Raw genomic sequence first — 57,671 nt, 5'->3', positions numbered from 1 at the left:
CAGCAGCCCCGAACCGGCCACGGCTACGTTCGGCAGGGCTCCGAGACCCAGGGCGATCGCGGAACCCCGGTCGCCGTACACACGCGCGCGTACGCAGGCGATGGTGACCAGCAGGACGCCGGTGACGCCCGCGATGATGCCCTGCAGGCTGTACATGTCGTGGCGGATCTGGGAACTCCAGGCCACGAACGCGAGCAGCGCGGGCAGGATGCCGCCCGCGACGAGACCGGCCGCACGGGTGAGGTCCCCGCTCCACAGGGTGCGGTCGCGGGTGACGGCGGAGGCCACCGCCTCGGAGACGTCGTCGAGGACCGCGGGCGGCAGCGACTCCGCGAACGGGCGCAGGGTGAGCAGTTCCCCGTCGAGGATGCGCTGCGCCGTGAAGGACCGGGCGCCGTCGAGGACGGCGCCGTCCCGCCGTACGAGGTGGTAGCCGACCGGCGCGCCCTCGGCGGGGCTCTGCTGGGACAGGCGCAGAATCTCCGGGTACAGGTCGGCGACCGGTACGTCGTCGGGCAGTGCCACGTCGATGCGGCTGTCGGGCGCCACGATGGTGACCCGGCAGAAGCCGAATCCCATGCCTGCCCCGGAAGGGGCTCCGGTGCCCGGTCCACCGGTCGCGCCGGCAGGCGCGGAGGCCGTCATGCTCACCTGCTGTTCCCCCTCGTCGGCGGTGGGGCGGCCCGTGGTGCCGCCGCGCACTCTTCCGCCCGTAAAGATCCTGTGTAGGTTGTGCCGCGCACTTCGCACCGCCGGCCAACCGAGCGGTCGCATCCGGGGGTTGCGAGGTGGCGCTTGCTTCGAACCGTTGCGGATTGCCCGGGTTTTCCCGGCATGATTCGCAACTGCTCACGCGTCTCACCGGCACCCTACCGCCCGCTGTTGTCCGTGGTTGTCAGTAGGATCGCGCTTCGCGGTCGACGTCCGCCTGACACGGGGCGGCGGACGAAACATCTCGGTCCGGCAAGGGAATTGGTGCGTAGTGAGCCACATCGTCGTCAAGCGCCCACCGCGGGCACTGCCGAAGGAAGTGCCCACGGACGAGGTCGTACTGCAAGCGCCGCCGGAGCTTCCGCGCGGTCAGCAGGAAGGCGCTCTGATGCAGCTCCTGCCCATGCTCGGCATGGGCGGGTCCGTGGTGTTCTTCTTCAACCCCCAGGCCCAGCCCTTCATGAAGATCATGGGCATGGTGATGGTGGCCTCGACGATCGGCATGGGCATCTCGATGCTGATCCGCTACCGCCGCGGCAGCCAGGGGCAGATGGCCGACATGCGCCGTGACTACCTCCGCTACCTGTCGCAGACCCGGCGTGCCGCCCTGGGGACCGCGAAGTCCCAGCGCGACGCCCAGTACTACCTGCACCCTTCGCCGGAGCAACTGTGGGCGCTGGTCGCCGAGGGCAGCCGGGTGTGGGAACGGCGCACCGGCGACGAGGACTTCGGGCAGGTGCGGGTGGGCCTCGGCCCACAGGCCCTGGCCACTCCCCTGATCCCGCCTCAGACCGCCCCGGTCGACGAGCTGGAGCCGCTGACCGCGGGTGCCATGCAGCGCTTCCTGGCCACGCACAGCGCCCTCGACGACCTGCCGATGGCGGTGTCGCTGCGCGCCTTCTACCACGTGACGATCAGCGGCGAACCGGGCACCGTGCGCGGCACCGCCCGCGCCGTCACCGCCTCCCTCGCCTCGCTGCACTCCCCCGAGGACCTGGTCATCGCCGTCGTCACCGGACGCGCGTCGGCGCCCGAGTGGGAGTGGGCCAAGTGGCTGCCCCACGTGCAGGCCCCGGGCGTCGCCGACGGTGCCGGCAGCGTGCGCCTGATCACCACCGACCCGGTGGAGCTGGAGGACCGGCTCGCCGCGCGCCTGCAGGGCCGCCCGCGCTTCCACCCCGGCGGACCGCCGGTTCCCGAGCAGCCGCACGTGGTGGTCGTGCTCGACGGCATCTCCCTGCCGCCGACGTCGTTGCTGGCGAGCCCCGAAGGCATGCAGGGCGTGACGGTCCTGGAGGTCGTGCCCGGCGACCTCACCATCGGCCGCGGCGACCTCTCCGTGATCGTGCAACCCCACGAACTGCGCCTGGAGTCGGCGCACGGCATGGTCTACGACGGGACGCCGGACGTCCTGTCGTACGAGGCCGCGGAGGCCCTCTCCCGCCAACTGGCGCCGCTGCGCATGGCGTCGGGCGGCGACGACGACCAACCGCTGCTCGCCAACCTGGAGTTCACGGATCTGCTGAACCTGGGCGACGCGGCCTCGGTCGACACGAAGCGGACCTGGCGGCCGCGCTCGCAGTCGGAGCGGCTGCGCGTGGCGATCGGTCTCGGCGAGGACGGCCGGCCCGTGATGCTGGACCTCAAGGAGGCCGCCCAGGAGGGCATGGGCCCGCACGGCCTGTGTGTCGGTGCGACCGGTTCCGGCAAGTCGGAGCTGCTGCGCACGCTCGTTCTCGGTCTCGCCGTGACCCACTCCTCCGAGACGCTGAACTTCGTCCTCGCCGACTTCAAGGGTGGTGCCACGTTCGCGGGCATGGCCCAGATGCCGCACGTGGCGGCCGTGATCACCAACCTCGCGGACGATCTGACCCTCGTCGACCGCATGGGCGACTCGATCCGCGGTGAGCTCAACCGCCGCCAGGAGATGCTCCGCGACGCGGGCAACTACGCGAACATCCACGACTACGAGAAGGCCCGCGCGGCCGGTGCGCCGCTGCAGCCGATCCCGTCCCTGGTCCTGGTGATCGACGAGTTCAGCGAACTGCTGACCGCGAAGCCGGACTTCATCGAGATGTTCGTGCAGATCGGCCGTATCGGCCGTTCGCTGGGCGTGCATCTGCTGCTCGCCTCCCAGCGTCTGGAGGAGGGCCGGCTGCGCGGCCTGGAGACCTACCTCTCCTACCGCATCGGTCTGCGGACGTTCTCCGCGGCCGAGTCACGCGCCGCGCTCGGCGTCCCGGACGCCTACGAACTGCCGAACGTCCCGGGCTCGGGTTTCCTGAAGTTCGGTACGGACGAGATGGTGCGCTTCAAGGCGGCGTACGTCTCCGGCGTGTACCGCACCAGCTCGCAGCAGGCCGCGGTGCTCGGCGGCCCGCTGCCCGTCGACCGCAGGCCGGTCCTCTTCACGGCGGCCGAGGTCCCGGTGCAGTACGTGCCGGTCCCGAAGCAGCGTCAGGAGGCGCCCGAACAGCAGAAGGACGACGCGCTCGCCGACACCGTCCTCGACGTGATCGTGCGGCGCCTGGAGGCGCAGGGGCCGGCCGCCCACCAGGTGTGGCTGCCCCCGCTGGACAGCCCGCCGTCGCTCGACACGCTGCTGCCGGGGCTCGCCCCGGTGCCCGGCCGTGGCATGACGCAGCCGGGCTACGAGGGCGCGGGACGGCTCGTCGTCCCCGTCGGCCTCATCGACAAGCCCTACGAGCAGCGCCGCGACCCGCTGTGGCTCGACTTCGGCGGCGCGGCCGGCCACATGCAGATCGTCGGCGGCCCGCAGTCCGGCAAGTCGACGCTGCTGCGCTCGATCATCGCGTCGTTCGCCCTCACCCACACCCCGCGGGAAGTGCAGTTCTACGGACTGGACTTCGGCGGTGGCGGTATGGCCGCGGTGGCCGGCCTGCCGCACATGGGCGGTTTCGCCTCGCGTCTGGACCCCGAGAAGGTCAGGCGTACGGCGGCCGAGGTGTACGGCGTCATGACCCGCCGCGAGGAGTACTTCCGCTCCGCCGGCATCTCCTCCATCGCGGAGTTCCGCTCCCGCCGCGCGCGCGGCGACATCTCGGTGACCGACCAGCCCTGGGGCGACGTCTTCCTGGTCATCGACGGCTGGGGCAACTTCCGCTCGGACTACGAGGCCCTGGAGCCGCTGGTCCTGGACATCGCCGCGCGCGGTCTGGGCTACGGCATCCACCTCGTCCTCACCGCCTCGCGCACGATGGAGGTCCGCGCGAACCTCAAGGACCACCTGATGAACCGCCTGGAGCTGCGGCTGGGCGACCCGATGGACTCCGAGATCGACCGCAAGGTCGCGGCCAACGTCCCCACCGGAGTGCCGGGTCGCGGTCAGACCCCGCAGAAGCAGCACTTCATGGCGGCGGTCCCGCGCATCGACGGCCTCTCCTCCGACACGGACCTCGCGGAGGCGTCGACCGCCCTCGCGGCCGAGGTCAGCCGTCACTGGCAGGAGCCCGGCGCGCCGGAGGTACGCCTGCTGCCCCGCGAGTTCGCCGCGACCCAGCTTCCGCCGGGCAACCGTTTCCCGAACCGCGGAATCTCCTTCGCCCTGGACGAGGACAACCTCGAGCCGGTGTTCGTGGACTTCGAACAGGACCCGTTCTTCCTGGTGTTCGGCGAGAGCGAGTCCGGGAAGTCGAACCTGCTGAAGCTGCTGATCAAGGGCCTCACCGAGCGCTACGACGGCAACTCCTGCAAACTGTTCGTCGTCGACAACCGCCGCTCGCTGCTCGGGGTGACACCGCCGTCCCACCTCGCGGAGTACATCCCCATGTCCAACCAGATGCAGCACCACATGGACGCACTGGCCGACCTGATGCAGCGCCGCACACCGACGGCCGACGTCACCCCGGAGCAGCTGCGCGAGCGCAGCTGGTGGCGGGGCCCCACGGTCTACGTCGTCATCGACGACTACGACCTCGTGTCCACGTCCAGCGGCAACCCGCTGTCGGGCCTGACGGAACTCCTGCCGTTCGCCCGTGACGTCGGCGTCCGCTTCATCATCGCCCGCTCCACGGCGGGCGCGTCCCGTGCCGGCTACGAGTCCTTCATGCAGCGCATCAAGGAACTCGGCGCCCAGGGCGTGGTCCTCGCGGGCGACCCGGCGGAGGGCGACCTGCTCGGCGGGGTCCGGCCGCGGCCGATGCCCGCGGGGCGTGGGGTGTTCGTTTCCCGGAAGAGGGGGAAGCCGATGGTGCAGGTCGGTCTGGTCCCGGACGGGCCCGCGTTCACGGCCGGCTGACGTACGGAGAACTCGGGGCAGTGGTCGCCGGTCGGCCACTGCCCCTCCGTATGGGCTCAGAACACCGGCAACGCGTAGAGCGAGCCGTCGTTCCTGATGAACGCCCTGTTGCCGGCGGCCGCGAGCCCATGGTGCTCGGCCTCGGGCAGTGCGTAGCTCCAGCCAGGAAAGCCGTTCGCCACGTTCACGGCGTTGATCTCGGTCTTGTAGGCGTGGTCGACCGTCCACACGCCGGTGCCCTGGACGAGGACGGGGCTGTCGCTGCTGCCGTCGCTCCGGGAGGTCCAGGTGTTGCTGCCGTCGGTGAGGGCGCGGCGCTCGGGGAACATCCCGCCGACCGCGTAGAGGGAGTCCCCGTGCACGCTCACCGGGCCCCATTCCGCGAGGGCCCGGTACATGTCCCTGGTCGTGTGTTTCCAGATCTCGTGGCCGTCGGCGAGCCTCAGTGCCGCCAGTGTCCTGCCGTTGAGGTACACCACCCCGTCCCGCACGACGGGATCGATCGAGATCTCCTTCGCCTGGTTGCGTCGCTGCCACACCAGACGGCCGTCATCCGTCGCCATGGCCAGTACGTCGCCGTCGACCGTCGGGAGGACCAGACGTCCGCGGCCGACAGCCACGCTCGCGGAGATCTTTCCGCGGTGTTCCGGCGGGATCCGGGCCGTCCAGCGGACCTTGGCATCCGATCGGCCGACGCTGCGCAGCCGGTGGTCCTTCGTCATGACGTAGACGGCCTCGTCGTCCGCTGCCACGACAGCCGCGGCGTCGGCGGCGGCGGTCCACTTGCGCTCGCCGGTGGACGGCACGAACGTGTGCAGGGTTCCTTCGGCGTCGACGGCGACGACCAGGCGGTCGGACAGCGAGAGGTAGTGATCCGGCCGTACGTCCCGTGCCGCCCAGCGCCGCTTTCCGTCCACGACGTTGTAGGCCGCGATGCCGCGTTCTCCGTCGCCGTAGTCCCCGACCACGACGACGTCCCGCACCGGCAGTGGAGCGGCGGAGTCCTGGTCGATGACGTCGTGACGGCTCCACAGCGCTTTGGGTGACCCCTCGACGATGTAGTCACCGTCGTCCGCCACGAGCAGCCTGGCCTTCGGTGTCGTCACGGCGGGAGGGATGTCGAACGGGCCGTCCTTCTTGTCCCGGCCCGACGGCTGCCGGAGCAGCCACCATCCCGTCGTGCCTCCCCCCGCGGCGAGCACCGTGCCGCCGGCGGCGACGCCGGTGAGCAGACGGCGCCTCGTCACGGTCGTCGCGGCCGTCGAGGAGCCCGTCGCGGGCGGCGCGGTGAGCCGGCGTACCTGGCGTTCCCGCTCCTTGATCTCGTCCCCTACCGGGCCGCGCTGCCACACGCGGCCGCTGTTCTTCGGCGGGGCGAATGCCGTGGCGATCTGTCCCGGGGCCGGCCGTGACGCACCGTCCTTGGCCAGACAGGGGGCGACGAGCGTGTGCAGCTGAGGGGGCAGGCCGTCCCAGCGCGGTTCGCCGTGGACGACCTCGTACTGTACGGCGGCCACGTGGCCCCCCTCGAACGCGCGCCGGCCGGTGGCCGCGTAGACGAGAACGGCGCCCAGGGAGAACACGTCCGCGGCGGGTGTCACTCGCCGCCCCAGGACCTGCTCGGGGGCGCCGTACCCCGGCGTGACCGGGATCTGGCCGGTCGTGGTGAGCGTCAGGCCGTGCTCCGGGCGCGCGATGCCGAAGTCGATGACCCGTGGTCCGGTCGACGTCAGCACGATGTTCTGGGGTTTGAGGTCGCGATGGATGAATCCCACCGCGTGGATGTCCGCCAGGGTCTGCGCGACCGACGCCGCCAGGGCGCGCACGCTCGCCTCGTCGAGCGGTCCGTGCTTGTCGACCGCCTGGTCCAGGGTCGGGCCGGTGAGGAACTCGGTGGCGATCCAGGGCCGCCCGCCCTCGGTCTGCGCGCCCAGGACCGCCGCCACGCCGCGGCTTCGCACCGCCTGCGCCGCGAGCGCCTCACGTACGAAGCGCTGGGCGAGGTTCGCGTCGTGCGCGAGTTCCGGCCGGAGCACCTTGATGGCGGCGAGGGTCCCGGCGCCGTCCTGGCCGGTGTACACCTTCCCCATGCCGCCCTCACCCAGCACGCCGAGCAGACGGTACGGCCCGAGACGGATCGGGTCGCCGGTACCCAGGGGTTTCATCGCTGACTGCTCTCTCTTCCGTTCACCGGAGGCCGACGCTCACTTGAGGGGGAACGCCGCAAGGAACTTGCCGCCCAGGGCGATGGTCACCCGGGCCTTCTCGTGGGCGATGAATCGGTTTCCGGTGGTCTTGTAGGAGGCCGTGGGCGTGTGCGACGACAGGTCGATCGCCCAGAGTTCCGAGGAACGCTTGCTGTACGCGTAGTCCGTGCCGATCACCGGCGCGGCGGACACGTCCGCCTTCGTTCCCGCGCCGCCCTTCTCCTCCCACCGCACCCGCCCGTCGGCGGAGCCGAGGGCGACGAGGCCGAGGCCCTTCTCGACGGCGTGGACCACGCCGTCCTTGACCGCCGGCGGTCCGTAGGTGCGCCCGGGGCGTTCGGTCTGCGAGTCCCACACCTGAGCACCGTCGCTCAGCCGCAGAGCCCGCAACCGCCCGTTGCCCAGGTACAGGTTCTGGGCGTCCGTCGCCAGCGGCCCCCGTACGCGGTCCGGTGCGACGCCCTCGAACGGCTTGTCCCAGCGGACGGCACCGGTACGAGTGTCCCGCACGACGATGCGGACCTTGCCGTCGTTCGTCTCCTGCAGCGCCACCAGGTTGTGGCCGACGACTCGGGCCGTGAGGAAGTGCAGGCGGTCGGTTCGGTCCGGTCGTGAGGGCAGCGGCCCGGTCCACAGCTTCTTCCCCGTGCTGATGTCGACGGCGAAGACGGACCAGGACTGGGACGCCACGAAGTACGTGTCGTACTTCCCCCTGCCTCCCGCCGCGTACACGACGCCATCGGCCGTGCACAGCACCTGGTTCTGGGAGATGACCCCGTTGAAGTCCGTGAGCTGGGCGAACGGCTTGGCCGCCGTACCCGTGCTCATGTCGACGGACGCCAGGATGAGCGGAAAGCCGCCGGGCTTGCCCGCGTTTCCGTCGGATCCCGGCGGGGCCACCATGCGCACGAGGCGCTCGCCGTCCGTGGCGATCTGCCAGTGGATCTCCATCTGCTCGGACGTCCACCGGACCTGTCCCGAGCCGGCATCGATTCCGCCGAGACCGGTACCGGCCACCAGCGTGACGAGGTCCCCGACGACGAGCGGCTGCGCGGGCGGGACCGTGCCGTACGGCGGATCGGCGACCTGGATCTGCCAGATCGAGTCGAGCTTCTTCTTCGGCAGCAGGCTGTTGCTGGGACTCGCGACCGGCTGCTTCTCGTGCGCACCGGACCGTCGGCTCCAGGCCCAGGCTCCCGCACCGGCGGCAGCACCGCCGAGCGCCACCGCGCCGCCCGTCAGCAGCAGGCGACGACGGGACATCGGCGCGGCCGGTGCGGCCGGTGCGGCCGACGGCGGTGCGTACGGCACCGACGGTGCGGCAAGTCGCCGAGGGGTGATCTGCCAGACCTCGGTGGCACGGCGGGCGATCTCCGCGAGCAGCGCGTCCGGCAGGTGCTCCGCGAACTCGCCGGATCCGTCGTGGAGTCGAGCGGCGAGTGCCGAGGTGGTCGGCCGGCGGAACGGGTTCTTGTCCAGGCACGGGCCGAGAATCGGGACCAGGGCGGCGGGTACGTCGCTCAGGTCCGGATCGCCGTACCGGACCCGGTAGAGAAGGTCGGCGGTCTGCCCGTGGCCGAACGGAGCACGGCCGGTGGCGGCGTGGACGAGCACGCCGGCCAGCGCGAACACGTCGCCCGCCGCGGTGTGTTCCTCCCCGCTCGCCTGCTCCGGTGACATGAAGGCCGGAGTGCCCACGGCCGCCCCGACCCTGGTGAGACGGTCGTCGCCGATCGCGCGCGCGATACCGAAGTCGATGACCTTCGGCCCGTAGGCCGTGACCAGGATGTTGGACGGCTTGAGGTCGCGGTGGACCACTTCGGTGCTGTGCAGCTGACCGAGCGCCCCGCACAGAGCCGCACCGAGGGCACGCACGGTGGCCTCGGGGAGCGGACCGGCCAGTTCGACCGCCTCGTCGAGCGGCGGACCGAGTACGTACTCGGTGGCGATCCAGGGTGTCTCGGCCTGCGTGTCCGCCTCCACGACCTGGGCGCCGTGCCGCCCCCCGATGACGCGCGCGGCGTCGGCCTCCAGCCGGAACCGGGTCCGGGCGCCGGGGTCCGAGGCGATGCCGGCGTGCATCGTCTTGACCGCGACGGTCCGTCCACCGCCCGAGCGCGCCAGGTAGACCGTGCCCATGCCGCCGCTGCCGAGGCGGGCGACCGGGCGGTACGGTCCGAACGCTTGCGGATCGTCGTGAGTCAGCGGAGTGGGCATGGCGGCGGTCGTCAGTCCTGGCGTGAGGTGGGCACGGTGGAACGCGGGATCTCGGCGCTGAGTACGGCGGCCGACTGGTGGGCGATGGCGGCGATCACGCGGCTCGGCAGCCAGCCCGGACCGAGCAGCGCGGCGGTTCTGGTCGCGAGCCCGGCGTCGGCCGGCACCTGGGCCATGGCGTAGGCAGTCGCTGCGGTCGGGGCGAACAGGTCGAGCAGTTCGGCCAGTTGCGGCCGCTCTCCGGGGTCACGGGCCAGGCAGCGGCCGACGATCGTGCGCAGTGCGGAGGGAAGCTCGTCGCGTTCGGGCGTGGTGTGGCCGGTGGCGGCATAGGCGAGCGTCGCGCCCAGAGCGTACACATCACCGAGTGGCCGTGGCCGCCCGCCGGACGCCTGCTCGGGTGGCAGGCTGCCCTGCTCCAGACCCGGCAGACCGGACCGGGCCGTGCCGTCCGGGGCCGCGGCCCGAACGGCTCCGAAGCAGGTCAGGCGTGGCCCGTCGGCGGCGAGCAGCACGGCCGCCGGGGAGACACCGGCGTACGTCAGTCCCTGCCCGTGAGCGATGACCAGAGCTTCGGCGAGAGCGGCGCCCAGGGCACGCACGGTGCGCTCGGGAAGTGGGCCGCCGTGCACGGCGAGTGCGGTGGGAAGAGGCAGTGCCGGGAGATAGGGGCGGGCGTGCCAGGCGGCTTCCCCGGAGGCGGCGTAGGTGACGGCGGGCGTCATGAACTGGCCGAGGAGGTAACGAGAGGCCTCGGCCTCCGCCATGAAGCGTTGTGCGTCGGTGCCTGCGAGCGGGGTGCTGAGCAGGACGGTGTGCTCACCGTCGGCGCTGCGGGCGATGTGGCGCCGCTCGGGCACCGGGATACGGCCGCGGGGGTCGTCCAGCGCGGTGATCAGGACGTAGGGGCCGATCCGCCGGGAGGCCGAGACGCCCTGCTGCGTTTCGCCTGATCCTGCGGTTGTCGCGTGCACCTGATTCCCAGTCCTTGTCTGTGCGCTTCCCGACGCCTCGGCCGCGACCCGGAATCGGGCGACCGGTGCGATGTCGGGCCGCGGACCAACGACAGGGTGGGCGCCTCCCGCGCGCGCCCACCCTGGAGTTGCTTCTGCGAGGCTCTGCCTACCGGAAGTAGGAGGCCGCCTTCTTGTCACCTTCCATGTACGTACCGCCGGACTGGGCGACGACGTGGCCGATGCCGGTCAGGGCCTGGTGGATGTCGTTCGCCTCCTTGTCCCAGCGGTGCAGCTTCTCGTTGAAGGTGCCCTGCGCCTCGCCCTCCCAGTACTGCAGGCTGCTCACGACCATCTTGCGGAGCTCCTGCAGGTCCTGCTCGAGCGTGCTCGCCTCGTTACCGATCTTGGTTGCCGCGACGTCGAGCCCGTCATAAGTGACTGACAGCCCCTCAGCGTTGTTGGCCATGCCTGTTCCCTCGTCTCGCTGGTGTGTAGCTGGTGGGTGCGCCGGCTGCCCGGCGGTTGTCCTGAGTGCCGCTCGGCTCAGTAGGAGCTGAGGGAAGACGTCGGAACCGTGGGAGCGCCGTCCTGCAGGTCGATCTTGTTGACGGCCGCGCGGACTTCGTCTTCCTTGCTGTCCTTGATGTTGCGCGTCGAGGTCATCGCCTCGATGACGTCACCGAGGATGGTGCCGATGTTCCGCAGCGACTCGTTGATCTCGAACTGCTTCTTGTCGAAGGCGGCACGGCCGATACCCTGCCACTGGCCCTCGAGGCCGTCGATGACGCCCTGAAGCCCGTGCACCCGCTTCTGGATGCCCTCGTACTTCTCCGCCATCTGCTTCTGCAGGTGGACTACTGCGGCATCTTCGAGCTTCTGCTTTCCGCCGGCCATGATCGGCCCTGCCTTTCGTGTGTCCGTTGTTGATCTGATGGTTTCGGCTCACCGCTGTGCTCATTGCACGGCAGGGTGAGCACGAAGTCCCTGTCCTGCCCGAACAGCACAGGGCTACTACGGCTGGTGACGACTGATCACGTCACTCGGTGCGTCGCGCCCGCACGACGGCCAGGCCTCCGCCGCCGATCACGACGACCGCGGCGATGGCGCCGAGCGCGATCCAGAGGGTGTTGCTGCTGCTGTCGCTCGACGATTCGGTGCTTGATCCTGCCGCTGAAGTAGCGCCGCCAGAACCCTTTCCCGGGGCTTGTGACGGGGTTGATGCAGAAGCGGAGGGCGATGTCGAGCGGGAAGACGAGGAGCCGCTTGCCGACTTGGCCAGCACGTCCCCGCCGTTCTCCTTGCGGAGCGGATCGACGTTCGGCGGGCCGGGGTTGTAGTTGGGGTTCGCCAGCACCGTGCGGGGGCGAATGGCACCATAACCGAGGTAAGTGCTCGGCTTGTTCTTCGGCCAGCTGCGGCCGGCCGTGTCGATCAACGCCCGGGTGACCTGGTTCACCGTCCAGTCGGGGTGGGCGGACCAGATCAGTGCGGCAGAGCCCGAGGTGATCGCCGTCGCGGAACTCGTACCGTTCATGTTGTCGCAGTACGAGCGGAATTTCGCGTCGCACCAGCCGGGGAAGTTCTGCCCCGGAGCCGCGAGGTCGACGTAGCCGCCGTGCGAGGAGAACTTCGAGGCCGTGCCGGACGCGTCGATCGATGCCACGCCGACTACGTAATCGTCGGCCGCCGGATAACCAATGGTGTCACCCGATTTCTGACCGTCGTTACCGACTGAGGCGATCAGCAACTTCCCTTTTGAGGCAGCGTAATTGATAGCTGCCTGCTCATAGGAGTCAGGCCCCTCTGCACCGAAGGACATGCTGATGATCTTCGCATCAGTGTCGGCTGCCGCCCTGATCGCGGTGGTGGAATCGGGCATCTTCCGATTCTCCGGGTCGTCCTTCCGGTCCTCAAGCTTGATATGGATCGGAATGATCTTGGCTCCGGGTGCCAGCCCTTTCAGGCCGCCACCTGCTCCCGTCCCCGCGATCAGCTCAGCCATGGTTGTGCCGTGGCCAGCGTTATCGTCGGTGGACCGGTACGCAACAGATTTCGGAACTTCGCCAGTCAGGACCTGTCCCTTGAGCGACGAGGTGTTCGCGTTCACTCCGCTGTCGATGACAGCGACCTTCACGCCCTTCCCCGTGCTGACCTTCCACATCTTCTCGGCCTGCATCGGCCCGAGGTACCACTGCTTCGACTGAACGTCGTCCGCGGCGGCACTCGGAGCCAAGCCGACAGTCGTGGCGGCCAGGGCGCCGACGACCGCTGCCGCAGCACGCGCTCGCCTGCCCCAGCGCGCCCTGTGGACCGTGGCCTGCTCGGCTCGTCGGCTGATCCCTGACTTCATCGTCTTTCTGTCCTCGCTCGCGCTCAGTTGATCACCGGCGGCACATCACGCCGGGGCTTGTCGGGCAGGTGTGTCTCTTCGTCCTCGACCAGGTAGTCGGGCCGCGGCGTTCCGTCCGCCTTCCGCTCTTCACCGGGCTTGCCGTTGTGGCCGACACCACGCGAAAGACCGGCACCACCGCGGGTCATGCCATTGCGCTCAGCCCCAGCCGCGGAGTTGCGCGCGGTCGGCCTGCCCGTGACGGCCTCGGGCGTTCCCCCGACAGCACGGGAACCCGTCGTGCTCGAACCCGGCCGCGCCGGAGACTCCGACGCTCCGAAGACACCACGCTGACCGAGCCGGCCGGTCGTGGACCGGGAGTTGGCTGCCTCCTCCTGGCCGCCGATGACGGTGCCGCGAGGGATCCTCGACCCGTTCTTCGACGCCGGATTCGTGGTGGAGGGCCGGCCTCCGACGACTCCGTTGGACCGCCCGGCGCCGGTGGCCGGCCCGCTGGTCGCACGCTGTGCCGCCGCACCTCCGGGCCGCGGAGTGCCACCCGTGACCGCACGCCCCATGGGGGACGAACCCGGTCCGGAACCGGTGCCCTTGACAGCGGACTGACCAGTCGACGTGGCACGCCCCATCTGGTCCATCGGGCCCTGCCCCACGGTGCGTCCGGAGCGCGGGTTGGTGAGCTCGGAGGTACCCGTGCGCCCCTGCGCTGACGGAGGGTTGCGATAACCGCCGGCGCCACTCAAGCCTCGGCCCGACGTGCCGTTGGGCACGGGAAGCCTGAATCCACCGCCACCGTCGAACACGTTGGGCTGGCCGCCAGTTGTGGGAGGCGTGCCCGTCACCGGCGGAGTATGGCTGGGCCCAGGCGTGGTGGTCGTGGGCGGCGGCAGCGTGCCGGTCGTGTCGATGTGTGTCCCGACGGGAGGTTCGGGATGCGGGCTCCTGTCGGGGATGTGCGGGGTCTTGTCGGGGATGTGCTGCGTGGGCGTGGGGCTGTCGTTTGTGACGTGCCTGGTGACGTCAGGGCTCGGCGCCGTCACGTGGTGATCGACACCGGATACCGATCCAGCGCCCCGGTGCGAGACCGCGCCGGAACCCGTGGCGGGCGTCGAACCACCAGCGTTGTCCCACTTTCTGGGCCGCGGCACACCCACGTTGCTGGGCATGGCCGCGAACGTCGGCTGCGTCGCAGGCAAGGACGCCAACACCTCTTCGGACACCGCATAGTAAGACGACAACCGGTTCATCTGGTTGATCGCCTCTTGGCGGTCCTTCTCCACCTTCACGGCAGCGGCGTACCCCTCTTTGTCCGCCGTCTTCTCAGCCGCCGTGAACTTGTCGGGCCGCTTCCGGTTCGGTTCCGTGTCGCGAGGCGGCATGGCACCGCGCACGGCCGCGAGGCCCACGGCGGCAGCCGTGATCTGATCGCCCGCATCTCCGGCGAACTCGCTCAAGTGGTGCGTGTTCTTGACGAGGTCCCTGCCCCAGTCCCTGAAGTCGGTACCCGACTGACCGACCCAGGGCACCTTTTCGACGTAGGCATGGAGGTCGTCGGCGGCCTTCTTGATGGCGTCGCGCGCATCCCACAGGGCCTTGCCGGAGGATTCGAGGTCCTCCGGGTCGGTCTGCTCGACCAGGTCGATCATCGCGTTGAGAGACAGGTCATGCTTGCCGAAGTCCGTCCGAGTGGCGACCGCGCGCCCGACGGGGGTGACTCTGATCGCCGTGTCAACGATGCCGTCGATGAATCCGACGTGCGGAGTGTTCTCGTAACCTCGAACCCAGTCAGTGGTCTTGTTCTGATCGCCGACTCGCTGCAGATCGGCGTCATGCTTGTCAGTCATCGCTACAGGTCCGCCCCGCTCTTGGCGTTGTTGCTGGCGTGCCGCTTGTCCTGCGTGGCGGCCTGGGCATCCTCGATCTGTGTCTGGATCGCCCAGAACCGCCGGCGCTGCTCCTCCTCGAGGTTGTCGAAGCCGACGCGCGCACCCTGCACTGCGATACCGGTCGCCTCGATCTGCAGATGCAGACTCTTGGACAACGACGTGAGCTCTTGGTGGACCCGGTTGTACTGCTCGTACAGACCGTGCGCCTCAGGGAAGACGCCACCCGACCCCGAGGTCAGAGACGTGGACCTGATCGTCTGGGCGCCGACCTTCGTCGAGTTGCCTGCGGACTCCTCGAGGTCGCGAAGCACGGCGTCCACCTGCCCCACGAACTTCTTCAGCGCGTCACCACTGGCCTCCAGGTTCGCCGCCCTGGTCGCCGACACGCCCCCCACCATGTCTGCCGGAAGCACGACGCTCCTCCCCGTTTCCCCGTACATACATCGGTCCCGACCCAGTCGAGGCCGACCACCCACTCGCCGTACGATCGCAAAGCGAGCCGCGTCTCACAACGCGTTTACCACTGTAGTCAACCTGCACATCGGGTCCAACCGAGGTGTGTGTTAACTCAGTTACGAGACCGCATCCGGCGCCATGGTTTGCCCCATTTGCCGCTTCGCTGTTAACGACCGTGCAGCACACCCCGTTGCACCTCGCCGCACCCGGCCCAATGTTGGACGCGGTTGGCGCCGACGCCGTTGCACCGTTTGCGATCTTCATCAAACTTCTACACGACCCCGGTGGCGACACCGCGGCAACTGCCCTGGCTTCTCAACCGACTTCCGCACGACCCCGACGGCAGCGCCACTTTGCCGAGCAGGCCAAGTACGGCTTGTCGGAGGTCAGTTACGAGCACCGGGATTCCGTGGCGAAGGCCGCCGCCGCCCACGACCTCGTGCCTCCAGGTGCCCGGCATCAAACGGAAGCCTCCGTTCACCCCCCTCACTCCCGTCCGACATAATCGGAGTCATGGAGCATTGGGCCGGGGAACTGATCAAGTGGTCGTTGTTCGCCTTCGTCGCGGGAATGTTCATCCTCGTGTTCACGGTGTCGGCGCGTGGGCGCAAGAAGGACGCGCGGATCAGAGAGGGCTATGAGCAGCTTGCCCGGATCGCACCGGAACGTGGGTGGACATACCAGAAGCGCGTGCAGGGGCAGATCGATCAGTATTGTGGTGTGCGGCCCCTTCCTGGCCGAGGGAGCAATCTGCGAGCCTGGCACTACACCACGGGAGAGTTCCGCGGCCGCTCCTTCAAGTACTTCGAGTACCGCTCCATGAACCTCCAGTCGGGCGCGGACACCGGTGAGCACAAGCAGCCCAACATCGAGTCGGTCTTCATCGTCGCGGCGCCCGGTTCCGGACCGTTCGTGCAGATACTGCGCCCGAGTGTGCTGGACACGCTGTTCGACCGGAGGCCGAAGATGCAGCTCGGCGTGCCGGAATTCGATCAGAACTTCCGGGTCATCACCCGGGACGAGAATTTCGTCCGCAGCGCTCTGAGCCAGACGGTGGTGCCGTATCTGGTGACCGACCCCAAGGAGAAGGGCTCGCTCCAGCTGCGCGAGAACGAACTGTTCACGTGGTACCGGGGTCCTCTGACTCCACAGGCCGTCGACGAGAAGCTCAACTACCTGTGTGACGTCCTGGACCGGATTCCGGAACAGGCTTGGAGCGCCGTCTGAGCAAAGGTCAGCACAGGTCGGAGAAACAGTCGGAGTGCCCGTTCCACCGAGAGCCGCAGGTTCGCGGGAGAACGGGCACTCTGCCGTTCAGTCGGAGTCTTCCCCGGCCGGGCGCACCGTCCGCAGGAAGGCCTTGAAGTCGTCCAGCACCTCGGCCAACTGGTTCTCCGTCGCGGTGAGGACGAGTTCGATCACCGCGCGCTTCGCCGAGTTGCCGACGTCCTCCATGCCGAGGTACACCTGGCTCTGGAGCAGCTCCAGCGGCTCACCCCTCAGGGTGGTGTGGAGGCGGAGGTTCTGGATCACTCCGGGGGCGTCCGTCAGACCCGGGATGTCCGGGGTCCCCACTTCGGCCTTCTTGACGACCTCCACGGTTCCCGCCGGTTCGAGCCGGTGCACCGACTCGTCGGCGATCTGCCACATGGTGGCGCTGTCGTTGCGCATCCGTCCGGCGATGGTGATGTTCGCCGTGAACCCTCCGTCGATGGAGGCGGGATGGAGCGCGACGAAAGCGGCGCCGGGTGCTCCCACCTCGTCCGGCGGTGCCGCCTGCCAGCCCTCCGGCAACGAGAACGAGATCTTGACCGGCAGCGTGGCCGCCATGATGCTCCCTTCCTTGATGAGCGTCGGTTCAGCTTAGAACCAGTCACCGATCGCGTCGGCGGCGTCACCGAGCGAGTCGACGACCTTGTGCGGATCGACGGTGACGTCGAAGGAGACCTTGCCGCCGATGCCGAGGCCGACTCCGACCTCGCCGCCGATGGTGAACTTGCCGTCCTTCATGCCCAGGTCGGCGCCGGCGGACGCGCCGGCCCCCGCCCACGCCTCGCCGCCGACACCGGCACCGACGCCGGCGACGTCGCCGGAGACCGAGCCGGTGGCCTTGGCGCCGGCGAACGCCTCGGCGCCGGCATGTACGCCGTCCTTGCCGACGCCCACGTTCGCGGATGCCTCGGCACCCGCGTAGGCCTTGCCCTCGGCCTGGGCCGCCGCGTAGCCGTACTCGGCACTGCCGCCGACGGAGGCCTGGGCGAGGTACGCGCTTCCCGACAGGCCCGCCTGGAGCCTTCCGTTGGTGATGCTCGCGGCGGCGGACCCGTCGACACCGAGCGCGGATATGCCGGCCGAACCCTTCAGCTTGCCGTCACCCGCGAAGGACGTCTCACCGTTCGCGCCCGCCGACCAGACGTTGGCACCGCCCTGCCACTCGGCGAGCTTGACGGTCAGGTTGGTCTTCTTGCCGGGGGTGGTCCCGTCCTCCTCGTCCGCGGTCGGCGCGGGCTTGTCCCGGATGAACCAGTTGCCGTCCTCGTCCTTGCCCCAGACCTTGTCGGCGCGGTAGTGGCCGTCGCCCTTCGGGAGCCAGCGCTCGGTCTCCAGCTTCCACCGGTTCTGGGTCGTCTTGCCCACGCTGTGGTCCTGGATCCACTTCCAGTCGTCGACCCGCTGCCTGGCATTCGCCAGCCAGCCGGGACTGTGTGCCGCACCGCCGGCGAGGTCGTCGAGCTTCTTCGTCAGCTTCTCGAGCTCGGGCTTGAGTTGCTTGCGCGCGGCGCTCAGCGTCGTCTGTGCCGCGTCGTGGTCCCCGGACTTCCACTGCTCGATCGCCGTCGAGGCCTGCTTCTGGGCCCATCCCAGCGTGGAGGAGTACGAGGTGACGGCGTCGGCCGCGCCGGACATCGCGTCGGCCGCGAGGTACCAGTTGGACTTCTCCGTGGACAGCGTGGGCCAGAAGACGTCGCTGGCCTCGCCCTTCCAGCCCGTGATCTTCAGATCGCGCAGGCCGTCGCCGATCTTGTCGAATTTCTTGGACCAGCCGGTGAGGGTGGAGGCGAGCTCGGTCAGCTTTCCGGCGTCACCCGGGATGAGCTCCTTGGGGTCGGTCGTCGACCCCAGCTCGGTTGCCATGGATTCGGATTCCCCGTCTCTGATTCAGTTTTTCTCATTCAAGTCCGACTTGACCGAATTCACCGCGTCACGGATGGCCTGGTCCGTCTCCGTGAAGTTGTTGTTGGCCGAGTTCAGGCCCTCCGCCAGGGAGGCCGCGCAGTCGGCGAGGAACTCGGCCCCCAGCTCCCAGGTGCCGCAGAACGTGACCAGCGCCTCGGCCGCCGAGTCGTCTCCGATCGCGGAACCCTGTTCGGCCAAACTCTTCAGGTCCACCTTCTGAACGGGCGTCAGACATTCCAGAATGTCCGAAGCGCCCTTCTTGAGGACCCCCGGCTCCACTCCCAGATCGGCCGTCACGAAATCCCATCCCTCTTCTTTCAACCCCAGCTGCACACAAGCGCCTTGGCGGTCGGGGCGCTCACGTTAGCACCAATATCAAGCCATAAATGTCGGGGTCACCGCGCCCACACGACTCCTGCCGTCGAGCACATCACCCGGGCCTCGCCTTCCGGTCGGCACGACGGGAAGGCGACCGACCTCACCTCATGGAGGAAATGAAGATTTCCGTGGCTGCGGTGAAGGAGACATGGAGAGTGCGCGCATTCCGGGTTCCACACGGCCCGTTAATGGCCTGGCACCCTTCGTCATGCCCGCAGCACCCTGCCAAGTACGCTGTCCGGGTCTTCTTGCCATAACCAGCCGACCCGGAGTACACAATGCTCAAAACCCGGATGACCACCGCTGTTTCGATCCTCGCGGCCACAGCGGCCGGCGCGCTGCTGCTGGGCTGCTCGGCATCTGTCGAGGTCAAGAAGTCCACCCCGCCGAAGCTGTCCGCGGACAAGCTTTCCAGCACGCTCTCCGAAAAGCTCGCCGCCGCCACAAATCAGCCCAAGCCGCGTGTTTCCTGCCCCGAGGACCTCGTCGGCAAGGTCGGCACCACCACGCGCTGCAAGCTGACCGCGAACGACGGCAGCACCTTGGGTGTGACGGTCAAGGTCACCTCCGTCAGTGGAAACCGGATCCACTACGACTTCAAGGCCGACGACAAGGCTTCTCCTGCTCCGAACTGACCGGCGTCCAGGGCCGTTTGAGGAGGATTTTACGTAGCCGAAGGCATGAAGGCGCTACGGTACGACCCGTTCGCTGCAACGGGGGTACCCGCGCCGCCGGCACCGTACGGCGGCAGACAGGGAGGGCAGAACTCATGTCAGGGGCGGAACAGGCGCAGTCGGGAAGCGACGGCGCTGCACAGCCTGTCGGTATGCGGCTGAACCAAGTGCCGGGCGACGCCGGGGGTTCCCCCGCCGCACCGGGGCTGATCGGGGGTCAGAAGCTGGTCTCCACACCGGCCCAGAAGCAGACCGCGGCCAACGCCATCGAGCAGCACATCGAGCCCGACACCCGTAAGGCCGGCGACTACGCGGACACGGAGACCAGCACGGCAGTCACGGCCTTCCGTGACGGATGGCACACGTCCGGGGCACTGAAGAAGGCGCATGCCTCCTGGGGCGAGCAGGTGAAGAGCCTGATGAACATGCTCTCCTCGGACAAGACGGCCCTGCGCAACGCCAACACCACTTTGCAGACCACGGACTTCCAGGTGGGGTCGAACTCGAACTCGGTGTCGGTGATCAACGGCTACTGACCGGGCCGCACCACGGGCTCAGTCCTGAGCCACCTCTCAACCAGCAGTCCGCTACGGGAATGACAACGGGGATCCCATGCCGACTTATCACGAGATCATGACGACCGACCTGTCCGCGCTCACGACGGCCGCAGACCGCTGGGACGGGATGGCGAAGGAGTTCCACAAGCAGGAGCTCGCGTACCAGCGGGACGTATGCGGCATCACCCTGGGACCGGGCTGGTCCGGGCAGAGCGCGGACGCCGCCAATGGACGCTTCAACGTCACGCTCAAGCAGTTCCAGGCCGCCCAGGTCGAGGCCAAGGCGGTGGCCTCACTGCTGCGCGAGGCGCACACGGACTTCACGAACATCCGCAAGAAGCTGGAGTCAGCCCGCGCGGACGCCGTCAAGGCCGGCATGGCGGTGTCGGAGGGAGGCGTGGTCTCCTACGACACCACGAAGTTGAGCGAGGGCGAACGCACCGCCCTGCACCATGACCCCGACTACCAGGAGTCCGTGGGCAAGGCCAAGGCCTCCTGGCAGGCGGAGATCAACCGGCTCGTGAAGGAGATGTGCGACACCGACAGCGAGGTCGAGAACGCCCTCACCCGGGTGGTGATCGACTCCGACCTCAGTGACGGCACGCTCACGGGCTTCAACAGCCGAGCCCACGGCGACCTCAAGACGTACGAGGACGAGGCCAGGCGCGAGGCCGCCCGGACCAAGCCCGACGGGTGGAAGTCCGAGGGCAAGACCGAGACGTCCGGCCCCGGTGCCGGGGCGAGTGCCGAGGGACCCGACTTCGGATCCGGCAAACTCGGCGAGGCGGAGGCGCACGCCGACCTCGGCAGCGCGAGCGCCGAGGGCTCGCTCACCAGAGGGCCGTGGAAGCTCGACGGAAAGGCCGAGGCCTACTCGGGCGCCAAGGCCTCCGTCGAGGGCGGCGTCTCCCAGGACGGCGTCGAGGGGAACGCGAGCGCCTTCGCGGGAGGTGAGGGCTCGGCCGAGGGCGGCGTCAGCCTCGGCCCGGCCGGCGTCTCCGCGAAGGCCGAGGGCATGGTGGGTGCCGAGGCAGGCGTCGACGCCGGAGTGAGCAAGGAAGGCGTGCACGTGGGTGGCGAGGCCTTCGCGGGCGCCAAGGGCGGAGGCGAGATCGGCGCGGACGTCGGAGGCGTCTCGGCGGGCTTCTCCGCCGAGGGCTGGGCCGGCCCCGGTGCCGAGGCGAGCCTGGACTTCGGCAAGAACCAGCAAGGCGCCTGGGAGTTCAGCACCAAGGTGGGCCTCTCCCCCGCCCTCGGCGGTGAGGTGGGCGTCAACTTCAGCGTCGACCCGGGCAAGGTCGCCCACACCGCGGGGGACCTGGCCGATGCCGTCGGGGATGGCGTGAGTTCGTTGGGGAACGCGATCACCAGTGTGTTCTGACCCCCTCGCCAACCGGCTCTGAACCGGCACTCCCGAGGCCCACCGTCACGGGAGTGCCGTCGTAGGAAGGAAACCTCGATGTCGACGACCCTGCCGATCCCGCTCCACTTCGATCTGCCGCACGGCTGGCGATCCGCGCCGCCGGACGAGGTCGGCGCGCCCGGCGCGGCGTTCGTCGCGGTCCGTCTGCCGTCGGACGCCGGCTTCACCGCGAACATCACCGTCGACGGCGCGTACCGCCCCGACGCCGCGACGCTGTCCGAGATCGCCGACGAATCGGTGGGGCACATGGACGAGGCCGTCGCCTCGGTCATGGTCACCGACCGCCGTGAGACCGGCTCCGTGGACGCGCCGGGCCTCACCCAGACCCTGGCCTTCTCGGTCGTCGCCGGCGGGAGGAGCCGGGACCTCGTGCAGTCCCAGGTGTACCTGTCCGTGCTCGACGTCGACGATCCGCACCGGCGGGTGGTGATCCGGCTGATGCTCACCACCACCGCGTCGCAGCACCCCGCCCTGCTGGAGGACTTCCGGGAACTGGTGCGCACCGTCCGGCCGGGCGAGGGTCCGACGCCGTAGCGGCCTGCGCGGAGCCGGCGAAGGTTGTGCCGGCGGACCCGGCCTTCGTAGGTTGGCCCCATGGGACTCTTCGACAAACTCACCGGCACCCGGCATCCCCCGGAGGGAGTTTCACCGGTCCCGGGAGAGGAACTGCGGACGGCGCTGCTCGGACTCAATCAGCCCGATGTCGCGTACGTCATCCGTTACGGCGGCGGTGAACAGTGCGACCTGCTGGCGGAGTGGCGGCTGACGGAGCCCGCCTGGCAGCACATCTTCGTCCAGTCCCAGGTCAGTCACGCGGTGCGGATCCGGATGCGGCTGGACCACAAGGAGCACGAGGTGCGCGCTCTCGAGGAGCAGTGGGAGGTCGGCCGGGTCGGGACGTCGACGACGCTCCAGAGGACGTCGGAGTACACGCGCGGGCCGAGCCGGACCGTCAGCCGCCGGTGGACCGTCGGACGCGGGGAAAGCGGCCGACTCGAGACGACGCAGACCTTCAGCTTCGACAGCGCGCAGCTGCGCGAGCCGCTGCGCGACACCGTCCTCAGGTCGGGCTGGACCTGGCGGGGAGTGGTCTTCGGCAAGCTGTGAGCCGCAGCACCCCCTCGCTACGCGTCACCGGCCGCCCGGCCGCTGCCCCACGCGCCTGCGGCGTCCGTCCCGTACCGCCACGGCCGTACCGCTCAGCCCCGCCACCACGACCAGGCCCGCCACCACCACGTACGTCGCCATACGGGAGTTGCGTTCGTCCGCGGTCTCGCCGAAGTGCAGGGGCGTGACCGAGGGGGCCTCGCCCTTGGCGACGCCGTCCTCGGGTTTCGGTGACTCGACGGGGTGTGCCGGATCCACCTCGGTCAACGCCTTCACCGGGTCCACCACCCCCCAGCCCACCAGCCGGTCCTGCCCCGGGATCGAGCGTTCCGCGGTCTGCTCGATCTGGGCGGCGACCTCCTGGGCCGTCCAGTCGGGGTACTTGGCCTTCAACAGGGCCGCCACGCCCGCCACATACGGCGCCGAGAAGCTCGTGCCGTTGTCCGAGCAGTGGCCGCCGCCCGGAACCGTGGAGATCATGTCGACACCGGGAGCCGAGACCCCCACGAAATCTCCCGACTGTGAGAAGGCGGCCCGTTCGTTGTTGCGGTCGGACGCCCCCACCGCCAGGACGCCCTTGTACGACGCCGGGTAGGTCCGCTTGACGTTGCCGCCCAGACCGTCGTTGCCGGCCGACGCCACGACCACGACCTTGTGGATCAGGGCGAAGTCGACGGCCTCCTTCAGACGCGAGTCCGGCTCGACCGCGTTGGCCGTGTCCTGGGAGATGTTGATGACTTTCGCGCCCGCCTGCACCGCGTAGCGGATCGCCGAGGCCAGGGTGACCGCCGTGCCGTCGCCCTCGGCGTCGTTCTGCTTGATCGGGATGATCGTCGCCTCCGGGGCCAGGCCCACGAAGCCCGTTCCCCTGCCGGGGCGGGCCGCGATGATGCCGGCCACGCGCGTGCCGTGGCCGACCGTGTCCGTGGTGCCCGAGTTGTTGCCGCGGTCGATCTTCTCGCCCTTGGCGTTCTTGGGCGGCAGCAGATTCTTGCCCCTCGACCCGTCAACGGCCTCGGTGAGCTGCGAGTTCTTGATGTCCACACCGGTGTCGATCACCGCCACCCGGACGCCTTTGCCCGTCGACTGCGCCCACAGCGCGTCCAGGTTGACGCGCTGCAGCGCCCACGGCCGGCCCGCGTAGTTCTTCGACGGGAACGTGCACTGGCCGTCGTCCGCCCGGGCCGGGGAGGCCGGGAGGGCGACCACCGTGGTCGTCGCGGTGAGGACCACCGCGGCGGCCGTCCCCGCTGCCCGGGCCGCGGTGCCCGGTGTCCTTGGCTTCAGCATGAGTTCGCTTCTCCTCCGCCCGCTCCGCTACGAACCCTGCGGCTGCCGTGCCGCCGCCTCCGACAGGCGCGGGCCCGTCGGCAGGAACCTGGACCACTCCAGGGGGACGGGCGTGGGCTTCAGGTTCTCGTAGCCGAGGCGGGTCTGGGCGATCTTTGCCTGGCTCAGCTCCTCCTTGCGCCGCTTGGCGGAGGAGCCGATGCCCTGGTCGTCGGTGGCGCTGTCGCTGTTGGACTGCAGGGCGTAGCGCAGGCCCGTGTCGGTGACCAGGAAGACACCGCCGTCGTTGGTCGCCGTGCCCTGGAACTGGCGGTAGAGCTGGCCGGAGCCCGCGGTGACGTAGCCGCTGGAGGAGCCGGTGGGCAGCTGGGCGGGGAAGTCGGTGCCCGCCCAGGTCGACAGCGTGGTCTTGCCGTCGCCGGCGACCGAGCGCATCACGTTGCAGACCGTGTTGCGACCGCTGGTGGTGCTGGAGCCGTCGTTCACCGTCTTCGGCTTGTACGTCGGCCAGTTCTTGTTCCCGTAGAACGTGGTGCTGTCGGCGACCGCGCCGGGGCTGACCTGCTGCGCCTCACCGGCCTGGTCCGTGCCGATGAGGTCCCCGCTGTTGAGCAGGAGCGTGGCCGTGAACTCGGATATCCGGGCGACCTTTCCCTGCAGCACGACGTAGTACTGCATCGACTGGCCGTCGTAGGCCTTGATGACCTCGCCGATCTTGTCGTACTGCCGTAGCAGGGCCGAGGCGTTGGCCTTCGCGCCGGGCGTGCCCTGGATCGGCGGGATCGCGATTCGGTCGCCCTTGTGGAGGGTGTCGAGCCATTGCTGGGAGACCCGCTGTGGGGCGCGGCCCTGGGTGTCGAGGGCCTTGAGCAATTCCTTGTTCGTCGGGTCGGCGATCTGGTACGCCGTGCCCCGCGCGTCGACGACGTACTGGGTCTTGCCGTCCGGGGCGACGACGTACATCAGGTCGCCGTGGGTGAGCTTGTTCGGCCCGTCCGTCTTCGGCCATTCCTTCTTCGCGAGGACGAACGCCGCCTTCTGGATGGCGCGGCCGCCGTCGCCGGGGCGTTCGCAGACCACCCAGCGCTTGGCGGCCTCGGCCTCGTCCGAGGTGGGCAGGCGGTCGGGGGCGTAGGGAATGCCGATGGTGGCGCCGTGCGGGGGCTTGCCGCTGTCCAGGATCTTCTCGTCGACGGTGATGACGCTGTCGTGGCTGGGGTCCAGAAGGAGCTTGGCCGAGGCCATGTTGAGGACCGGGTGCAGCTGGCTCTGCGTGCCCGTCTTCAGTACGACGTACCGCGTGGTCGACTCGCTGGCGACGATGACGTGTTCTTCCGGCTTGTCCCAACCCTTGGGCGCGGTAGGGCTGAACATGCCGATCGCGCCGAACACCGCGAGGATCACGACGCCGACGACGGCGCCGGGCACCAGCGCGCCCAGTGGCTTGGGGGCGCCCTCCTCCGAGCCGGAGGGGGAAGGCTGCAGGAATGATGCGAGCGTGCGGCGCTTCGCGAAGGTGTAGGCGTTGAGTTCGTCCCGCCGTGATGCCATCTGTGTCCGCTCTCTCCCCGTTGCGGAGCCGTGGGGGACCTGTGAAGATCCGTCCCCCGCCCTCGGTTGCTCTGGTGTCTCAAGTGTCAGACCCGGCCCCTACTATGCCTGTTGCTAGGACGTGCGTGTGGCACGGGTAGGGTGCTCAGGGCTTGAAGGGACCGGAGCGCAAGGGTTTTCGGGAGAGTTCGGGGGTTTTGGAGTGATGGCTTCCGCAACGCGGAACCGGTCGCGATCGCAATCGGGGTCACGGTCGGGTGGTGCGCGCCGGTCGCGTGGTCGCGGCACTTCTTCCTCCCGGTCGGGCGCCGAGCAGGCACCCACGCCGTATCAGGGCGCTTTCGCGCCACATCTGGAGTCCCGTTCGGGGCGCGGCGGTTCGTTCGCGGTGCAGCGGCTGGTGCTGCTGGAGATCGCGGGCGCGCTCGTGGTGTGCGGGTGGCTTCTGGGTACGGTCGCGCTGATCTCCGCCTCTGTCGTCGCCGCCGTGTTCGTGGTGCTCGCCGTCGTACGACGGCGGGGGCGCTCCCTGCCGGAATGGCTCGGCACCCTGCTGGCGCTGCGGGCCCGCAGGCGGCGGGCTGCGAGCACGCCGGTGCCGCTGGGCACCGACTCCGGTCTCGCGCCCGCCGTGGAGTGCGACCCGACCCTGCGCACGTACAGCTACAGCCGCGGCGACGACCGCGACCAGCGGCCCATCGGCATGGTGGGCGACGGCGGCTTCCTGACCGCGGTGCTCCAGGTGGAGTCGGGCGCCGACGCGCTGCGCGCGGAGCGCAGCCGCAGACCGCTGCCGCTGGCCCTGGTGCGCGACGTCCTCGAAGTCGACGGGATCCGGCTGGAGTCGGCGCAGATCGTGGTGCACACGCAGCCCGCACCCGCGCTGCATCTGCCCCAGCAGTCGGTCGTGGTCAGCAACTACGCGCCGCTGCAGGCCCAGACCGGCTCCCCCGCGGTGCGCATCACGTGGATCGCGCTGAAGCTCGATCCCGAGCTGTGCCCGGAGGCGGTGGCCGCGCGCGGTGGCGGTCTTGTGGGCGCGCAGAAGTGCCTGACCCGCTCGGCCGAGCACCTGGCGAGCCGGCTGACCGGCGCCGGGTTCCAGGCGAACGTGCTCACCGAGGAAGAGCTGACGGCCGCCATCGCCACCTCCGCGTGCGCCAACCCGATGGTGACGGCCCAGGCGGCCCAGGCCGGACGGGGTGAGGCGCCGCAGCGCCGAACCGAGGAGTCCAGCCGCAGCTGGCGCTGCGACAACCGCCGGCACACCACCTACTGGGTGCGCCGCTGGCCCCAGTTGGGCGGATCCGGCGGCTCGCTGGCGCAGTTGGTGGCACAGCTGACGGCGGTTCCCGCGCTGGCGACGACGTTCAGCCTGACGCTGGCCAAGGGCGCGCAGCAGAACGTGGCCATCACCGGCCATCTGCGGATCACCGGCCGCAGCAACCAGGAGCTGACCGACGCGCGGCGCGATCTGGAGCAGACGGCGCGGCAGACGCGGACCGGGCTCGCACGCCTGGACCGTGAACAACTCCCCGGCGTTCTCGCCACCCTGCCGCTCGGAGGTGCCCGCTGATGGCCGTGACCACTTCGCCCGCCCCGTCGGAGACGGACCGGCCGGCGCCGGGCCTCGGCGAGCGGCTGCGCACCGGCTTCGGCCTGCTGGGTCCCCGCCACCCGCGGCACGCGCTGCCCCTGGAACAGGCGGACACTCTGTCCCTGCCGATAGGCGACGACGGCGTGGTGGTCGGCGACAACGCCGAGGGCCATCCAGCCGTGCTCGGGGTCAACCGCCCGACCCCGTACGACATCGTGCTCATCGGCGGTCTGTGGACCGCTCAGGTCATGGCGCTGCGCGCGGCCGCGACGGGCGCGCGCGTGGCCGTGGAGACGGGCCGGGCGCAGGCCTGGATGCCGATGGTGCACGCCATGGGCGGCGGACAGAACGGCCTCGCGGTGTACGACGTCGGCCGTGTGCCCCCGCAGGGCGCCTCGGCCGGTACGCCCGTGCTCGTGGTGCGGGACTGCGGCATGCGGCCTCCGCGCGGGCGTGTGGTGTCGGCGCCGTGGCAGTCGGTGCTGACGCTGCTGCCGTATCTCAGCCCGGTGGCGCCGCGGTTGATGCGTCAGGCACGTCTGGTGGGCGTGCAGCGGGTGTCCCCGGACGAGGCGGCGGAGATCGGGCGGGTGCTCGGGCTGCCGCGTCCGGAGCTGGATTCGCTGCCCACGCTGCCGGACGGCGTGACGCTGTGGTGCACGGAGCGGGACCGGCAGTATGTGGTGACGCGGGCGACGGACGCCGAGACCGGACTGCTGGGCGTGGCACGCCGGATGGACTGACGGACGTCCAACTTGGTCCGTTTTCACGGTGGCTGGCGCGCTATCACGTGAATTCGCGCGCTATCGGCGGTTGAGCGCGTCGCGCCTTCGTCACGTTTTGGTGTACGTCCCCATGTGCCTCGGAGGTGTCGGGGCCGGTGTGACGCGTCGGACGGGCACGAAGGGGCGGCCGGGCCTGCCGGGCCCGCGCTTCAGGTGATTAGGCTGGTGCCGGGCACGTCGCGAGTTTCCGTGAGCGGGCGATGCGCGCTCCGCGACAAAAGGGGTCAACCGGCCCCAGGGGGAAGCCCGGCGAATCGTACGACAGGAACGGTCGCCCCCAAGCCCGGCACAAGGGTGTTCGACCACACCAGGAGGAACTGTGAACAGCGATCGGGACGGGATCCGCGGGGGTTGGGACACACCCGACGACGACCAGACCGACGCGGAGTCCGGCATCGAGATGACGGGCGAGTTCACGATCGACTACGCGCCGCCCGCCTGGTACACGCAGAACGCGTCGGGTGGTGCGACCGGTGCGACCGGTGCGCCCTCGTCGGCTCCGGTGCCGCCCCCGGCGGCCACTCCCGCCGCGCCTCCGCCGCCGGTCGGGCAGCCGTTCGGGGTTCCGGACGTGCCGCCCGGCAGCGGCTTCCAGCCGGCCTGGACGGCGGGGTCCGCCCCTGCCGCCCCGCCCGCGCCTCCGGCCACTCCCGTCGCCCCGCCTGCGGCCCCGGCCACGCCTGTTGCCGCGCCCGAGGCCCCGGTCGCCCCTGTCGTCGCGCCCCTGGTTCCGGCCGAGGGAGCCGGCGGAGACCTCGTCAGCGGCGCGACCATGCGGATCTCCTCCTCCGCGCTGAAGCGGGAGTTCGCGGAGCGGGAGGCCGCGGCGGCCGCTGCCGAGCAGTCCGGGACGAATGCCGACACCGGCAGCCACGCGTACGGCAGCGAGCCGTCCGCCGAACAGCCGGTCGGTGCCGCCGAGTCGACGCCGAGCGATGAGGTCGACGGCGACGGCGACGGCCTTCCGGAGTCCGGCGCGGACACGAACACCGAGGACAAACCCTCCGCTGCCGCCACTGCGCACACGGCCGAGGAGCCGGACGGCGTCGACGCCCCGTCCGAGGGGACGGAGCCGGACGCCCACAAGGACTCCGCGGTGACCGACCTCCCGGACACCGGTGACGAGTCCGCGCCCGCCGACGAGCAGGAGCACGGCGAAGAAGACACGGCCGGCGCCGACACGGCCCAGGGTGACGGCGTTTCCCCGGAGGCGGCCTCCACCCCGAGCGCCCAGGCGCAGACGGACGGCGCGGAGAACAGCGACGCCCGGTCGGGCGAGGCTCCCGCCACGAGGGCGGACACGCAGGACGCCGGACCCGCCGCAGCGGGCCCGGAAGCCGCACAGGACACCGCGCCGGCCCCCGCAGGCCCCGAGGCCGCACAGGGCGCCGCCTCGCCCCCCGTGGGTCCCGAGGCCGCACAGGCTGCCGGATCCGTACCCGCGGGCTCCGCGGCCGCCGACTCCGCCCCTACGGGCCCGGAGGCCGTACCGGGCGCCCAGCCCGGCTGGGCACCCCCGCCGGCGCCGCAGGGCAACGTGCCCCCACTGCCGCCCTCCTACCAGCCCGCCGCCCCGGCCCCGGCCGCACAGTGGCCCGCGCAGCCGCAGCCGGCCGACCCGTCGATGCCGCAGCCGAACGCTGCCCAGGTGCCGCCGCACGCCGCTCCTGGATACCCGGCCGTGCCGCCCCAGCAGCCGCCGTTCCAGCCACAGGCACCGCAGCCCGCGCCCGCCGCCTGGAACCAGCCCGGCATGCCCACTCCGCCGGCTGCGGCGCAGCCCGGCCAGCCCTACGCCCAGGGCACTCCTGGTGCCCCCGGCGTCCCCGCCCCCACTGCAGCACAGCCGGCGGCACCCGCACCGGCACCGCAGCAGACACCGCCGGGCGGTTACGGCTTCCCGCAGCCGGGACAGCAGCCGGCCCCCAGCGGCCCCGCCCCGCAGTCCGGCTACGGCTTCCCCCAGCCCGGCACCCCCAACCCCCCGGCCCAGCCCGGCGGCTACGGCTTCCCCCAGCCCGGACAGCAGCCCCAGCCTCCACAGCAGCCCGAGGCCGCCCAAGGCGCTCCGGAGCCCGGCACCCCCACCCCGCCGGCCCAGCCCGGTGGTTACGGCTTCCCCCAGCCGGGACAGCAGCCGCCCCCCAGCGGCCCCGCCCCGCAGTCCGGCTACGGCTTCCCCCAGCCCGGCACCCCCAACCCCCCGGCCCAGCCCGGCGGCTACGGCTTCCCCCAGCCCGGACAGCAGCCCCAGCCTCCACAGCAGCCCGAGGCCGCCCAGGGTGCCCCGCAGCCGGCCGTCGACCCCCGTGCCGGTGCCGCCTGGCCGCAGCCCGTGCAGCACGACCAGCGGCAGATGACCAACCCGGGTGCGGCGCCGCTGGGTTACACCGCGGCCGTGGAGCTGTCCTCGGACCGGCTGCTCAACTCCAAGAGGCAGAAGGCGAAGAGCGGCCGGCCCACTGCCGCCTCGTCCCGCTTCAAGCTGGGCGGCAAGAAGGAGGAGGCCGAGCGGCAGCGCAAGCTGGAGCTGATCCGCACGCCGGTGCTGTCCTGCTACCGGATCGCGGTCATCAGCCTCAAGGGCGGTGTCGGCAAGACGACCACCACCACCGCGCTCGGCTCCACCCTCGCCATCGAGCGGCAGGACAAGATCCTCGCCATCGACGCGAACCCGGACGCCGGCACGCTCGGCCGACGGGTGCGCCGGGAGACCGGTGCGACCATCCGCGACCTGGTCCAGGCGATCCCGTACCTCAACTCGTACATGGACATCCGCCGCTTCACGTCGCAGGCGCCCTCCGGTCTGGAGATCATCGCCAACGACGTCGACCCGGCCGTGTCGACCACGTTCAACGACGAGGACTACCGGCGCGCGATAGACGTGCTCGGCCGGCAGTACCCGGTCATCCTGACCGACTCGGGTACCGGTCTGCTGTACAGCGCGATGCGTGGGGTGCTCGACCTCGCCGACCAGCTCATCATCATCTCGACGCCGTCCGTCGACGGTGCGAGCAGCGCCAGTACGACCCTGGACTGGCTGTCCGCGCACGGCTACGCCGACCTGGTCTCCCGTTCCATCACCGTGATCTCCGGGGTCCGCGAGACCGGCAAGATGATCAAGGTCGAGGACATCGTGGGGCACTTCGAGACGCGCTGCCGCGGTGTGGTCGTGGTGCCGTTCGACGAGCACCTGTCCGCCGGTGCCGAGGTCGACCTCGACATGATGCGGCCCAAGGTGCGGGAGGCGTACTTCAACCTCGCCGCCATGGTGGCCGAGGACTTCGTACGCCACCAGCAGTCGCACGGGCTGTGGACCAGCGACGGCAACCCGCCGCCGATGGCCGCCCCGCCGATGCCGGGCCAGGCGATGCCGGGTCAGCCCATGCCGGGTCAGCCCATGCCGGGTCAGCCCATGCCGGGTGCGTCGGTCCCTGGTCAGCCGATGCCTGGCCAGCCCATGCCGGGTCAGCAGTACCCCGGCCAGCCCTACCCCGGCCAGCCGTACCCGCCGCAGCAGGGCCAGCCGCAGCCCTACCCGCCCCAGCAGCCGGGCCAGCCCTACCCGCAGGCCGCCCCGGGCCAGCCGTACCCGCCCCAGCAGGGCCAGCCGCCGCAGGAACAGCCGCCGCAGCCCGAGCTCTACGGATACCCGCAGCCACCGCAGGGTGGGCAGCCTCCGCAGGCCCCGCCGCCGCAGCAGTAGGTCGGCACGACGAAGGGCGGCCGGTGCGATGTGCACCGGCCGCCCTTTCGTTTCGTAGAAGAGCCGCGGGGGACCTCAGGCCTGCGCCTCCTCGGCGACGATCTCCCGGCACCGCTTCACGTCCTCGGCCATCTGCTCCAGCAGGGCCTCCAGCGACTCGAACTTCGCCTGGCCACGCACGTACGCCAGGAAGTCGACGGCCACGTGCAGGCCGTACAGGTCGAGGCCGACGCGGTCGATGGCGTAGGCCTCCACCGTGCGCTCGGTGCCGTCGAACTGCGGGTTCGTGCCGACGGAGATCGCGGCGGGCATGATCTCGCCCTGCGCGTGCAGATAGCCGGCGTACACGCCGTCGGCGGGGATCGCGGTGTGCGGGAGCGTCTCCACGTTGGCCGTGGGGAAGCCCAGCTCGCGGCCGCGCTGGGCGCCGCGGACGACCACGCCCTCGACCCGGTGCGGGCGGCCCAGGATCTCGCGGGCGCCGGCCACGTCGCCCTCGGCGACCAGGCGCCGGGTCAGGGTCGAGGAGAACGGCTCGCCGCCGCCCGCCGAACCGCTGACGTACAGGTCCACGACCTCGACCTCGAAGTCGTAGACCTTGCCCTGCTCGGTGAGGAACTCCACGTCGCCGGCCGCCTTGTGGCCGAAGCGGAAGTTCGGGCCCTCGACGACCGCCTTGGCGTGCAGCTTGTCGACCAGCACCTTGACGACGAAGTCGGCCGGAGACAGCTTCGAGAACTCGGTGGTGAAGGGGAGGATGAGGCAGGCGTCGACGCCCAGCTCCGCCATCAGCTCGGCACGGCGGTGGTGCGGGGCGAGCAGGGGCGGGTGGCTGCCGGGGCGGACGACCTCGCTGGGGTGCGGGTCGAAGGTGACGACGACGGCCGGGACGCCCAGCTCACGGGCGCGGTCCACGGCATGCTTGATGATCAGCTGGTGGCCGCGGTGAACGCCGTCGTAGGAACCGATGGTGACGACGCTGCGCCCCCAGTCCTGGGGGATGTCCTCCAAGCCACGCCAGCGCTGCACTGTGACCGCTCCTCGAACCCGTGTCCGTGTCTACCGTTGACCTCTTGTGCAGGTCTAAGGGTGCCATGCCGGGTGCCCGGGCCCCGCATCGGCATGGAGGCTGTGACGGGGCGCACGTTCGCGACCGGTGCTCAGGCCGGTACGCGCACGCCCGCCAGGTTCTCGATCATGCGGCGGGCGCTGGGGCCCACCACCGCGGCCCAGTCCTGCGGGGTCTCGCCCAGCCAGCGGGCCATCCGTGCGGCGAAGCCGGGCACGTGCCGGGACAGGACGACCAGGCCCCAGTCGAATCGGGTCGCGCCCTCGGGGGTGCGGACCAGGAGGAGGCCGGTGCGGTGGACCAGGGCGCGCAGCTCCGCGTCCCGGCCCTCGCCGTGCGGGGCCGCCGCCTGCAGGACGGCGTCCAGGACGTCCGGGGCGTCCTCGTGGGCGAGCAGGAAGTCCAGCAGTTCGCGGCGCAGCGGGCGGGAGGCGGGGGCGCCCGGGGCGGCGAGCACGGTGGCGAGGGCCGCCCGGATCCCTTCGGGGCCGCCGTCGAGAAGGCCGGTGACCAGGGGCAGCAGGACGGGGCGGGCGGCGGGGCCCTGGTCGAGGCATCGGTCGACGTACGCGGCCACGTGTCCGGCGGTCTCCGGCCGCAGCCCCACCGCCTCCCGGACGAGCACGGCGACCCGGCGGGCCAGGGCCGGGGTGGCGACGTCGGCGAGCGTGCGGAGCGTCTCCCCCGCGTCCGGGCCGCCGCGCAGACGGGCCCGGAAGGCCTCGAGGACGGGCTCGGGGTGGCTGGTCAGGGCCGGGACCAGGGCACCGGGCGGGAACTGCGGGTCGCCGTCGGCGAAGTGGCGCAGGGCCTCGGCGAGATGACGGTCGCGGGTGTCCGGGTCGCGCACCAGGACGGCGAGGGCGCCACCGTGCACGGTGCGGTCGGCGGGGCGGGCTAGCAGGGCGAGGGCGGCGAAGCGCAGCAGTTCGCGGTCGGCCGCCGAGCGGACGTGGGCGGCGGCTCGCAGCCCGTACACCACCGCGGCCTCCCGGCGGGCGGGGCGCTCGTCGTGGGCCCAGCGGTCGACGGCCCGGCAGACCGCCGACGGCTCGTCCTCGGCGAGACCGGCGAGCAGCTCGTCGGCCCTGGGGTGCGCGCTCTCCACGAGCACCTCGGTGAGGTTGTCCAGAGCCCGGTGCCGGTGCGTGTGCAGCAGGGCCTGCGCGGCGGTCGCCACGGTGGCGTGCGGGGTCGCGGGCAGCGGCCGCTCGTCGTCGAACCAGCGGATGAGCTGCGGCTGTACGGCAACGGGTGCGGCGGCGAGCAGCCGGGCCACGGCGTCCAGGTAGCGCTCGTCCGGGGCGGCGCACCCCGGCTCCGTCGGTTCCCGGTCCGCGAGGACCAGCTCCCGCAGCAGCGCGAAGCGCTCCGGTTCCGGGAGGGGCAGGACGGTCCAGAAGGCGGGGCCGAACTCCGACGGTACGGGCCGCCCGCCCAGGCTCCAGGCGATGACGCGGTCGGCCAGGAGGCCGAGCACCTCCGTGTACGGCGTCGCATCCGGGACCTGGAGGAGGGTACGGGCGAGCAGCCGGGCGGCCCACCAGGAGGTGGGGTCCAGGTCCAGGGCGTCCACCAACTCCCTGAGGTGAACGGAGAGCCGGCGTGGTCCCTGCTGGCGGCCGAGGAGGAGCAGGGCCTGGACGACCGGGCCGACGCGGTGGTGCGGGACGGGGAGCGGGTGCTCTCCCTGCGGGGTGCGGGGGCGGTGGACCAGGGCGTTCAGGGCCTCGTCCAGGTCGAGGTGCATGCCCTGGATCCAGTCGGCCAGCTCCTCGTCGGCGAAGCGGTACCCGCCGCCGGCCGGGACCAGAAGGCCTTCGGTGAGGACGGCGGAGGCCCAGCCGGAGCCGCCGCCGAGCCGGGCCGGGGCGGGGCCCCACGGGAACACCGCCTCGAAGGAGGCCCGGTCCAGCTCCCCCTGGCCGGGGCCGAGACTGCGCCGGGCTGCCTCGTGCACCTGCCCGGCCACCCGGGCCGCGAGCCGCCGTACGGCGGTGCCGCGCAGCCCGTTCTCGGCGGCGAGGCGCACCGCGATGCGCAGGCACATGAGGTCGAGATGTGCGGCGAAGACCTCGTGCCGGTCCAGCGGCCCGGCGGGCGGGGCGTCCGGGAGGGCGGCGCGGACCTCGGAGAGGAGGCGCAGGGTGAGCGGGTGCCGGGCGTCGCGGTCGACGAGGGCGCCGTCGGGGACGCCGTAGCGGGCCCGGGCCCGGCGGGCCTCGTCCTGGGTGAGGTCGGCGAGCCGCACACACGCCGGCCCGTGGCGCAGGTCCGCGGGGAACCCGGCCCCGGCGCACTCCCAATACTCCTCCCGGCAGGCCACCACCAGGCGCGCCCCGGTCCCGCGCAGCCACGCGGCCGTCCCTCCGGTCCAGTCGGGCAGCCGGTGGGCGAGGACGGGGGGCATCTCCTCGGGGCCGTCGAGCAGGAGCAGCAGCGGGCGGCCGGCCTGCCCGGCGAGGCGGGCCAGCCGCTCGGGGGTGAGGTCGCCGAGGCCGGCGGGGTGCACCGAGCGTGCGGCGGCGACGATCCGGGCGGCGCGCCGCAGGGAGCGGTGGGCCGCGTCGGCCACGGAGTCGTCGGCGTCCCTCAGGTCGGCGCCGCGCAGCCACAGCGTGGGTGCGGGCCGCTCGGTGCGGCCCCGGCGGGCGGCGAGGGCCGCTAGTTCTGTCGTACGGCCGCTGCCCGGGGCGCCGACCAGGCCGAGCACGGCGGCGCTCCCGCCGTCGGCGAAGGCGGACAACTCCCGTACCGCGTCGTCGCGTTCGACCGGCTGCACGCAGCCGGGACCGGCGGTGCCGACGTGCCCGGCGAGGGCGCCCGGCGGGCCGTCCTGGCCCACCGAGGTGGCGGTCAGCTCCAGGACGCCGGCCAGGTTGAGGTCGGCGCCGTAGGCGGGCACGGTGGCCGCGTTGCGGGCGAGCAGCTCGGCCAGCGGGCCGTCGGCCGGCCGCAGCGGCACCGCGAAGCCGGCGTCCCGCCGGTCGGAGTGGAGGGCGGTGCCGAGAACGCCCACGACCGCGCCGGTCTCCGCGTCCAGCACCGGGCCCCCGGAGGCGCCGCCGCCGAGCCGGAGCGCGTCCCGGCCGGCCGTGCCGATGGCCAGCTCCAGGGCGTCCTCGATGAGGTGGAAGCGGTCGGTGGCGGTGTACGTCACCTGGGTGGCCGCGAGCACGCGTGCCTCGCGCCAGCAGCCCGCGGCGACCCGGACGTAGGTGCCGGCCTCGACGTGTTCCCGGACGGTCAGCGGGAGGGGGTCCGTCCCCAGTCCCTCGGTGCGGACCAGGGCCAGGCCGAGCGCGGGCAGCGGGGTGACGGCGTCGGCGCCGACCACGCAGGTGCGGTCCGTGGCGGTGTGCAGGACCAGCGGGGCGAGTCCGTCGACGGCCTCGTGGCTGGTGAGGAGGGTGCCCTGATGGTCTGCCAGGAAGCCGACCCCGCGGGGGCGGCCGGCCAGGTCGCGGATCCGGACGAGAACATGTGTGGCGTCCGTGCGAGCCGGGTCGCCGGCACAGTCCGTGCCGTCCCCGTGGCTCCCGTCGTGGTCCCTGTAGCCCTCGTCCCGTGCCCGGCCGAAGTCGTCCCGGGACCGGCCGAAGCCGCCGGTACGGTCCGCATCGCCACCCCGACCTGCCATGGCCGTACCTCCCCGCCCGTACACGCACCCTCGTGATCGACGGTAGGGGCGTGGTGATCAGCGGAACAGCACGCGAAGTGAAAGCGCCCCCTTCCGCTCCCCCGCTTCACTCCGAGCGCCTGCCCGGTCGGGTGAATAGGCGGGGACGGCTGGATACACCCTAGGGGTGGGGGAACCGAGGGGGGACCGTGGAGCGGCGGCAAAGGGCAGTATCCCGTGGCCGCCGCTCCACGGCTGGACTCCGTGGAGCGGCGTGGTCCAAGGGCCGGTCAGCCGAAGACGGCCAGGCTCTTCGCCTTGCCCTTGTGCTCCTCGACCAGCGCGAGGAAGCGGCCCTCGAGGTCGAAGACGGCGACGGTGCCGGCGCCCGCGTACACCTCGGGCATCTCCAGCCGGACGCCGTTCAGGAGCAGCCGGGCGCGCTTGGCGTCCACGTCCCAGCGCGGGAACGCGGCTGCGGCGGCCTCGGCGATCGGCATCACGGTCAGTTCCTGCTGGAGCTGGTCCAGTGTCTTCGCGGAGTCGAGCTTGTACGGCCCGACACGGGTGCGGCGCAGCGCGGTGAGGTGGCCGCCGACGCCCAGGTCGGCACCCAGGTCCCGGGCGAGGGCGCGGATGTAGGTGCCGGAGGAGCAGACCACCGAGACGACCAGGTCGAGCACGGCGGTGCCGTCCTCGGCGACGGCGTCCCGCACGTCGTACACCGCGAAGGAGGAGACGGTCACCGGCCGGGCGGGGATCTCGAAGTCCTCGCCCTCGCGGGCCCGCTTGTACGACCGTACGCCGTCGATCTTGATGGCGCTGACCTTGGACGGCACCTGCATGATGTCGCCGGTCAGCTTGGCGATGCCGGCGTCGATGGCGTCCCGGGTCACCTTGGACGCGTCGGTGGAGGACGTGATGTCCCCCTCGGCGTCGTCGGTGACGGTGTTCTGGCCCAGGCGGATGGTGCCCAGGTACTCCTTCTCGGTGAGGGCGAGGTGCCCGAGGAGCTTGGTGGCGCGCTCCACACCGAGGACGAGGACGCCGGTGGCCATCGGGTCGAGGGTGCCGGCGTGGCCGACGCGGCGGGTGCGTGCGATGCCGCGCATCTTGGCGACCACGTCGTGCGAAGTGAAGCCCGACGGCTTGTCGACGATGACAAGGCCGTCGGGCGTGGTGTGCTTCTGGGTCATTCCGCGGCGTCGCCGTCCGTCTCGGCGCCCTCGTCCTCGGCCGGCTTGCGGTACGGGTCGGCGCCGCCCGCGTACGCCGCGCCCGCGGAGGCCTCACGGACCTTCGCGTCGGACTGCCGTGCCTTGTCGAGGAGGTCCTCGATGGTCCGGGCGGTGTCCGGGAGGGCGTCCGCGACGAAGGTGAGGGTCGGCGTGAACTTCACACCGGCCGCGCGGCCGACCTCGGAGCGCAGGATGCCCTTGGCGCTCTCCAGTCCGGCGGCCGCGGCCTGCCGCTCCTCGTCGTCCCCGTAGACCGTGTAGAAGACGGTCGCCTCCCGCAGGTCACCCGTGACCCGGGTGTCCGTGATGGTGACGTGCGAGCCGAGCCGCGGGTCCTTGATCCCGCGCTGCAGCTTCTGGGCCACCACCTCCCGGATGAGGTCCGCCAGCCTTTTCGCCCGCGCGTTGTCGGCCACTGGTCCGTCTCCCGTTCTTTCTTCTTCTTGCGTTCTGTGGTCAGTCGTCGTCGCCGTGGAAGCGCCGCCGCACGGACAGCAGCTCCACTTCGGGGCGGCCGGCGACCAGCCGTTCGCACCGGTCCAGTACGTCGGTGAGGTGCGCCGCGTCGCCGGAGACCATGGCCAGGCCGATGATCGTTCGCCGGTGGAGGTCCATGTGGTCCACCTCGGCCGCGCTCACGGCGTACTTCCGCTGCAGTTCGGCGACGATCGGGCGGACGACGGAGCGCTTCTCCTTCAGCGAGTGGACGTCGCCTAGGAGGAGGTCGAAGGACAGAGTCCCCACGTACATGTGTGTAGCCGGTTCACCCGCCGGTACGGGATCGATGGCCCCGGGTCCGTGTGGCCGGGGACATCAAGAACGGTACCCCGTTCCTGCCGGTGGCTCGACGGGGTTTTACCGCACCCTGGACTGCGCTCGGAGCCCGGGAACGGCGCGCTGGCCGACGGGACCGGAGTCCCGTCGGCCAGCACGAACCGGAGGCGTTACGCCCGCGGCTTCTCCCGCATCTCGTACGTCGCGATGACGTCGTCGACCTTGATGTCGTTGAAGTTGCCGAGGTTGATACCACCCTCGTAGCCTTCGCGGATCTCGGTGACGTCGTCCTTGAAGCGACGCAGGCCCTCGATGTTGAGGTTCTCCGCGACCACCTTGCCGTCGCGGATGAGGCGCGCCTTGGTGTTGCGCTTGACCTCGCCCGAGCGGATGAGGACACCGGCGATGTTGCCCAGCTTGGACGACTTGAAGACCTCGCGGATCTCCGCCGTACCGAGCTCGACCTCTTCGTACTCCGGCTTGAGCATGCCCTTGAGGGCCGCCTCGATCTCCTCGATCGCCTGGTAGATGACCGAGTAGTACCGGACGTCCACACCCTCGCGCTCGGCCATCTGCGCCGCGCGGCCGGCGGCACGGACGTTGAAGCCGATCACGATGGCGTCGGAGCCCATCGCCAGGTCGATGTCGGACTCCGTGACCGCACCGACACCGCGGTGCAGCACGCGGATGTCGACCTCTTCGCCGACGTCCAGCTGGAGCAGGGAGGACTCGAGGGCCTCGACGGAACCGGAAGCGTCACCCTTGATGATCAGGTTCAGCTGCTGGATCTCGCCGGCCTTGAGCACCTTGTCCAGGTCCTCGAGCGACACGCGGCGCGTGCGCTTCGCGAAGGCCGCGTTGCGCTCACGGGCGGCGCGCTTCTCCGCGATCTGGCGGGCCGTACGGTCCTCCTCGACCACGAGGAAGTTGTCGCCGGCACCCGGGACGTTGGTCAGACCCAGGACCTGGACCGGCGTCGACGGGCCCGCCTCGGCGACGTTGTTGCCGTTGTCGTCGAGCATGGCGCGGACTCGGCCGTAGGCGTCGCCCACGACCATCGTGTCGCCGACCCGCAGCGTGCCTCGCTGGACGAGGACCGTCGCCACGGCACCACGGCCGCGGTCGAGACGGGACTCGATCGAGATGCCCTGCGCGTCCTGGTTCGGGTTGGCCCGCAGGTCGAGCGAGGCGTCCGCGGTGAGGACCACGGCCTCCAGCAGCGAGTCGATGTGCAGACCCTGCTTGGCGGAGATGTCGACGAACATCGTGTCGCCGCCGTACTCCTCGGCCACCAGGCCGTACTCGGTCAGCTGACCGCGCACCTTGGTCGGGTCGGCACCCTCGACGTCGATCTTGTTGACCGCGACGACGATCGGGACGTCGGCCGCCTTCGCGTGGTTGAGCGCCTCGACCGTCTGCGGCATGACGCCGTCGTTGGCCGCGACGACCAGGATCGCGATGTCGGTCGACTTCGCACCACGGGCACGCATGGCGGTGAACGCCTCGTGACCCGGGGTGTCGATGAAGGTGATCTTGCGCTCTTCGTCGTTGACCTCGGTCGAGACCTGGTAGGCACCGATGTGCTGGGTGATGCCGCCGGCCTCGCCCGCGATGACGTTCGTCTTGCGGATGGCGTCGAGCAGTCGGGTCTTACCGTGGTCGACGTGACCCATGACGGTGACGACCGGCGGACGGACCACCAGGTCCTCCTCGTCGCCCTCGTCCTCGCCGAACTCGATGTCGAAGGACTCGAGCAGCTCGCGGTCCTCCTCCTCGGGGCTGACGATCTGAACCGCGTAGTTCATCTCGCCGGCGAGGAGCTGCAGCGTCTCGTCGGAGACGGACTGCGTGGCCGTGACCATCTCGCCGAGGTTCATCATGACCGCGACGAGGGACGCCGGGTTGGCGTTGATCTTCTCCGCGAAGTCGGTGAGCGACGCGCCGCGGGAGAGACGGATGGTCTCGCCGTTGCCGCGCGGCAGCATCACGCCGCCGACGCTCGGGGCCTGCATGGCCTCGTACTCCTGGCGACGCTGCCGCTTCGACTTGCGACCACGACGCGCCGGACCACCGGGACGGCCGAAGGCGCCCTGCGTGCCACCACGGCCACCGGGACCGCCGGGACGGCCACCGAAGCCGGGACGGCCACCGCCGCCACCGCCGGGACCACCGGGACCGCCGGGACGACCGGCGAAGCCGCCGCCACCGCCACCGGGAGCACCGGGACGACCGGCGAAGCCGCCGCCACCGCCACCGGGACGACCGGCGAAGCCGCCGCCACCCGGACGACCGCCACCGCCACCGGGACGACCGCCGCCACCGGGACCGCGACCGCCGGGGCCACCGCCACCGGGACGCGGGCCGGCAGCAGGACGCTGCGGCATCATGCCGGGGTTCGGGCGCGGACCGGCCGGACCGGGACGCGGACCACCCTGCGGACGGGGCATACCGGACGGCGACGGACGGGAACCGCCCGGAGCCTGCGGACGCGGACCGCCGCCCTGAGCGCTGGGACCCTGCGGACGGGGACCGCCGCCGGGAGCACCGGGACCACCCGGACGCGGGCCGCCCTGCGGGCGCGGGGCCTGCGGACGGGCCATGCCGGTGGAGCCACCGGAGGTGAAGGGATTGTTACCCGGGCGCGGACCGGCCGGACGGGCACCGGGACGCGGGGCCTGGCCACCGGCACGCGGGGCACCCTGACCCGGACGGGCCTGGCCCTGGCCGGGACCGGCCGGACGACCGCCGGGCTTCGGGGCACCGGGACGGGCGCCGGGACGCGGACCCTGTGCAGCCGGACCCTGCGCGGCCGGAGCCTGCGGGGCCTGCGCGGCCGGAGCGGCCGGCGGAGCGGTGAACTCCGGGGCGGCCGGGGCCGGGCGCGGCGCGGGCTTCGGGCCCGGAACCGGACGCGGGCCGGGCGTGTGCGCGGGCGACAACGGGGCCGACGGAGTCGAGGCCGCCGCCGGGGCAGCGGGCTGCGGAGCCGTCGGAGGCTTGGGGGCCGCCGGCCTCGGAGCAGCCGGACGGGCCGCCTGCGCCGGAGAGGGCGCGGCGGGCTTGGGGGCGGCCTTGCGCGGGGCGGGCTTGCCGGCGGACTTGCCGGAGCCGCCCTGGAAGGCGTCGGTCAGCTTACGTACAACGGGCGCTTCGATGGTGGAAGACGCCGAACGGACGAATTCACCGAGTTCCTGGAGCTTGGCCATGACGACCTTGCTCTCAACGCCGAACTCCTTGGCGAGTTCGTAGACCCGGACCTTAGCCACTTCGCTCCTTTGAGGTCCGGGTTGAAGCCGGACCGTCGTTAGTTCATGGGCGTACTCATCGCGTACTCATCGAGTGCTCATCGCAATCTCGACCTGCTTTCGAACTCGCGAGGTACCGGGCCGCACGGGGGGTTCCGCACGGCTCGCTTTCCTACTGTGTTGCCTGCTCAGCAACTGTCTGTCTGCCCGACGTACCGGCGCAACGCCTTTATGTCGAGCGGCCCGGGGACGCGTAGCGCCCTAGGGAACGCCCGGCGGCGCACCGCCTGGTCGAGACAGACCGGGTCGGGGTGCAGATACGCACCCCGGCCGGGCAGCGTACCGCGCGGATCGGGAACGCACTGTTCCTCTTCCGCCACGGTCCGCAGCAGATCGTCCTTGGCCGCTCGCTGCCTGCACCCCACACAGGTGCGCTCAGGGCATGCGCGGGCACGCGTCCGGCCAGACACCGCTAAGTCTACCTCCCCGCGACGACCTCACCCCTTCGGGGGAAAAGTCGAACAGCTGCTTGCTACAGGCTGACGTGATCTCAGCGCCACACGGCCGAGATCTATTCCCCGGGACGCTCCCCGGCCTGCTCCGTGTCCGGACGGATGTCGATCCGCCAGCCGGTGAGCCGGGCCGCGAGCCGGGCGTTCTGCCCTTCCTTGCCGATCGCCAGCGACAGCTGGTAGTCCGGCACGGTCACCCGGGCGGAGCGGGAGGCCATGTCGACGACCTCCACCTTGCTCACCCGAGCGGGTGACAGCGCGTTCGCCACCATCTCGGCCGGGTCGTCCGACCAGTCGACGATGTCGATCTTCTCGCCGTTCAGCTCGCCCATCACGTTGCGCACCCGGCCGCCCATGGGGCCGATGCAGGCGCCCTTGGCGTTCAGGCCCGAACGGGTGGACCGTACGGCGATCTTGGTGCGGTGACCGGCCTCACGGGCGATGGCCGCGATCTCGACGGACCCGTCGGCGATCTCCGGCACCTCCAGGGCGAAGAGCTTCTTCACCAGGTTGGGGTGCGTACGGGAGAGCGTCACGGACGGGCCGCGCACACCCTTGGCCACCCGGACGACGTACGAGCGCAGCCGCATGCCGTGCGGGTACGTCTCACCCGGCACCTGCTCCTGCACCGGCAGGATGGCCTCCAGCTTGCCGATGTCCACGAGCACGTTCTTCGGGTCGCGGCCCTGCTGGACCACGCCGGTGACGATGTCGCCCTCGCGCCCCGCGTACTCGCCGAGCGTGGCGTCGTCCTCGGCGTCACGCAGCCGCTGCAGGATCACCTGCTTGGCGGTGGTGGCGGCGATCCGCCCGAAGCCCGACGGGGTGTCGTCGAACTCGCGCGGCTCCTGCCCCTCCTCCAGGTCCTCGGGATCCTCCTTCGCCCACACGGTCACATGCCCGGTCTCCCGGTTGAGCTCCACGCGCGCGTGCCGGCGGCTTCCCTCGGTGCGGTGGTAGGCGATGAGGAGGGCCGACTCGATCGCCTCGACCAGCAGGTCGAAGGAGATCTCCTTCTCCCGAACCAAGCCCCGCAGGGCGCTCATGTCGATGTCCACGGCTACGCCTCCTCCTCTTCCTTCATGTCCTTCTTGTCCTTGCGGTTGAACTCGACCTGGACGCGCGCCTTGGCGATCTCGGGGAAGCCGAGCCGGCGGGCGGTCGCCTTGCGGCCCTTCACCCCGGGCACCTCGACGTCGAGACCGTCCTCGTCGGCCTTCAGGATCCGGGCGACCAGCTCGTCGCCCTCGGCCAGCTGGAACTTCACGAGCCGGTCGGTGGCACGCACGTAGTGCCGGTACTCGGTGAGCAGGCGCTCCGCGCCGGGCGTTCCGACCTCCAGGTCGTACGCGTCGTCGCCCATCGCGTTGGTCTCGTCGAGCTTCGCCGAGAGCGCGCGGCTCACATCGGCGATGGCGTCCAGATCCGCTCCGGTGTCGGAGTCGACGACCACGCGCAGCACCCGCTTGCGTCCGACGGAGTCCACGGCGATCTCCTCGAGATCCAGCCCCTGGGAGGTGACGAGCGGTTCCAGAAGCTCTCGCAGCCTCTCGCTCTGGGTGGTGCTCATCCGGGTGACTCCTCGGCCGCGTGTGCTGTTGTGGGATGGGTCGCGTGTCTGGTCAAAGGGTATCCGGTCGAGGGGAGTGTTGCCGTCCACCTGTGTACGCGCGGTGCCGGTGAGTGGTGTCCACGGGGTGCGCGGGTACCGTGATCACGGGCGTGCCGACCTTTGGCTGTCTTTCTTTCGAAGTTGTTCCTTTCGTACGAGTTCCCCGAGGACGTCAGCAGTGCCGTATCCGCCGCCGCGCACCCCCTCGGGGCCGCGCAGAAGAACCCTTTTCGCCTCGGCCGCCGGAGCCGCCCTGCTGGTGGGCTGTTCGGCCGATCCGGGCTCCGGTGACAGCGGTGACTCCCCGTCGGCGACCGAACGGGCACGCGCGCGTGCGGCCGAGGACAGTGCGGGCCTGCTCGCGCGCTACGACGCGGTGCTCACCGCCCATCCGACGCTGACCGAGCGGCTGCGCCCGCTGCGCGCCGAAGTGGCGGCGCACGTGAGGGCGTTCGGCGGCGCCGCGGCCACCGGGTCCCCCTCCCCCACGGCCACCGGATCCCCTTCCCCGGCGGCCTCCACGGCGACGCCACAGGCCGTGCCGGCCACCGAGAAGGGCGCCCTCGCCGATCTCGCCGCCGCCGAGCGCGCCCTCGCCGACCGGCGGACCAAGGCCCTGCTGGACGTGCCGGGCGAACTGGCCCGGCTGATGGCGTCGGTGGCGGCGGCCGGGGCGGCCCACGCGTACCTGCTGACCGAGGGGGCCAGGTGAGCGACGAGAACCGGAAGGCCGAACTGACCGCCCTGCAGGCGGCACTGGCCGCGGAGCACGCGGCGGTGTACGGCTACGGCGTCGTCGGCGGCCGGATCGACGAGCGGCAACGGGCCGACGCGCGCGCGGCGTACGACGCCCACCGGGCCCGCCGGGACGCGCTGGTGCGCGAGGTGCGCGACCTGGGTGCTCAGCCGGTCGCCGCGAGCGCCGCGTACGCGCTGCCCTTCCAGGTGGCGGACGCGGCCTCGGCGGTGCGGCTGGCCGCCGAGTTGGAGCAGCGGGTGGCCGGGGTGTACTCGGACCTGGTGCGGGCGGCGACCGGCGCGCGGCGTGCCTCGGCGGCCGCGGCGCTGCGCGAGGCAGCGGTGCGGGCGGCGCGCTGGAGCGGGAAGAGCGTAGCCTTCCCTGGGCTCGCCGAGCGGGCCGGTGACGATGCAGGTGCGGCGGGACCCCGTACCTCGGCGTCCCCGACGACGTGATCGTGTAGCCGCCCCCGCGGCAGGCCCAGGAGGAAGGGAACAACTCGCGCATGGCTTTCGAACCGCCCCAGCGGCTGGTGCGGGCACTCGGTGAAACGGCACCGGCCGGGGACGACTGGCTGGCGCGGCTGCCCGGGACGGCCGAGCGGGCGGTCGCCCGGCGCGAGTTGACCGTGGAGCGGGTCCAGGTGCCCGGCGGGCGCAGCAGCCTGGTGGTGCTGGTCCGGCGGGCGGACGACAGCCCGGCGGTACTGAAGCTGGCCCCGCCCCGGGCCCGCCCCGAGAGCGAACGGGCGGCGCTGGCGCACTGGGCCGGCCTGGGCGCCGTACAGCTCCTGGAGACGGACACCGGGGACGCCGCCGAGGGGGTGCTGCTGCTGGAGCGGCTGCACCCGGACGTGTCGGTGCGGTCGCTGCCCGAGGCGAAGGCGCTGCTGGAGGCTGCGGGGACGCTGCGTCGGCTGTGGGTGGAGCCGCCGGGCGACCACGCGTTCGAGACGGTGGCCGAGCGGACGGGGCGGCAGGCGGAGGCGATGCGGGCGACCGCGACCGCGTTCGCCGAAGTGGCGACGCTGGTCGACGCCGCTGTGGGCGCGCGCGAGGAGTTGGCGGCCTCCGCGCCCGAGCATCGGCTGCTGCACGGCACGTTCCGGCAGAGCAAGGTGCTCGCCGGGGAGCGGATGCCGTGGCTGGCGGTGGGGCCGGATCCGGTCGTCGGTGAGTGTGCGTTCGATCTGGCCCGGCTGGTGCGGGATCGGGTGGAGGACCTGATCGCGACGCCGTCGGGGGCGGCGACCACTCGGCGGCGTATCAAACGGCTCGCCGAGTCGCTGGACGTGGATCTGGAGCGGCTGCGGGGGTGGACCCTGTTCCGGGCCGTGGAGTCGGGGGTCCGCGCGCTCCGGGTCGGACGGCCGAAGGACGCCGAGCTGTTGCTGGAGTTCGCCGGCTGGCTCTAGGCCCTGTCGTCAAATTCCCGTCTGCCCCACGACGCCTGGCACGCACTCTCGCCGCACCGGGCGAAAGCCCAAGTACGTCCAGTACGAGGACTTCCGCCCGGCACGCCGAGAGCACGCACCAGACGCCGCGAGGCCGCCCTTCGGGCGACGACGGGAATTTGACGACAGGACCTAGGGGCGCCGACAGCGTTGACGCGGCCGCTCCCCTCCCGTGGTGATCGTGACGCCGTGTCACGTCCCACGGTCGGGGAACGGCCGGGTTCGCCTTACTGCGCGGTCAGGCGGGCGATCGCGTCCTCGACGGACAGCTCCTCGCGCTCACCCGTCTTGCGGTCCTTCAGCTCCAGCACGCCCTCGCCGGAGCGGCGGCCGGCCACCAGGATCTGCGGTACGCCGATCAGTTCGGCGTCGGTGAACTTCACGCCCGGGGAGACGCCCGCCCGGTCGTCCACCAGGACGCGGACGCCCGCGGCGGCCAGCTTGTCGGCCACGTCGAGCGCCAGCTCGGTCTGCAGGGCCTTGCCGGCGGCGACGACGTGCACGTCGGCCGGGGCGACCTCCTTGGGCCAGCACAGGCCCTGCTCGTCGGCGGTCTGCTCGGCGAGCGCGGCGACGGCGCGGGAGACGCCGATGCCGTAGGAGCCCATGGTGACGCGGACCGGCTTGCCGTTCTGGCCGAGGACGTCGAGCTTGAGGGCGTCGGCGTACTTGCGGCCCAGCTGGAAGATGTGGCCGATCTCGATGGCGCGGTCCAGCTTCAGGCCGGTGCCGCACTTCGGGCAGGGGTCGCCCTCCTGGACCACGACGACGTCCACGTACTCGTCGACCTCGAAGTCACGGCCGGCGACGACGTTCCTGGCGTGCGTGTGCTCCTTGTTGGCGCCGGTGATCCAGGCGGTGCCGGGGGCCACGCGCGGGTCGGCGATGTACTTGAACTTCTCGCCCAGGCCCTGCGGGCCGACGTAGCCGCGGACCAGGTCCGGGCGGCCCGAGAAGTCCGCCTCGGTGACCATCTCGACGGCCGCCGGGGCGAAGTGCGCCTCGACCTTGCCCAGGTCGACCTCGCGGTCGCCGGGCACGCCGACGGCGACGATCTCGCCGTCCACCTTGACCAGCAGGTTCTTCAGCGTGGCGGAGGCCGGGACGCCGAGGGAGGCGGCCAGCGTCTCGATGGTCGGGGTGTCGGGGGTGGGGATCTCCTCGAGCGCGGGCACGGCCGAGCCGTCCACCGGCTTGAGCTCGTAGGAGACCGCCTCGGTGTTCGCCGCGAAGTCGCAGTTCGGGCAGTCCGCGAAGGTGTCCTCGCCGGCCTCGGCCGGGGCCAGGAACTCCTCGGACTTGGAGCCGCCCATCGCGCCGGCGGTGGCGGCGACGATGCGGTAGTCGAGGCCGAGGCGCTCGAAGGTGCGCCGGTAGGCCTCGCGGTGCAGGGCGTAGGACTTGCCGAGGCCCTCGTCGTCCAGGTCGAAGGAGTAGGAGTCCTTCATCTGGAACTCGCGGCCGCGCAGGATGCCGGCGCGGGGGCGGGCCTCGTCACGGAACTTGGTCTGGATCTGGTACAGGATCACCGGCAGGTCCTTGTAGGACGTGCACTGGTCCTTGACCAGGAGGGTGAAGATCTCCTCGTGGGTGGGGCCGAGGAGGTAGTCGCCGCCCTTGCGGTCCTTGAGCCGGAACAGCTCCTGGCCGTACTCGTCCCAGCGGCCGGTCGCCTCGTACGGCTCCCGGGGCAGGAGCGCGGGCAGCAGCACCTCCTGGGCGCCGATCGCGTCCATCTCCTCGCGGACGATCCGCTCCACGTTGGAGAAGACCTTCCTGCCCAGGGGCAGCCAGCTCCAGACGCCGGCGGCGGTGCGACGGACGTAACCGGCCCGGACGAGGAGCTTGTGGCTGAGGACCTCGGCGTCCGCCGGGTCGTCGCGCAGCGTCTTCACCATCAACTGGGACATGCGCTGGACCGGTGCGTTCGCCATGGTTCTCGTACTCCTGCCGATGGGGGTCCCCCCGCTCGAGCGCAGCCGAGAGTGGGGGAGGGTGATGGCATAGGAGGTTAGCCGGGCTGGCGGTTCCGGTGGAAATCGGTTAGCGCCGACGCAGTGGCAGAGGGGCGCCCATGACGGCGTACGGCCGGGGGGCGCTCGGGAAGTGGACCTGCCGGGCGAGGTCGACGTAGCCGAGGGAGTGGTAGAGGCCGCGGGCCGGGCTGTCGGTGTCGATCGCGGAGAGGATCGAGCGGGGCTCGGTGGCGCCGTCGGTGATGGTGGTGATCAGACGGCGGCCGATGCCGCGGTTCTGGTGGTCGGGGTGGACGTGCAGCTCGGTGATGACGAAGGAGTCGTCCAGCCAGAGGTCGTTGCGCTGGGCGCGGAGGTAGGGCTCCACGACCGTGGACCACCAGTGGGTGCGGGAGTTGGGCATGCCGTAGACGAATCCGACGAGCAGCCCGCCGGCGGTCGCCCCGAGGGCCCTGGCACCCGGGTACTGCATGTGGCGCTGGACGATCTGACGGCGTACGGCCACCTCGTCCGGGCCGAGCCCGAAGGCGACGGCTTGGACGGCGAGGGCCTCGTCGACGTGGGCTGAGAGGTCCAGGGGGCCGATCACGAGGTCCATGCGGGGAGCGTACAGGGGGGCTCGCGCTGTGTGCGGGGTGCGGGGTGCGGGTGATCTGTGGCTGCCCACGCGCACGCGGCGCAGCCGCACATCGATTCAGCCCCCTGCCCGTGGGGCGGCCGCCTCTCGGACGTCTCAGAAGAGAACGCTCATGAAGGCGCCGACCTCCTGGAAGCCCACGCGCCGGTAGGTCCGCCTCGCCGCCGTGTTGAAGTCGTTGACGTAGAGGCTCACCACCGGGGCCACGTCGGCCAGCGCGTAGCGCAGGACGGCTGCCATGCCGGGCGCCGCCAGGCCCCTGCCGCGGTACTCCGGTGCCATCCACACGCCCTGGATCTGGCAGGCCTGGGACGTCGCCGCGCCGATCTCCGCCTTGAAGACGACCTTGCCGTGTTGGTCGAGGCGGGCGAAGGAGCGGCCGGAGCCGACCAGTTCGGCGACCCGGGCCTGGTAGAGCAGGCCGCCGTCGCCGGCCAGCGGCGAGACGCCGACCTCCTCGGTGAACATCGCCACGCACGCCGGCATGATCGTCTCCAGCTCGTCCTTGCGGATGCGGCGGACATAGGGATCCGGGGCGATGTCCGCGGGCATGCGGTCGGTGACCATCAGGGGCTGGTGGGCGCGGACCTCGCGGGCCGCGCCCCAGTGCGGTTCGAGCAGGCGCCACAGCTGGGCGGTGGGCTCGGCGGGCCCGACGATGGAGGAGCAGCGGCGGCCGGCCCTGCGGGCGCGGTCGGCGAAGGCGCGGACGGCGCGCGGAGAGGCGCAGATCGGGACCAGGTTGGCGCCCGCGTAGCAGAGGGACGTGAGCATGCCGTCCTCGTACCAGCCCCACATCTCGCCGCCGAGGCGCCAGGGGTCGAGCCCGGCGATCTGCACCCGGGACGTCACGAAGGCGTTCGCGACCGGCTCGCGGTCGAGGACGGCGAGCGCGGCATCCAGGTCGCTCGGTTCGAGGACCCGGGAGGTCGTCTGGGTCAACACGGGCGGGGCCTCACACTGGGGTCTGCTGATCTCCGCACTGTACCTGCCGAATTTGTGCCGCGCTGCCTCGTCGGACGGGGCTCTGTGCCGCGAACGGCGCATGATCTTGGCAAGCGGGCGTGCGGACTCCCGCAGCCGCCCCGAGGAGCAGTTTGCGGAGCCGTCCGGTGCGGGATTTCCGCAGTTGGGACGGGTGGATGGACGAGCTTCCCGCGGGATGCGCGGACCCGCTGGTACGGGCCGCGGAGCGGCGGAAGCGGGACGTCGATCCGGACATCCCGGTGATCTGCGGGCCGTCGTCACCCCGCCACCGAGAGGAGCGCGGGTCGGCGGTCGGGACACCGGCCGCGCTGTGGGAGGCGGGGCCGGGTCGAGAGGCGGGGCCGGGTCGGGAAACTGGGCCGGGGCGGGAAGCTGGGCCGGGGCGGGAAGCAGCGCCAGGCCGGAAGGCAGCAACAGACCGGAAGGCAGCGCCAGGCCGACAGGCGGCGCCGGAGACATGGACGCCGACCGGCGCGGTCGCCGCGTGGGAGGGCCGGACGGGCCCCGCCCTCCCGGAGCGCGGTGCGCCCGTGCTCCCGGACGGGCCGAACCTGCCGCATGCCGACCGGGAGCCGAACGCCGGATCCGCCGCCGCCGAGAAGCCGACGGGGCGGCCGGCCTCGCGGAGGAGGCCGGCCGCCCCGAAGCGGTAACGCGTCAGCCCGCGACCGAGACGGACGGCTCGCCGGAGGCGATGCCCTCGGCCTCCATCTTCTCGGCGAGCTTCATGGCCTCCTCGATGAGGGTCTCCACGATCTTGGACTCGGGGACGGTCTTGATGACCTCGCCCTTGACGAAGATCTGGCCCTTGCCGTTGCCGGAGGCGACGCCGAGGTCGGCTTCGCGGGCCTCGCCGGGGCCGTTGACGACACAGCCCATGACGGCGACGCGCAGCGGGACCTCCATGCCGGTCAGGCCGGCGGTGACCTCTTCGGCGAGCTTGTAGACGTCGACCTGGGCGCGGCCGCAGGACGGGCAGGAGACGATCTCCAGACCGCGCTGCTTGAGGTTCAGGGACTCCAGGATCTGGAGGCCGACCTTGACCTCCTCGGCCGGAGGCGCCGACAGGGACACCCGGATGGTGTCGCCGATGCCCTGGCTGAGCAGCGCGCCGAAGGCGACCGCGGACTTGATCGTGCCCTGGAAGGCGGGGCCGGCCTCGGTGACGCCCAGGTGGAGCGGGTAGTCGCACTGCTCGGCGAGCTGGCGGTAGGCCTCGATCATCACGACCGGGTCGTTGTGCTTGACCGAGATCTTGATGTCGCGGAAGTCGTGCTCCTCGAAGAGGGAGGCCTCCCACAGGGCGCTCTCGACCAGGGCCTCGGGGGTCGCCTTGCCGTACTTCTGGAGCAGGCGGCGGTCCAGGGAGCCGGCGTTGACGCCGATCCGGATCGGGGTGCCGTGCTCCTTGGCGGCCTTGGCGATCTCCTTGACCTTGTCGTCGAACTGCTTGATGTTGCCAGGGTTGACGCGGACGGCGGCGCAGCCGGCCTCGATGGCCGCGAACACGTACTTCGGCTGGAAGTGGATGTCGGCGATGACCGGGATCTGCGACTTGCGGGCGATGGTCGCGAGGGCGTCGGCATCGTCCTGCGTGGGGCAGGCGACGCGGACGATCTGACAGCCGGACGCGGTCAGCTCGGCGATCTGCTGGAGCGTCGCGCCGATGTCGGACGTACGGGTCGTGGTCATCGACTGGACCGAGACGGGCGCGTCCCCGCCGACCGCCACGGATCCGACCTGGATCTGCCGGCTCTTCCGGCGCTCTGCGAGCTTGGTCGGAACGGACGGCATGCCGAGAGAAATCGCAGTCATCTGCTGTGCAACCCCAAGTCGTGGATCAAGATCCGGTCCCGTGAACGGCGGGCTCCAGGCTTCGAGATTACGGCACCGCCCCCGGGCCGGGCACATCCCACCCGGCAAACCCACTCAATGGAAGGCGGCCCGGAGCACCAGGCCCCGGGCCGCCTCGAACGTCGGATGGCTACGAGATTTTCACGGGGTTAACCACGTCCGCGATCAGCACCAGGATGGTGAAGCAGACGAAGATCCCGGCCACGACGTACGCCACCGGCATCAGCGTGGCCACGTCGAACGGACCGGGGTCCGGCCGGCGCAGCACCCGGGCCACGTTCCTGCGGAGCGACTCCCACAGGGCGCCGGCGATGTGCCCGCCGTCGAGCGGGAGCAGCGGGAGCATGTTGAACAGGAACAGGGAGAGGTTGAACCCGGCGACCACGAAGAGGGCCATGGCCAGCTGCTGCGAGGCCGGGATGTCCAGGGTGGCGATCTCGCCGGTGACCCGGGCCGCGCCGACGATGCCCATCGGGGAGTCCGGCTCGCGCGGGCCGTTGCCGAAGGCGGCGTCCCACAGGGCCGGGATCTTGCCGGGCAGGGCGACGAGGGAGTCGACGGCGTCGCCGACCCGGTCGGTCATCCAGGTCACGGACTGGCCGAAGTCCTGCTTGACGACACCGTGGGCCGCACTGAAGCCGAGGAAGCCCGCCTTCACGTACTTGCCCTGCACGTAGGTGCCGCTGGAGTCCTTCTTGGCGACCTGGTTGGTGGCGATCTTCGCGTGCAGGGTCAGCTCCTGGCCCTTGCGGTCGACGACGATCGCGACGTTCTCGCCCGCGCTCTCCCGGATCAGGTCCGAGAGGGTGTTCCAGTCCTTGGTCGGTACGCCGCCGAACGAGACGATCTTGTCGCCCGCCTTCATGCCGGCGTCCGCGGCCGGGGAGGCCGGGTCGGACTTCTTGCAGGTGTCGCGGTGCTGGCTCTGCGCGATGACACAGGGCGAGACGGACTCGACGCTGGTGGTCTCCTGCTGGATGCCGAAGCCCATCAGCACGGTCAGGAACAGGGCGACCGCGAGGATCAGGTTCATGAACGGGCCGGCGAACATGACGATGACGCGCTTCCACGGCTTGCGCGTGTAGAACATGCGCGTCTCGTCACCCGGCTTGAGCTCCTCGAAGGCCGCCGAACGGGCGTCCTCGATCATGCCGCGCCACGGGGAGGTGGAGCGGGCGGAGACCCGGCCGGCCTCGTCGGGCGGGAACATGCCGATCATGCGGATGTAGCCGCCGAGCGGGATGGCCTTGATGCCGTACTCGGTGTCGCCCTTCGTCCGCGACCAGATGGTCGGGCCGAAGCCGACCATGTACTGCGGGACGCGGATGCCGAACAGCTTGGCCGTGGACAGGTGCCCCAGCTCGTGCCAGGCGATCGAGACGAGCAGGCCGACCGCGAAGACCACTATGCCGAGGATGAACATCAAGGTCGTCATGCACGCGCCTCCGCGGTCCGGTCTGTCAGTTCGCGCGCCCGGGCCCGCGCCCAGGTCTCCGCTTCGAGGACGTCCGACACGGTGAGTGAGGTTCCCGTGACCGGGGTGCCGTGCTCCTCGACCACCCTGGTGACGGTCTCCATGATGCCGTTGAAGGGCAGTGCGCCGGTGCGGAACGCCTCGACGCACTCCTCGTTGGCCGCATTGAACACCGCCGGGGCCGTCCCCGCGAGCTGCCCCACGTGCCGGGCGAGGTTCACCGAGGGGAAGGCCTCGTTGTCCAGCGGGAAGAACTCCCAGGTGGAGGCCTTGCTCCAGTCGAAGGCGGGCGCCGCGTCGGGAACGCGTTCGGGCCAGCCCAGACCGATGGCGATCGGCCCTCGCATGTCGGGGGGCGTCGCCTGGGCGATCGTGGATCCGTCGGTGAACTCGACCATCGAGTGAACATACGACTGGGGATGCACGACGACCTCAATGCGGTCGAAGGGAATGTCGTAGAGCAGGTGCGCCTCGATGACCTCCAGGCCCTTGTTGACGAGGGTCGCGGAGTTGATCGTGATCACCGGGCCCATGGCCCAGGTGGGGTGTGCGAGGGCGTCCTCGACGGTGACGTTCGCCAGCTCGGCCTTGGTGCGGCCGCGGAAGGGACCGCCGGAGGCGGTGACGACCAGCTTGCGCACGTCGGCGCGGGTGCCGGAGGCGAGCGCCTGGAAGAGCGCGGCGTGCTCGGAGTCGACCGGGATGATCTGTCCGGGCTTGGCGAGCGCCTTGACCAGCGGGCCGCCGACGATCAGCGACTCCTTGTTGGCGAGCGCGAGGGTGCGGCCCGCCTCCAGGGCGGCCAGGGTGGGCGCGAGGCCGATGGACCCGGTGATGCCGTTGAGCACCGTGTGGCAGTCGGAGGCGGCGACCTGGGTGGCCGCGTCCGGACCGGCGAGGATCTCGGGGAGCGGCTCCCCGGCGCCGTACCGCTCGGTCAGCGCCTCGCGCAGAGCCGGTACGGCGTCCTCGCGGGCGACCGCCACGGTCCGCACCCGCAGCCGGTGCGCCTGCTCGGCGAGCAGGGCCGTGCGGGCGCCGTTCGCGGAGAGGGCGGTGACCCGGAAGCGGTGGGGGTGGCGCAGCACGAGGTCGATGGCCTGGGTTCCGATGGACCCGGTGGAGCCGAGGATCACCACGTCCTTCGGGCCGTCTCCCGCGAGGGGGTCGTACACGAGGTGCGGGTCGGCGAGGGGTGCGGGACTGGCGGGACTGTCGGTCATCCCCCCATTGTGGCCGCTGACCGCGGGTGGTCGGACAGGGCATCCCCCGGGCGGGTGCGTCAGCAGTTTTCATTGCCGGACGAGGCGGTTTTCCGTTTGTGAACTCGGAGTGAAGATCATGTGATAACACTTCAGTCGGGCCGGTCGTCAGCCGGTCCGGGTACGACTTCGCGGACGACATCCTTGGGGGGATCTCTTCATGCGTACTGTGCGCATACGCGCCGCTCTGCCCGCCCTCGCGGGCGCGGCCCTGCTCACCGGAACTCTGCTCAGCACCCCGGCCCAGGCGGCCGGCGGCGTGCACATCCACCATGTCTGGTTCGACAGCCCGGGCCGGGACGACCGGTCCAACACGAGCCTGAACGCCGAGTGGGTGCAGATCAAGAACAGCGGCGGCTCGGCGGTCTCGCTCAAGGGCTGGGTCCTGAAGGACGCCTCCAACCACAAGTACGTCTTCCCGGACGTCAGGATCGGCGCCGGGAAGTACATGAAGATCCACACCGGCAGCGGCTCGGACACCGCGTCGAACAAGTACCAGGGCCGCCGTGCCTACGTCTGGAACAACGACAGGGACACGGCCACGCTGACCAAGGCGAGCGGCACCAAGGTCGACTCCTGCTCCTGGACGACGCGGGATCCGAGCGACAAGTACTGCTGAGCTGCCTACGGGCGGCTACCCGCCGTACGGGCGGCGTTCGTTCTCACGGGTGGACGGTCCGGGGGTCGCGTCGGCGATCCACGGGCCCTCGCCCGAGGGGTCGACGATCCCTTCCTCCAGCCACTCGTAGGCCCCGCCGAGCACGCCCTTGACCACCTTGCGGTCGAGGTCGTCGGTGTTGGCCCACAGCCGGTTGAAGAGTTCCTCGACACGGAGGCGGGACTGGCGGCAGAAGGCGTCGGCGAGCTGGTAGGCCTCGCGGCCGTGCTCGCCCTCGCCGCGCAGCCGCTCGGCGCGCACACAGGCCGCGCTCATCGCGAACAGTTCCGCGCCGATGTCCACGATCCTGCCGAGGAAGCCCTGCTTGGTCTCCATCCGGCCCTGCCAGCGGGACATGGCGTAGAAGGTGGACCGGGCCAGCTTGCGGGCGTGCCGCTCGACGTAGCGCAGATGGCCGGAGAGGTCCGTCTCGCGCTTGAACTCGTGGTACGAGGAGGGCAGTTGGCCGGGGCCGGCGACCAGCTTCGGCAGCCACTTGGCATAGAAGACGCCCGCGCCCACGCCCGCCCTCGCCTTGTCCGGCAGGGACTTGTCGGGGTCGATGAGGTCGCCGGCCACCGAGAGGTGGGCGTCCACGGCCTCGCGGGCGATGAGCAGGTGCATGATCTCCGTCGAGCCCTCGAAGATCCGGTTGATGCGCAGGTCGCGCAGGATCTGCTCGGCCGGGACGGAGCGTTCGCCGCGCTCCTTGAGGGACTCGGCCGTCTCGTAGCCCCGGCCGCCGCGGATCTGGACCAGTTCGTCGGCCATCAGCCAGGCCATCTCGGAGCCGTAGAGCTTGGCCAGGGCGGCCTCGATGCGGATGTCGTTGCGGTCCTCGTCGGCCATCTGCGACGACAGGTCGAGGACGGCCTCCAGGGCGAAGGTCGTGGCCGCGATGAAGCTGATCTTGGAGCCTACGGCCTCGTGCAGCGCGACCGGCTTGCCCCACTGCTCGCGCTCGGCGGCCCACTCCCGCGCGATCTTCAGGCACCACTTGCCGGCGCCGGCGCACATCGCGGGCAGCGACAGCCGGCCGGTGTTGAGGGTGGTGAGCGCGATCTTCAGGCCCGCGCCCTCGGGGCCGATGCGGCTGGCGGCCGGGACCCGGACCTGGTGGAAGCGGGTGACGCCGTTCTCGATGCCGCGCAACCCCATGAAGGCGTTGCGGTTCTCCACGGTGATGCCCTCGGCGGTGGCCTCCACCACGAAGGCGGTGATGCCGCCCTTGTGCCCCTCGGACTTCGGCACCCGCGCCATGACGACCAGCAGGTCGGCGACCACTCCGTTGGTGGTCCACAGCTTCACCCCGTCGAGGACGTAGTCGTCCCCGTCCGGCACGGCCGTCGTCGCGAGGCGGGCCGGGTCGGAGCCGACGTCCGGCTCGGTGAGCAGGAAGGCGGAGATGTCGGTGCGGGCGCAGCGGGGCAGGAAGGCGTCCTTCTGCTCCTGGGTGCCGAAGAGCTTCAGCGGCTGGGGTACGCCGATCGACTGGTGGGCGGAGAGCAGGGCGCCGACCGCGGGGCTCGCGGAGCCGACCAGGGCGAGGGCCTTGTTGTAGTACAGCTGGGTGAGACCGAGACCGCCGTACTTGGGGTCGATCTTCATGCCGAGCGCGCCGAGTTCCTTGAGGCCCGCGACGACCTCGTCGGGGATGCGTGCCTCGCGCTCGATGCGGGCCGAGTCGATGGTCGTCTCGCAGAAGGCGCGCAGCTTGGCGAGGAAGTCCTCGCCGCGGCGCACGCTCTCGGGCTCCGGGAGCGGATGAGGATGGATGAGGTCGAGCCGGAAGCGCCCGAGGAACAGTTCCTTGGCGAAGCTGGGCTTTCGCCAGTCCTGTTCCCGGGCGGCCTCCGCCACCTGGCGCGCCTCGCGCTCAGTGACGGTTTTGCGTTGGGTGGTGGGGGCGGACATGAGGCTCACCTCGCCGCAATAGGGATGTTGAGGACCGATCCTTACCGACCAGTGCTACTGGATCGTTGGTACCCGAATCCGGCCGACCCCACCAGTCCTCGCGCGCCGTTCGGCCGCCGCCGGCGGACGGGTTCAGCCGATGTCGGCCGAGTACGACCTCGGTTCCAGCCGCCCGGAGCCCTTGAACACCTCGGTTCCGGCCTCGATCCCGGAGACGTACTTGTCGTTGCTGAGCAGATTGCGCCGAACGAGTGCCTGGGTGAAGTCGTCCAGGTTCAGCATGGCACCGACCCGCGCCCTCCTCGCTGGAGGGGATGCGACCACCCTGGGCGCCGGAATCGTCACCGCGGGCGTGCACGACGTCCACCTCGGGCTGCGCGGCGCGCTGCGGCTCGCGCAGGTCGGGTTCACCGGTCGAGGGTCCGGAGAAGTCCGGCACCGGAAAGGGGCCCGGCGCCGGAAGGCAGCGGTGCCGGGCCCCTTCCGGTCGGGCCGCTGGAGGGTCTCGCGCGCCGGGCGTCGTCGCCCGGGGGCCGTGCGGCCTAGGACCCGTCCTGCCCGGCTCCGTCCGGCAGGAGAGCCAGGAGCTGCTTCGCGTGGCCGGGCAGCTCCACCTCCGCGAGGCCTGCGAGGAGGCCCCTGAGCGGCACGGGCTCATCGACCAGGAGTGTGCCGTTGGACAGGAGCAGGGTGGGCACCGGTGTGTCGAGTTCGGCCTCGCTCAGCATCGGTCCGCCGAGTGCGCACAGGGCGTCCGCCTGGATGCGGATGCGGTCCCGAAGTCCGGCGTTGCCGCCGGCGAGCGCGACGAGGCGGTCGAGGGTCCAGGCGTCCTGCGCGAGCCGGTTGTCGTACGTCGTCACCGCTCCCGAAGCGACCGAGGAGACGGCGGTGACGGTGGCGGCGCCGACGAGGGCGACGTGCGCCAGGATCTGGTCGGCGTTCCATTCGCCGGCCGGCGGGACCGCGTCGCCGGAGTCGGCCACCGTGGCGGCGGCGTCCAGCAGGGTTCGGTAGGCGTCCCGGAGCGGGGTGGTGTCCATGATGTCCATACCTTTCTTCTTGGGCTGATCCGGGTCACTCGTAAGATCGGGACACCCAGGGATGCCGGGTGTGGCTGCCATGGTTTCGCCGCTGTTGAGGCTTGAGAGGATTGGCCGCCCGGCATCCCGCGACGACTCGACCGCTGATTGGGATGCGCGAACCGAATCGCTCGTATGGACACGCCGGCGAGGTCGTCTGCTGGGACAACACCAGAGACCGACGAAGGGGGTTCCGTTGCCCGAACTGTGGGCGGGAACGGACGCCGGCAAGGCCGAGCATCACTGCACCGTGATCGATACGGACGGTGCCAAGGTGCTGTCG

47 protein-coding genes (2 of these 47 running past the window's edge) are annotated in these 57,671 nt (G+C 71.1%); 15 read left to right on the top strand and 32 right to left on the bottom strand.

From position 1 onward, the window contains the following. A protein-coding gene (gene eccD / locus FB157_RS39480) for a type VII secretion integral membrane protein EccD (RefSeq protein ID WP_145885572.1) crosses the window boundary here: on the bottom strand, positions 1-645 show its 5' end (the start). 864 nt of this gene lie to the left of the window's left edge; 645 of the gene's 1,509 nt are visible here — the first part of the coding sequence; its start codon is at positions 643-645; the stop codon falls past the left edge of the window. A gap of 337 nt (positions 646-982) precedes the next feature. Here eccD and eccCa point away from each other — a divergent pair, with 337 nt between their 5' ends. Then, positions 983-4,969 carry a type VII secretion protein EccCa gene (gene eccCa / locus FB157_RS39475; RefSeq protein WP_145885551.1) on the top strand — a complete coding sequence of 1,329 codons (3,987 nt, stop codon included), beginning with the start codon at positions 983-985 and terminating at the stop codon, positions 4,967-4,969. Positions 4,970-5,025: 56 nt separating this feature from the next. On the opposite strand, the gene FB157_RS39470 is transcribed toward eccCa, so the two are convergent. From FB157_RS39470 to FB157_RS39435, 8 genes are all read right to left on the bottom strand, one after another. Continuing rightward, the gene (locus FB157_RS39470) at positions 5,026-7,134 is read right to left on the bottom strand and encodes a protein kinase domain-containing protein (RefSeq protein ID WP_145885550.1); all 2,109 of its coding nucleotides are present in this window, start codon (positions 7,132-7,134) and stop codon (positions 5,026-5,028) included. A 39-nt stretch (positions 7,135-7,173) separates the two neighbouring features. Further along, positions 7,174-9,393, bottom strand: a complete 2,220-nt coding sequence (locus FB157_RS39465; protein WP_145885549.1) for a protein kinase domain-containing protein — start codon at positions 9,391-9,393, stop codon at positions 7,174-7,176. A gap of 11 nt (positions 9,394-9,404) precedes the next feature. Beyond that, positions 9,405-10,367: a serine/threonine protein kinase gene (locus FB157_RS39460; RefSeq protein WP_186581888.1), complete on the bottom strand. Its 963-nt coding sequence runs from the start codon at positions 10,365-10,367 to the stop codon at positions 9,405-9,407. Positions 10,368-10,515: 148 nt separating this feature from the next. Then, positions 10,516-10,815, bottom strand: a complete 300-nt coding sequence (locus FB157_RS39455; protein WP_094221041.1) for a WXG100 family type VII secretion target — start codon at positions 10,813-10,815, stop codon at positions 10,516-10,518. 77 nt (positions 10,816-10,892) lie between these two features. Further along, positions 10,893-11,243 (bottom strand): WXG100 family type VII secretion target, encoded by a 351-nt coding sequence (locus FB157_RS39450; protein WP_145885548.1) that lies wholly within the window; start codon positions 11,241-11,243, stop codon positions 10,893-10,895. A 142-nt stretch (positions 11,244-11,385) separates the two neighbouring features. After that, on the bottom strand, positions 11,386-12,699 hold the full coding sequence (locus FB157_RS39445) for a S8 family serine peptidase (RefSeq protein WP_145885547.1): 1,314 nt from the start codon (positions 12,697-12,699) through the stop codon (positions 11,386-11,388). A gap of 23 nt (positions 12,700-12,722) precedes the next feature. After that, the gene (locus FB157_RS39440; protein WP_145885546.1) at positions 12,723-14,540 is read right to left on the bottom strand and encodes a hypothetical protein; all 1,818 of its coding nucleotides are present in this window, start codon (positions 14,538-14,540) and stop codon (positions 12,723-12,725) included. Positions 14,541-14,542: 2 nt separating this feature from the next. Beyond that, positions 14,543-14,968: a hypothetical protein gene (locus FB157_RS39435; RefSeq protein ID WP_398947991.1), complete on the bottom strand. Its 426-nt coding sequence runs from the start codon at positions 14,966-14,968 to the stop codon at positions 14,543-14,545. A gap of 619 nt (positions 14,969-15,587) precedes the next feature. Between FB157_RS39435 and FB157_RS39430 the strand changes: the two genes are divergently transcribed. Next, positions 15,588-16,265, top strand: coding sequence for a hypothetical protein (locus FB157_RS39430; protein WP_145885544.1), 678 nt, complete (start codon positions 15,588-15,590; stop codon positions 16,263-16,265). Between the two features lie 87 nt (positions 16,266-16,352). Here FB157_RS39430 and FB157_RS39425 read toward each other — a convergent pair whose 3' ends face one another. From FB157_RS39425 to FB157_RS39415, 3 genes are read right to left on the bottom strand one after another with little or no spacing between them, the layout of a single operon-like run. Next, positions 16,353-16,868, bottom strand: coding sequence for a hypothetical protein (locus FB157_RS39425; protein WP_186581887.1), 516 nt, complete (start codon positions 16,866-16,868; stop codon positions 16,353-16,355). Positions 16,869-16,901: 33 nt separating this feature from the next. Beyond that, the gene (locus tag FB157_RS39420; RefSeq protein ID WP_145885543.1) at positions 16,902-18,173 is read right to left on the bottom strand and encodes a putative T7SS-secreted protein; all 1,272 of its coding nucleotides are present in this window, start codon (positions 18,171-18,173) and stop codon (positions 16,902-16,904) included. Positions 18,174-18,197: 24 nt separating this feature from the next. After that, positions 18,198-18,548: a hypothetical protein gene (locus FB157_RS39415; protein ID WP_145885542.1), complete on the bottom strand. Its 351-nt coding sequence runs from the start codon at positions 18,546-18,548 to the stop codon at positions 18,198-18,200. Between the two features lie 338 nt (positions 18,549-18,886). Between FB157_RS39415 and FB157_RS39410 the strand changes: the two genes are divergently transcribed. The 5 genes from FB157_RS39410 to FB157_RS39390 all read left to right on the top strand — a co-directional run bounded on the left by FB157_RS39410 (position 18,887) and on the right by FB157_RS39390 (position 22,354). Continuing rightward, positions 18,887-19,228 (top strand): DUF4333 domain-containing protein, encoded by a 342-nt coding sequence (locus FB157_RS39410; protein ID WP_261386821.1) that lies wholly within the window; start codon positions 18,887-18,889, stop codon positions 19,226-19,228. Positions 19,229-19,419: 191 nt separating this feature from the next. Next, positions 19,420-19,803: a hypothetical protein gene (locus FB157_RS39405; protein WP_261386820.1), complete on the top strand. Its 384-nt coding sequence runs from the start codon at positions 19,420-19,422 to the stop codon at positions 19,801-19,803. A 76-nt stretch (positions 19,804-19,879) separates the two neighbouring features. Beyond that, on the top strand, positions 19,880-21,205 hold the full coding sequence (locus tag FB157_RS39400; RefSeq protein WP_145885540.1) for a hypothetical protein: 1,326 nt from the start codon (positions 19,880-19,882) through the stop codon (positions 21,203-21,205). Positions 21,206-21,283: 78 nt separating this feature from the next. Continuing rightward, the gene (locus FB157_RS39395; protein WP_145885539.1) at positions 21,284-21,781 is read left to right on the top strand and encodes a hypothetical protein; all 498 of its coding nucleotides are present in this window, start codon (positions 21,284-21,286) and stop codon (positions 21,779-21,781) included. A 60-nt stretch (positions 21,782-21,841) separates the two neighbouring features. Beyond that, positions 21,842-22,354 carry a hypothetical protein gene (locus FB157_RS39390; RefSeq protein ID WP_145885538.1) on the top strand — a complete coding sequence of 171 codons (513 nt, stop codon included), beginning with the start codon at positions 21,842-21,844 and terminating at the stop codon, positions 22,352-22,354. A 24-nt stretch (positions 22,355-22,378) separates the two neighbouring features. Here FB157_RS39390 and mycP read toward each other — a convergent pair whose 3' ends face one another. Both mycP and eccB read right to left on the bottom strand, forming a co-directional pair. After that, on the bottom strand, positions 22,379-23,644 hold the full coding sequence (gene mycP / locus FB157_RS39385) for a type VII secretion-associated serine protease mycosin (protein ID WP_145885537.1): 1,266 nt from the start codon (positions 23,642-23,644) through the stop codon (positions 22,379-22,381). Positions 23,645-23,671: 27 nt separating this feature from the next. Further along, on the bottom strand, positions 23,672-25,195 hold the full coding sequence (eccB, locus tag FB157_RS39380; RefSeq protein WP_145885536.1) for a type VII secretion protein EccB: 1,524 nt from the start codon (positions 25,193-25,195) through the stop codon (positions 23,672-23,674). Positions 25,196-25,400: 205 nt separating this feature from the next. Here eccB and eccE point away from each other — a divergent pair, with 205 nt between their 5' ends. The 3 genes from eccE to FB157_RS39365 all read left to right on the top strand — a co-directional run bounded on the left by eccE (position 25,401) and on the right by FB157_RS39365 (position 31,283). Continuing rightward, positions 25,401-26,771: a type VII secretion protein EccE gene (gene eccE / locus FB157_RS39375; RefSeq protein WP_145885535.1), complete on the top strand. Its 1,371-nt coding sequence runs from the start codon at positions 25,401-25,403 to the stop codon at positions 26,769-26,771. Then, complete coding sequence (locus tag FB157_RS39370) at positions 26,771-27,535, top strand: hypothetical protein (protein WP_261386819.1); 765 nt, start codon at positions 26,771-26,773, stop codon at positions 27,533-27,535. Before eccE ends, FB157_RS39370 begins: the two co-directional genes overlap by 1 nt. 361 nt (positions 27,536-27,896) lie before the next feature. Beyond that, entirely contained in the window at positions 27,897-31,283 is a 3,387-nt protein-coding gene (locus tag FB157_RS39365) for an SCO5717 family growth-regulating ATPase (RefSeq protein ID WP_145885534.1), read from the top strand. A gap of 75 nt (positions 31,284-31,358) precedes the next feature. Here the strand turns inward: FB157_RS39365 and FB157_RS39360 are convergent, their stop codons facing one another. From FB157_RS39360 to rimP, 9 genes are all read right to left on the bottom strand, one after another. After that, positions 31,359-32,312, bottom strand: coding sequence for a bifunctional riboflavin kinase/FAD synthetase (locus FB157_RS39360; protein ID WP_145885533.1), 954 nt, complete (start codon positions 32,310-32,312; stop codon positions 31,359-31,361). A gap of 131 nt (positions 32,313-32,443) precedes the next feature. Continuing rightward, on the bottom strand, positions 32,444-35,992 hold the full coding sequence (locus FB157_RS39355; protein ID WP_222441011.1) for a serine protease: 3,549 nt from the start codon (positions 35,990-35,992) through the stop codon (positions 32,444-32,446). A 269-nt stretch (positions 35,993-36,261) separates the two neighbouring features. Continuing rightward, a complete protein-coding gene (gene truB, locus FB157_RS39350) occupies positions 36,262-37,167 on the bottom strand; it encodes a tRNA pseudouridine(55) synthase TruB (RefSeq protein ID WP_145885532.1) in 906 nt (301 codons plus the stop codon). Continuing rightward, the gene (gene rbfA, locus FB157_RS39345) at positions 37,164-37,625 is read right to left on the bottom strand and encodes a 30S ribosome-binding factor RbfA (RefSeq protein WP_145885531.1); all 462 of its coding nucleotides are present in this window, start codon (positions 37,623-37,625) and stop codon (positions 37,164-37,166) included. The genes truB and rbfA overlap by 4 nt, the downstream gene beginning before the upstream one ends. 40 nt (positions 37,626-37,665) lie before the next feature. After that, a complete protein-coding gene (locus FB157_RS39340) occupies positions 37,666-37,959 on the bottom strand; it encodes a DUF503 domain-containing protein (RefSeq protein ID WP_067301563.1) in 294 nt (97 codons plus the stop codon). Positions 37,960-38,153: 194 nt separating this feature from the next. Beyond that, entirely contained in the window at positions 38,154-41,249 is a 3,096-nt protein-coding gene (gene infB, locus FB157_RS39335) for a translation initiation factor IF-2 (protein ID WP_145885530.1), read from the bottom strand. Between the two features lie 167 nt (positions 41,250-41,416). Beyond that, on the bottom strand, positions 41,417-41,698 hold the full coding sequence (locus tag FB157_RS39330; protein WP_145885529.1) for a YlxR family protein: 282 nt from the start codon (positions 41,696-41,698) through the stop codon (positions 41,417-41,419). 101 nt (positions 41,699-41,799) lie between these two features. Then, complete coding sequence (nusA, locus tag FB157_RS39325) at positions 41,800-42,798, bottom strand: transcription termination factor NusA (RefSeq protein ID WP_145885528.1); 999 nt, start codon at positions 42,796-42,798, stop codon at positions 41,800-41,802. A 2-nt stretch (positions 42,799-42,800) separates the two neighbouring features. Next, entirely contained in the window at positions 42,801-43,310 is a 510-nt protein-coding gene (gene rimP, locus FB157_RS39320; protein ID WP_145885527.1) for a ribosome maturation factor RimP, read from the bottom strand. Positions 43,311-43,530: 220 nt separating this feature from the next. On the opposite strand from rimP, the gene FB157_RS39315 reads away from it, so the two are divergent. From FB157_RS39315 to FB157_RS39305, 3 genes are read left to right on the top strand one after another with little or no spacing between them, the layout of a single operon-like run. Further along, positions 43,531-44,064 carry a hypothetical protein gene (locus FB157_RS39315; protein WP_145885526.1) on the top strand — a complete coding sequence of 178 codons (534 nt, stop codon included), beginning with the start codon at positions 43,531-43,533 and terminating at the stop codon, positions 44,062-44,064. After that, the gene (locus tag FB157_RS39310; protein ID WP_145885525.1) at positions 44,061-44,546 is read left to right on the top strand and encodes a ferritin-like domain-containing protein; all 486 of its coding nucleotides are present in this window, start codon (positions 44,061-44,063) and stop codon (positions 44,544-44,546) included. The genes FB157_RS39315 and FB157_RS39310 overlap by 4 nt, the downstream gene beginning before the upstream one ends. Positions 44,547-44,596: 50 nt before the next feature. Further along, complete coding sequence (locus FB157_RS39305; RefSeq protein ID WP_145885524.1) at positions 44,597-45,505, top strand: aminoglycoside phosphotransferase family protein; 909 nt, start codon at positions 44,597-44,599, stop codon at positions 45,503-45,505. 266 nt (positions 45,506-45,771) lie between these two features. Here FB157_RS39305 and FB157_RS39295 read toward each other — a convergent pair whose 3' ends face one another. The 6 genes from FB157_RS39295 to dxr form a co-directional block, all read right to left on the bottom strand. Further along, positions 45,772-47,478, bottom strand: coding sequence for a proline--tRNA ligase (locus tag FB157_RS39295; RefSeq protein ID WP_145885523.1), 1,707 nt, complete (start codon positions 47,476-47,478; stop codon positions 45,772-45,774). Positions 47,479-47,587: 109 nt separating this feature from the next. Continuing rightward, entirely contained in the window at positions 47,588-48,118 is a 531-nt protein-coding gene (locus FB157_RS39290) for a GNAT family N-acetyltransferase (protein WP_145885522.1), read from the bottom strand. 135 nt (positions 48,119-48,253) lie between these two features. Continuing rightward, positions 48,254-49,102, bottom strand: a complete 849-nt coding sequence (locus tag FB157_RS39285; RefSeq protein ID WP_145885521.1) for a GNAT family N-acetyltransferase — start codon at positions 49,100-49,102, stop codon at positions 48,254-48,256. Positions 49,103-49,801: 699 nt separating this feature from the next. Then, positions 49,802-50,959, bottom strand: a complete 1,158-nt coding sequence (gene ispG, locus FB157_RS39280; RefSeq protein ID WP_145885520.1) for a flavodoxin-dependent (E)-4-hydroxy-3-methylbut-2-enyl-diphosphate synthase — start codon at positions 50,957-50,959, stop codon at positions 49,802-49,804. A gap of 169 nt (positions 50,960-51,128) precedes the next feature. Beyond that, entirely contained in the window at positions 51,129-52,433 is a 1,305-nt protein-coding gene (locus FB157_RS39275) for an RIP metalloprotease (protein WP_145885519.1), read from the bottom strand. After that, on the bottom strand, positions 52,430-53,695 hold the full coding sequence (dxr, locus tag FB157_RS39270; protein ID WP_145885518.1) for a 1-deoxy-D-xylulose-5-phosphate reductoisomerase: 1,266 nt from the start codon (positions 53,693-53,695) through the stop codon (positions 52,430-52,432). Before dxr ends, FB157_RS39275 begins: the two co-directional genes overlap by 4 nt. A gap of 199 nt (positions 53,696-53,894) precedes the next feature. Here dxr and FB157_RS39265 point away from each other — a divergent pair, with 199 nt between their 5' ends. After that, a complete protein-coding gene (locus tag FB157_RS39265) occupies positions 53,895-54,353 on the top strand; it encodes a lamin tail domain-containing protein (protein ID WP_145885517.1) in 459 nt (152 codons plus the stop codon). 15 nt (positions 54,354-54,368) lie between these two features. Here FB157_RS39265 and FB157_RS39260 read toward each other — a convergent pair whose 3' ends face one another. The 3 genes from FB157_RS39260 to FB157_RS39250 all read right to left on the bottom strand — a co-directional run bounded on the left by FB157_RS39260 (position 54,369) and on the right by FB157_RS39250 (position 57,358). Next, the gene (locus tag FB157_RS39260; RefSeq protein WP_145885516.1) at positions 54,369-56,306 is read right to left on the bottom strand and encodes an acyl-CoA dehydrogenase family protein; all 1,938 of its coding nucleotides are present in this window, start codon (positions 56,304-56,306) and stop codon (positions 54,369-54,371) included. Between the two features lie 132 nt (positions 56,307-56,438). Continuing rightward, positions 56,439-56,588 carry a hypothetical protein gene (locus FB157_RS39255; protein WP_261386818.1) on the bottom strand — a complete coding sequence of 50 codons (150 nt, stop codon included), beginning with the start codon at positions 56,586-56,588 and terminating at the stop codon, positions 56,439-56,441. 260 nt (positions 56,589-56,848) lie between these two features. Further along, the gene (locus tag FB157_RS39250) at positions 56,849-57,358 is read right to left on the bottom strand and encodes a hypothetical protein (protein ID WP_261386817.1); all 510 of its coding nucleotides are present in this window, start codon (positions 57,356-57,358) and stop codon (positions 56,849-56,851) included. Positions 57,359-57,584: 226 nt separating this feature from the next. On the opposite strand from FB157_RS39250, the gene FB157_RS39245 reads away from it, so the two are divergent. Then, positions 57,585-57,671, top strand: the start of a protein-coding gene (locus tag FB157_RS39245; RefSeq protein ID WP_145885515.1) for an IS110 family transposase. 1,128 nt of this gene lie beyond the right edge of the window; only the first 87 of its 1,215 coding nucleotides appear in the window; the start codon lies at positions 57,585-57,587; the stop codon falls past the right edge of the window.

The sequence above is a fragment of the Streptomyces sp. BK340 genome (assembly GCF_007827595.1).
In the GTDB taxonomy this organism is placed as follows: Bacteria; Actinomycetota; Actinomycetes; order Streptomycetales; family Streptomycetaceae; genus Streptomyces.
This window is presented reverse-complemented; position numbering and strand designations above follow the sequence as displayed.

Excerpts from the sequence above, each read along its gene's own strand:
- eccE (WP_145885535.1), top strand. The coding sequence starts at position 25,401 with ATGGCTTCCGCAACGCGGAACCGGTCGCGATCGCAATCGGGGTCACGG.
- FB157_RS39260 (WP_145885516.1), bottom strand. The coding sequence starts at position 56,306 with ATGTCCGCCCCCACCACCCAACGCAAAACCGTCACTGAGCGCGAGGCG.
- FB157_RS39450 (WP_145885548.1), bottom strand. The coding sequence starts at position 11,243 with ATGGCCGGCGGAAAGCAGAAGCTCGAAGATGCCGCAGTAGTCCACCTG.
- FB157_RS39440 (WP_145885546.1), bottom strand. The coding sequence starts at position 14,540 with ATGACTGACAAGCATGACGCCGATCTGCAGCGAGTCGGCGATCAGAAC.
- FB157_RS39425 (WP_186581887.1), bottom strand. The coding sequence starts at position 16,868 with ATGGCGGCCACGCTGCCGGTCAAGATCTCGTTCTCGTTGCCGGAGGGC.
- FB157_RS39340 (WP_067301563.1), bottom strand. The coding sequence starts at position 37,959 with ATGTACGTGGGGACTCTGTCCTTCGACCTCCTCCTAGGCGACGTCCAC.
- mycP (WP_145885537.1), bottom strand. The coding sequence starts at position 23,644 with ATGCTGAAGCCAAGGACACCGGGCACCGCGGCCCGGGCAGCGGGGACG.
- FB157_RS39265 (WP_145885517.1), top strand. The coding sequence starts at position 53,895 with ATGCGTACTGTGCGCATACGCGCCGCTCTGCCCGCCCTCGCGGGCGCG.
- FB157_RS39400 (WP_145885540.1), top strand. The coding sequence starts at position 19,880 with ATGCCGACTTATCACGAGATCATGACGACCGACCTGTCCGCGCTCACG.
- FB157_RS39455 (WP_094221041.1), bottom strand. The coding sequence starts at position 10,815 with ATGGCCAACAACGCTGAGGGGCTGTCAGTCACTTATGACGGGCTCGAC.
- FB157_RS39305 (WP_145885524.1), top strand. The coding sequence starts at position 44,597 with ATGGCTTTCGAACCGCCCCAGCGGCTGGTGCGGGCACTCGGTGAAACG.
- eccB (WP_145885536.1), bottom strand. The coding sequence starts at position 25,195 with ATGGCATCACGGCGGGACGAACTCAACGCCTACACCTTCGCGAAGCGC.
- rimP (WP_145885527.1), bottom strand. The coding sequence starts at position 43,310 with ATGAGCACCACCCAGAGCGAGAGGCTGCGAGAGCTTCTGGAACCGCTC.
- FB157_RS39275 (WP_145885519.1), bottom strand. The coding sequence starts at position 52,433 with ATGACGACCTTGATGTTCATCCTCGGCATAGTGGTCTTCGCGGTCGGC.
- FB157_RS39295 (WP_145885523.1), bottom strand. The coding sequence starts at position 47,478 with ATGGCGAACGCACCGGTCCAGCGCATGTCCCAGTTGATGGTGAAGACG.
- FB157_RS39465 (WP_145885549.1), bottom strand. The coding sequence starts at position 9,393 with ATGCCCACTCCGCTGACTCACGACGATCCGCAAGCGTTCGGACCGTAC.
- FB157_RS39370 (WP_261386819.1), top strand. The coding sequence starts at position 26,771 with ATGGCCGTGACCACTTCGCCCGCCCCGTCGGAGACGGACCGGCCGGCG.
- FB157_RS39390 (WP_145885538.1), top strand. The coding sequence starts at position 21,842 with ATGGGACTCTTCGACAAACTCACCGGCACCCGGCATCCCCCGGAGGGA.
- FB157_RS39445 (WP_145885547.1), bottom strand. The coding sequence starts at position 12,699 with ATGAAGTCAGGGATCAGCCGACGAGCCGAGCAGGCCACGGTCCACAGG.
- FB157_RS39470 (WP_145885550.1), bottom strand. The coding sequence starts at position 7,134 with ATGAAACCCCTGGGTACCGGCGACCCGATCCGTCTCGGGCCGTACCGT.
- FB157_RS39250 (WP_261386817.1), bottom strand. The coding sequence starts at position 57,358 with ATGGACATCATGGACACCACCCCGCTCCGGGACGCCTACCGAACCCTG.
- FB157_RS39395 (WP_145885539.1), top strand. The coding sequence starts at position 21,284 with ATGTCGACGACCCTGCCGATCCCGCTCCACTTCGATCTGCCGCACGGC.
- dxr (WP_145885518.1), bottom strand. The coding sequence starts at position 53,695 with ATGACCGACAGTCCCGCCAGTCCCGCACCCCTCGCCGACCCGCACCTC.
- FB157_RS39255 (WP_261386818.1), bottom strand. The coding sequence starts at position 56,588 with ATGCTGAACCTGGACGACTTCACCCAGGCACTCGTTCGGCGCAATCTG.
- FB157_RS39355 (WP_222441011.1), bottom strand. The coding sequence starts at position 35,992 with ATGGCAGGTCGGGGTGGCGATGCGGACCGTACCGGCGGCTTCGGCCGG.
- FB157_RS39405 (WP_261386820.1), top strand. The coding sequence starts at position 19,420 with ATGCGGCTGAACCAAGTGCCGGGCGACGCCGGGGGTTCCCCCGCCGCA.
- FB157_RS39290 (WP_145885522.1), bottom strand. The coding sequence starts at position 48,118 with ATGGACCTCGTGATCGGCCCCCTGGACCTCTCAGCCCACGTCGACGAG.
- truB (WP_145885532.1), bottom strand. The coding sequence starts at position 37,167 with ATGACCCAGAAGCACACCACGCCCGACGGCCTTGTCATCGTCGACAAG.
- ispG (WP_145885520.1), bottom strand. The coding sequence starts at position 50,959 with ATGACTGCGATTTCTCTCGGCATGCCGTCCGTTCCGACCAAGCTCGCA.
- FB157_RS39410 (WP_261386821.1), top strand. The coding sequence starts at position 18,887 with ATGACCACCGCTGTTTCGATCCTCGCGGCCACAGCGGCCGGCGCGCTG.
- FB157_RS39420 (WP_145885543.1), bottom strand. The coding sequence starts at position 18,173 with ATGGCAACCGAGCTGGGGTCGACGACCGACCCCAAGGAGCTCATCCCG.